General features: G+C 64.9%; 45 protein-coding genes (1 of these 45 running past the window's edge). 17 read left to right on the top strand and 28 right to left on the bottom strand.

Going from position 1 to position 57,008, the window contains the following annotated elements:
- Nucleotides 1-151: 151 nt before the first annotated feature.
- A complete protein-coding gene (locus ACTEK7_RS04505; protein WP_225146712.1) occupies nt 152-655 on the top strand; it encodes a hypothetical protein in 504 nt (167 codons plus the stop codon).
- A gap of 36 nt (nt 656-691) precedes the next feature.
- On the opposite strand, the gene ACTEK7_RS04500 is transcribed toward ACTEK7_RS04505, so the two are convergent.
- On the bottom strand, nt 692-1,705 hold the full coding sequence (locus tag ACTEK7_RS04500) for a hypothetical protein (protein WP_225146713.1): 1,014 nt from the start codon (nt 1,703-1,705) through the stop codon (nt 692-694).
- 298 nt (nt 1,706-2,003) lie between these two features.
- Between ACTEK7_RS04500 and ACTEK7_RS04495 the strand changes: the two genes are divergently transcribed.
- Complete coding sequence (locus tag ACTEK7_RS04495; protein ID WP_225113958.1) at nt 2,004-2,306, top strand: hypothetical protein; 303 nt, start codon at nt 2,004-2,006, stop codon at nt 2,304-2,306.
- Between the two features lie 190 nt (nt 2,307-2,496).
- Here the strand turns inward: ACTEK7_RS04495 and ACTEK7_RS04490 are convergent, their stop codons facing one another.
- On the bottom strand, nt 2,497-3,282 hold the full coding sequence (locus ACTEK7_RS04490; RefSeq protein WP_225146714.1) for a phasin family protein: 786 nt from the start codon (nt 3,280-3,282) through the stop codon (nt 2,497-2,499).
- Between the two features lie 44 nt (nt 3,283-3,326).
- Between ACTEK7_RS04490 and ACTEK7_RS04485 the strand changes: the two genes are divergently transcribed.
- On the top strand, nt 3,327-3,593 hold the full coding sequence (locus ACTEK7_RS04485; protein WP_225146715.1) for a DUF2312 domain-containing protein: 267 nt from the start codon (nt 3,327-3,329) through the stop codon (nt 3,591-3,593).
- Between the two features lie 190 nt (nt 3,594-3,783).
- Here the strand turns inward: ACTEK7_RS04485 and ACTEK7_RS04480 are convergent, their stop codons facing one another.
- From ACTEK7_RS04480 to ACTEK7_RS04470, 3 genes are all read right to left on the bottom strand, one after another.
- Nucleotides 3,784-4,299 carry a ParB N-terminal domain-containing protein gene (locus ACTEK7_RS04480; protein ID WP_225146716.1) on the bottom strand — a complete coding sequence of 172 codons (516 nt, stop codon included), beginning with the start codon at nt 4,297-4,299 and terminating at the stop codon, nt 3,784-3,786.
- Nucleotides 4,300-4,589: 290 nt separating this feature from the next.
- Nucleotides 4,590-5,315 carry a hypothetical protein gene (locus ACTEK7_RS04475; protein ID WP_225146717.1) on the bottom strand — a complete coding sequence of 242 codons (726 nt, stop codon included), beginning with the start codon at nt 5,313-5,315 and terminating at the stop codon, nt 4,590-4,592.
- An 87-nt stretch (nt 5,316-5,402) separates the two neighbouring features.
- A complete protein-coding gene (locus tag ACTEK7_RS04470) occupies nt 5,403-9,173 on the bottom strand; it encodes a vitamin B12-dependent ribonucleotide reductase (protein ID WP_225146718.1) in 3,771 nt (1,256 codons plus the stop codon).
- A gap of 768 nt (nt 9,174-9,941) precedes the next feature.
- Here ACTEK7_RS04470 and ACTEK7_RS04465 point away from each other — a divergent pair.
- The gene (locus ACTEK7_RS04465; RefSeq protein ID WP_057029046.1) at nt 9,942-10,841 is read left to right on the top strand and encodes a DMT family transporter; all 900 of its coding nucleotides are present in this window, start codon (nt 9,942-9,944) and stop codon (nt 10,839-10,841) included.
- Between the two features lie 19 nt (nt 10,842-10,860).
- Here the strand turns inward: ACTEK7_RS04465 and ACTEK7_RS04460 are convergent, their stop codons facing one another.
- The 3 genes from ACTEK7_RS04460 to ACTEK7_RS04450 all read right to left on the bottom strand — a co-directional run bounded on the left by ACTEK7_RS04460 (nt 10,861) and on the right by ACTEK7_RS04450 (nt 15,080).
- The gene (locus ACTEK7_RS04460; protein ID WP_225146719.1) at nt 10,861-12,660 is read right to left on the bottom strand and encodes a cache domain-containing protein; all 1,800 of its coding nucleotides are present in this window, start codon (nt 12,658-12,660) and stop codon (nt 10,861-10,863) included.
- A gap of 8 nt (nt 12,661-12,668) precedes the next feature.
- The gene (locus ACTEK7_RS04455; protein WP_225146720.1) at nt 12,669-13,640 is read right to left on the bottom strand and encodes an ABC transporter substrate-binding protein; all 972 of its coding nucleotides are present in this window, start codon (nt 13,638-13,640) and stop codon (nt 12,669-12,671) included.
- Nucleotides 13,641-14,219: 579 nt separating this feature from the next.
- Complete coding sequence (locus ACTEK7_RS04450) at nt 14,220-15,080, bottom strand: LysR substrate-binding domain-containing protein (protein ID WP_036000125.1); 861 nt, start codon at nt 15,078-15,080, stop codon at nt 14,220-14,222.
- A gap of 111 nt (nt 15,081-15,191) precedes the next feature.
- Here ACTEK7_RS04450 and mdcA point away from each other — a divergent pair, with 111 nt between their 5' ends.
- Nucleotides 15,192-16,838 carry a malonate decarboxylase subunit alpha gene (gene mdcA, locus ACTEK7_RS04445; protein WP_225146721.1) on the top strand — a complete coding sequence of 549 codons (1,647 nt, stop codon included), beginning with the start codon at nt 15,192-15,194 and terminating at the stop codon, nt 16,836-16,838.
- Between the two features lie 12 nt (nt 16,839-16,850).
- A complete protein-coding gene (locus ACTEK7_RS04440; RefSeq protein ID WP_225146722.1) occupies nt 16,851-18,131 on the top strand; it encodes a malonyl-CoA decarboxylase domain-containing protein in 1,281 nt (426 codons plus the stop codon).
- Between the two features lie 21 nt (nt 18,132-18,152).
- Here the strand turns inward: ACTEK7_RS04440 and ACTEK7_RS04435 are convergent, their stop codons facing one another.
- The 3 genes from ACTEK7_RS04435 to ACTEK7_RS04425 all read right to left on the bottom strand — a co-directional run bounded on the left by ACTEK7_RS04435 (nt 18,153) and on the right by ACTEK7_RS04425 (nt 21,776).
- The gene (locus ACTEK7_RS04435; protein WP_225146723.1) at nt 18,153-20,411 is read right to left on the bottom strand and encodes a CHASE3 domain-containing protein; all 2,259 of its coding nucleotides are present in this window, start codon (nt 20,409-20,411) and stop codon (nt 18,153-18,155) included.
- Nucleotides 20,408-20,830 (bottom strand): response regulator, encoded by a 423-nt coding sequence (locus tag ACTEK7_RS04430; RefSeq protein WP_036022871.1) that lies wholly within the window; start codon nt 20,828-20,830, stop codon nt 20,408-20,410. Before ACTEK7_RS04430 ends, ACTEK7_RS04435 begins: the two co-directional genes overlap by 4 nt.
- 238 nt (nt 20,831-21,068) lie before the next feature.
- Complete coding sequence (locus tag ACTEK7_RS04425) at nt 21,069-21,776, bottom strand: BA14K family protein (RefSeq protein WP_225146724.1); 708 nt, start codon at nt 21,774-21,776, stop codon at nt 21,069-21,071.
- A 240-nt stretch (nt 21,777-22,016) separates the two neighbouring features.
- Between ACTEK7_RS04425 and ACTEK7_RS04420 the strand changes: the two genes are divergently transcribed.
- Nucleotides 22,017-22,424, top strand: coding sequence for an NADH:ubiquinone oxidoreductase subunit NDUFA12 (locus tag ACTEK7_RS04420; RefSeq protein WP_036022873.1), 408 nt, complete (start codon nt 22,017-22,019; stop codon nt 22,422-22,424).
- A gap of 422 nt (nt 22,425-22,846) precedes the next feature.
- On the opposite strand, the gene ACTEK7_RS04415 is transcribed toward ACTEK7_RS04420, so the two are convergent.
- Nucleotides 22,847-23,533: a DJ-1/PfpI family protein gene (locus ACTEK7_RS04415; RefSeq protein WP_225146725.1), complete on the bottom strand. Its 687-nt coding sequence runs from the start codon at nt 23,531-23,533 to the stop codon at nt 22,847-22,849.
- Between the two features lie 106 nt (nt 23,534-23,639).
- Between ACTEK7_RS04415 and ACTEK7_RS04410 the strand changes: the two genes are divergently transcribed.
- Nucleotides 23,640-24,578, top strand: a complete 939-nt coding sequence (locus ACTEK7_RS04410) for a GlxA family transcriptional regulator (protein WP_074447899.1) — start codon at nt 23,640-23,642, stop codon at nt 24,576-24,578.
- Between the two features lie 76 nt (nt 24,579-24,654).
- Here the strand turns inward: ACTEK7_RS04410 and ACTEK7_RS04405 are convergent, their stop codons facing one another.
- Both ACTEK7_RS04405 and ACTEK7_RS04400 read right to left on the bottom strand, forming a co-directional pair.
- Nucleotides 24,655-24,909, bottom strand: coding sequence for a PepSY domain-containing protein (locus tag ACTEK7_RS04405; RefSeq protein ID WP_036000102.1), 255 nt, complete (start codon nt 24,907-24,909; stop codon nt 24,655-24,657).
- A 38-nt stretch (nt 24,910-24,947) separates the two neighbouring features.
- A complete protein-coding gene (locus ACTEK7_RS04400) occupies nt 24,948-25,994 on the bottom strand; it encodes a Na+-dependent transporter (RefSeq protein WP_225146726.1) in 1,047 nt (348 codons plus the stop codon).
- Nucleotides 25,995-26,198: 204 nt separating this feature from the next.
- Between ACTEK7_RS04400 and ACTEK7_RS04395 the strand changes: the two genes are divergently transcribed.
- Nucleotides 26,199-27,227, top strand: a complete 1,029-nt coding sequence (locus tag ACTEK7_RS04395; protein ID WP_192893224.1) for a DUF2155 domain-containing protein — start codon at nt 26,199-26,201, stop codon at nt 27,225-27,227.
- A gap of 12 nt (nt 27,228-27,239) precedes the next feature.
- Here the strand turns inward: ACTEK7_RS04395 and aat are convergent, their stop codons facing one another.
- The 10 genes from aat to ACTEK7_RS04345 form a co-directional block, all read right to left on the bottom strand.
- Complete coding sequence (aat, locus tag ACTEK7_RS04390) at nt 27,240-27,920, bottom strand: leucyl/phenylalanyl-tRNA--protein transferase (RefSeq protein ID WP_225125575.1); 681 nt, start codon at nt 27,918-27,920, stop codon at nt 27,240-27,242.
- A gap of 55 nt (nt 27,921-27,975) precedes the next feature.
- On the bottom strand, nt 27,976-29,091 hold the full coding sequence (locus ACTEK7_RS04385) for a sensor histidine kinase (protein ID WP_225113972.1): 1,116 nt from the start codon (nt 29,089-29,091) through the stop codon (nt 27,976-27,978).
- Entirely contained in the window at nt 29,088-29,528 is a 441-nt protein-coding gene (locus ACTEK7_RS04380) for a response regulator (RefSeq protein WP_036000093.1), read from the bottom strand. The genes ACTEK7_RS04385 and ACTEK7_RS04380 overlap by 4 nt, the downstream gene beginning before the upstream one ends.
- Entirely contained in the window at nt 29,525-31,051 is a 1,527-nt protein-coding gene (locus ACTEK7_RS04375; protein WP_225146727.1) for a sensor histidine kinase, read from the bottom strand. The genes ACTEK7_RS04380 and ACTEK7_RS04375 overlap by 4 nt, the downstream gene beginning before the upstream one ends.
- 106 nt (nt 31,052-31,157) lie before the next feature.
- The gene (accC, locus tag ACTEK7_RS04370; RefSeq protein WP_057029059.1) at nt 31,158-32,516 is read right to left on the bottom strand and encodes an acetyl-CoA carboxylase biotin carboxylase subunit; all 1,359 of its coding nucleotides are present in this window, start codon (nt 32,514-32,516) and stop codon (nt 31,158-31,160) included.
- A gap of 82 nt (nt 32,517-32,598) precedes the next feature.
- On the bottom strand, nt 32,599-33,087 hold the full coding sequence (accB, locus tag ACTEK7_RS04365) for an acetyl-CoA carboxylase biotin carboxyl carrier protein (RefSeq protein WP_036000059.1): 489 nt from the start codon (nt 33,085-33,087) through the stop codon (nt 32,599-32,601).
- A gap of 35 nt (nt 33,088-33,122) precedes the next feature.
- Entirely contained in the window at nt 33,123-33,590 is a 468-nt protein-coding gene (gene aroQ / locus ACTEK7_RS04360; RefSeq protein WP_225146728.1) for a type II 3-dehydroquinate dehydratase, read from the bottom strand.
- Nucleotides 33,591-33,816: 226 nt separating this feature from the next.
- On the bottom strand, nt 33,817-34,692 hold the full coding sequence (locus ACTEK7_RS04355) for a DUF1236 domain-containing protein (RefSeq protein WP_225146729.1): 876 nt from the start codon (nt 34,690-34,692) through the stop codon (nt 33,817-33,819).
- Nucleotides 34,693-34,901: 209 nt separating this feature from the next.
- Complete coding sequence (locus tag ACTEK7_RS04350) at nt 34,902-35,669, bottom strand: DsbA family protein (RefSeq protein ID WP_225146730.1); 768 nt, start codon at nt 35,667-35,669, stop codon at nt 34,902-34,904.
- A gap of 97 nt (nt 35,670-35,766) precedes the next feature.
- Nucleotides 35,767-37,167: a M48 family metalloprotease gene (locus ACTEK7_RS04345; RefSeq protein ID WP_225146731.1), complete on the bottom strand. Its 1,401-nt coding sequence runs from the start codon at nt 37,165-37,167 to the stop codon at nt 35,767-35,769.
- A gap of 205 nt (nt 37,168-37,372) precedes the next feature.
- Here ACTEK7_RS04345 and ACTEK7_RS04340 point away from each other — a divergent pair, with 205 nt between their 5' ends.
- On the top strand, nt 37,373-38,560 hold the full coding sequence (locus ACTEK7_RS04340; protein ID WP_036033636.1) for a pyridoxal phosphate-dependent aminotransferase: 1,188 nt from the start codon (nt 37,373-37,375) through the stop codon (nt 38,558-38,560).
- Nucleotides 38,561-38,652: 92 nt separating this feature from the next.
- A complete protein-coding gene (locus tag ACTEK7_RS04335; RefSeq protein ID WP_225146790.1) occupies nt 38,653-39,210 on the top strand; it encodes a biotin transporter BioY in 558 nt (185 codons plus the stop codon).
- Between the two features lie 10 nt (nt 39,211-39,220).
- On the opposite strand, the gene ACTEK7_RS04330 is transcribed toward ACTEK7_RS04335, so the two are convergent.
- Together ACTEK7_RS04330 and ACTEK7_RS04325 are read right to left on the bottom strand one after the other, a co-directional pair.
- Entirely contained in the window at nt 39,221-40,453 is a 1,233-nt protein-coding gene (locus tag ACTEK7_RS04330; protein WP_225146732.1) for an NAD(P)/FAD-dependent oxidoreductase, read from the bottom strand.
- 66 nt (nt 40,454-40,519) lie between these two features.
- Complete coding sequence (locus ACTEK7_RS04325) at nt 40,520-43,627, bottom strand: Rne/Rng family ribonuclease (protein ID WP_225146733.1); 3,108 nt, start codon at nt 43,625-43,627, stop codon at nt 40,520-40,522.
- Between the two features lie 705 nt (nt 43,628-44,332).
- Here ACTEK7_RS04325 and ACTEK7_RS04320 point away from each other — a divergent pair.
- The 5 genes from ACTEK7_RS04320 to ACTEK7_RS04300 all read left to right on the top strand — a co-directional run bounded on the left by ACTEK7_RS04320 (nt 44,333) and on the right by ACTEK7_RS04300 (nt 51,592).
- Complete coding sequence (locus ACTEK7_RS04320) at nt 44,333-45,628, top strand: N-acetylmuramoyl-L-alanine amidase (RefSeq protein ID WP_225125561.1); 1,296 nt, start codon at nt 44,333-44,335, stop codon at nt 45,626-45,628.
- A gap of 227 nt (nt 45,629-45,855) precedes the next feature.
- Nucleotides 45,856-48,357 carry a penicillin-binding protein 1A gene (locus tag ACTEK7_RS04315; RefSeq protein WP_225146734.1) on the top strand — a complete coding sequence of 834 codons (2,502 nt, stop codon included), beginning with the start codon at nt 45,856-45,858 and terminating at the stop codon, nt 48,355-48,357.
- A gap of 107 nt (nt 48,358-48,464) precedes the next feature.
- Nucleotides 48,465-49,596 (top strand): peptide chain release factor 2 gene (prfB, locus tag ACTEK7_RS04310; protein WP_225146735.1). Its coding sequence is split into 2 segments (ribosomal slippage): nt 48,465-48,533 and nt 48,535-49,596, totalling 1,131 coding nucleotides; the frame shifts between segments, so codons are not numbered across the junction.
- A 2-nt stretch (nt 49,597-49,598) separates the two neighbouring features.
- Nucleotides 49,599-50,480: an NAD(P)-dependent oxidoreductase gene (locus ACTEK7_RS04305; protein ID WP_225146736.1), complete on the top strand. Its 882-nt coding sequence runs from the start codon at nt 49,599-49,601 to the stop codon at nt 50,478-50,480.
- A gap of 134 nt (nt 50,481-50,614) precedes the next feature.
- Nucleotides 50,615-51,592 (top strand): DMT family transporter, encoded by a 978-nt coding sequence (locus ACTEK7_RS04300; protein ID WP_225146737.1) that lies wholly within the window; start codon nt 50,615-50,617, stop codon nt 51,590-51,592.
- Here ACTEK7_RS04300 and ACTEK7_RS04295 read toward each other — a convergent pair.
- The gene (locus tag ACTEK7_RS04295; protein ID WP_197424455.1) at nt 51,579-52,934 is read right to left on the bottom strand and encodes a M23 family metallopeptidase; all 1,356 of its coding nucleotides are present in this window, start codon (nt 52,932-52,934) and stop codon (nt 51,579-51,581) included. The genes ACTEK7_RS04300 and ACTEK7_RS04295 overlap by 14 nt on opposite strands.
- Nucleotides 52,935-53,045: 111 nt before the next feature.
- Complete coding sequence (locus ACTEK7_RS04290; RefSeq protein WP_225146791.1) at nt 53,046-53,759, bottom strand: peroxiredoxin; 714 nt, start codon at nt 53,757-53,759, stop codon at nt 53,046-53,048.
- A gap of 195 nt (nt 53,760-53,954) precedes the next feature.
- Between ACTEK7_RS04290 and ACTEK7_RS04285 the strand changes: the two genes are divergently transcribed.
- Nucleotides 53,955-57,008: the 5' portion of a DUF3971 domain-containing protein gene (locus ACTEK7_RS04285; RefSeq protein WP_225146738.1), read on the top strand. The gene runs 753 nt beyond the window's last position; 3,054 of the gene's 3,807 nt are visible here — the first part of the coding sequence; the start codon lies at nt 53,955-53,957; its stop codon lies off the right edge, out of view.

The following is a 57,008-nucleotide window of genomic DNA, read 5'->3' as shown; positions in this document are numbered from 1 at the left end:
TGATGGCTCGCCGTCTCTGCGTGCAGAGTTGGCGATTGGGTAAAAGTGGCAAAGTGGAGACTGTCAAGAATACATAGAGGTAGAACGGCATTTATCCCCGTAATAAACCCAATGCTGCTTGGGGTTTTCAGCGCGTATTGGGAGGACAGTCATGGCAAGTGTCGAACAATTGCACAGACGGGACGGAGTGAACTTGGTCCAACTCGAAGCGGACATCACTTCGATCCGGTCGGGAAACTCCATTACTTCAGTTAATCTGCCTGATTACGTGGAGCACACCGCGGGCGTGTCGCGCGTCGGTGCGCTCAGTGCAGAAGCGGTCATTCGCGACTATGAGTCCGCTGCAAAAGAGATCGAGGCCATGGGCACCGAGTTGATCGACGCCGCGCAAAAATGCGAGGCGCTGACGGCCCAGGTTCATGATGCGATCGCCTTCATGCGAGAAACGGCGGCAGGCTACCGAGAAGAGGGACGCAAGATCTTCAAGCGTATCGAAGAATGCGCGCTGTTCACCGAAGACGTTCGCAAGACCTGCGAACAGGTCAAACGCAGAATGGCTCAAGTCTCGGTCGGCCCTTCCGATGAGGAGCTTGCGCCGCAAGAGCCCGAGCTGACGGGGATCGCGGCCAAGGTGACGATGAGCGAGATACGCTGAGGCGCACGCAGGGTCGGGCGTCAAATCCTTGCGGGATCACCAATCGGGATCGCCGTAATAATAAGGGTCGGCCATATAGCGCGGCGGCATCCAGCCGCCTCGCGGCGGCGGCCTCGTCCGCCGTGGCGCGGCGTCTGGTAGGTGCGCCCGGGCACGCGCAGCCGTGTCATTGTTGACCACGCTGCGCGCGACGGGCTTCGCAGGTGCAGAGGCGGATGACGCCGATGACGCGCTCAGTTGCGTTTGCAACGCCTGGACCTGCGCGGCGAGGCGCGCATTGTCCGCCGCGTCCTTCTCCTGCGCGGCCTTGAGCTGCTCGATGGTGGCGGCCTGGTCGCGCAGGGTCTGCTCGCTGCGGCTCTTCAACTGCTCGAGCTTGCCGTTGATGTTCGCAAGCTCGCTCGTGATGGCATTGAGCGATTGCGCGAGCTCGGACGATGACGGCTCGGCCGCCGTGGCGGCAGGCTTTGGCGCGCTTTCGGTGTCCTTGGGCCCCGGCGGCGCAGGCACCGGGCTCGGCTCATCCGCGGCCGCCAGCAGCACCGTTGCCGGCTGCGCCGGACTTTCCGCCGCGGACGCTTGCGGGGGCGCGCTCGCAGGTGGAGCCCATCGCGCCATGATGGACTTGCCGATCGATGTCGCCTCGTCGCTGTATTGCGATGCGACGGCGGCGCCGAGAAGGCCGATCGCCATCACGAGAATGGCCAAAGCGCGCATCATGGCCCTGTCTCCCCTCAGGCCCTGATTGCGTGGCTTGGTGTTTAGAGACTTGGCATCAGGCGCCGCCGCCTTGCTTGTGGATGTGGCGGCTGCCGTCGCGGCGGCGCTTGCGTGGAAGGTCCGCGGGGCTTCGCTGCTCCGTTCCATTCCGGAAACCAGCCGGTCCAGCCGCGCGAGGTCTTCCTCTGCGCTCTTGATCCGGTCGTAGGCCCGCGCCAGCCCACCCTCGGCGCGCGCCTCGTCCGGCTTGGACGCATCAGGCTTGGCGGTATCAGGCTTGGCGTTATCGGTCTTGCCGGTATCAGGCTTGGGGTCGTTCGTGTCAGGCATCGATGCGCTCTCCATCCGGTCGGGCGTCAATGGGAGGCAGTCCGATCAAGGATAGGTCTCGCTGCTATCAGACACAACGCGTGTGCAAAGGAGAAATTATGACGGGCGAGGGAGCGGGCGGCGTGAGCGCGTAGGATGGGTTGTCGCCGCGACTGCGCAAAGCGCATTTCGTAGGGTAGTCGAGCGGATCGAAGCGATCCCAGGGGCGTCCAGCCCCGCGGCGCCATGAGCGTTCGCTGACGGGAACGGGCGCTAGTCCATTCCGTTTCCTTTGAGGGGTTTGTCAGAGGAGGACAACATGAAAGCAATGATCATCGCGCTTTCGGCTGCCGTTGTCATGGCTACAGCCCCAGCCGTGTTTGCTCAGGGCGTATCGAGCAAGACGCCGGGTCATGAGATGCAGCAAATGGGTTCCAAGAAGGGCGAGCCGGGCGCTTCCAGCTACGCTCCGGGACACAAGAAGAAGCAGCACGCGAAGTCCTCGAAGAGAACCAGCCCCGGCGCGTCGAGCTACGCTCCAGGACGGACTACAGGGCAAACCACAGGTCAAACCACAGGCGCGGGCACCGGGTCGACCACCGGCACGAAGTCAGGATACTGAACTTCAGGCGGTCCTCAGGCGCCTAGGGTGGGTTAGCTCCGCGACGGCGCAAAGCGCAGGTCGCGTAGCATAACCCACCTCATTCATCTCGGCGCGCGGAGAGGTGGTGGGTTACGCCGGCGGACCGCGCTTCGCGCAACCGCCAGCTAATCCACCTTGCGTCCCGCGGCGCCGCAATGTGCACCCGTCGTCAGTGACGTATCGTGCGGATTTCGAGCGTGGTCTGGGTGAGCCTGGCCACGAACCCCTCAAGATGCATGACCCTTTGTCTGGTCAATTGTTCATGCAGCTCGGTGATCTTCTGGGATTCGGCGATAAACGAGTCGCACGCCTGTTTCGCGTACGCCATCTGAAGCTCAAAGGCCTCGACGGGTGAGCGCGCCATCGCGAGCTTTCCCAGGAAGCTCCAGGCTTGCTCAAGCGAGGTCCTCATGTAGTCGCTATAGGCGTCGGCAATCGCTTGCGTGCTGGCCTGGAAGGGTTCGACCGGTGCGACGGGCGGGCTTGCAGCTAGCTCCATCCCGGAAGCCTCGTCCGGCAAGGCCGCAGCCGAAGGTATCTCCGCACTGATGTGTCGGCTCGGCTCTTGCTCGGTCTCGTGCTTGGTCTCCGCCGAGGCATCCGGCGATTGATGCCCGGCACTTGCGCGTTGCTCGCCAGCCCCGGTCCGTTGCCCCGCCTTCTTCTTGCCGCCGCGCCGGCCGGATTTTCCCCTTGGCTTGTTGTCCACCGCACTCAACATTGCAAATGGCTCCTGAATATCGATGAAGCCGCGAGCCTCCGTCGCGTTTGCGCTGAAATCGCGATTGTGGGCTGTCGCTTGCGTGGCGGCCATGTGGTGAGATTTTGCCGCTGCATCGTCGACGCAGCCGGCAAGAAGCCGCCGATCCAGATAGCTGCGGGGTGGCCGCCTGTCCCGGGTATCGCTGCGGCGCGATGGCATCGGGTGCGGCAGCTCGGTTAACACATTGGTCATTTCTTTGCGGGCATTTTCACGACCTCAGTCAGCGAGGAGGCACCATGTCCGACATTACCATTCCCGGCGGCAAGATCCGTTCCTTCGTCGAGCGGATCGAAAACCTCGACAGCGAGATGCAGGAGTTGAGCGAACAGAAGAAGGAAGTCTTTGCGGAAGCCAAGGGCGAGGGTTTCGACGTGAAGATCCTCAAGGAGATCATCAAGCTGCGCAAGGAAGACAAGAGCGAGCGCGACGAGCGCGAAAGCCTGCTCGACCTCTACATGCGCGCGATGGAGACGGCCTCGCCGGAGCAGGCGAAGGCGGCGTGATCGATGAGGGAGAGATGGCCGCGATCCCTGGGATTGCGGCCGTCATGCGGTGGCAACAGCCCTAAGTAAAGCACCGTCATTCCGGGGCGCGCGAAGCGCGAACCCGGAATCCATCGCGCCACCTGTCATGCCGCCCGATGGATTCCGGGCTCGCGCCCAAGGGCGCGCCCCGGAACGACGGCGTCGGTCATCAATAGCGACCGCCGCTGCCCTTCTGCTGCGTGATCCAGTCCGACAATGATTTCGGTTTGGATTTCGCCATCCGGCCCGGTGATGCCTTCGGATTGTCGCGCACGCCTTTCGCCGAATTGCTGCGCGGTGCGTGCGTGGCGCTGACGCTTCTCAACGCCGCCATCGATGCCTCCGCCGCTTCCTTCTCGAGGCGCAACTGCTTCAATCGCGCCATCTTGATGCGCTCTGCCTCGACTTCGGGTCGCTCGGCGAGCTGCGGCTTGTGCTGAGCAAGCTCGGCCGTAACAAGGACACCCAGAATGGTCTGCTCGCCGAGCGCCTTGCAGGCCTCTAACCGATGCAGTCCCTCAACCAGAACGAGGCGGTCTCCGTCGCGCTGAACGGAAATGGGGGCCTGTTGTCCGATCTCCAGAATACTTTCCGCAATCTCCGCGACGGTCTCGGGCTTGATCGCTTTCCTCTGCTTCGTGGGAACGAAGATCTTCTCGATCGGGAAGCTTTCCGGTTTGGGCATAAGTTGACTCCGTTTCTGTCGGGCCCGTCGGAACCCATGCCGGTGGGATTAGGAGTTTAGGAGGGAAGAGGGCGACCGCAAGGGCAATTTCGGCGGTGGGGTTATTGATGAGCATCGAAGCCGGAACCGAGATGCGATCACGGAGGGCACTCAATCCGGAGCGCACGTGAAAGTCAGCGGAGGTCAGCTGATAGCGGAGGACCCTATTGGCGAAACGATAGGGATATATTCCACTATGAGCGAAACAGCAGCTCGTAGGATAGGCTGCAGTTGACGGCCTGAGTGGGCCGTCAACCAGCGGCCTTGTTCATATTCCAGAGTCTATCCTGAACGTTTTTTTCGAGTGAGATCATTATGTCTTTTGCTTCGGCAAGTGCGTCGACAGCCTTGCGAAGACGGGGACGAATCTCTTCCCGTTCATTGAGTTCGTATTCGATAAGTGCATCGTAGGTTAGCTTATCAAGTTGGACGAACTGAGACTTGATCGGTTCAGGGACGAATATGCCGTTCCTACGAAAATAAACGTGAAACTCGCGGCAGGCCTCTCTGGCTTCGGCAACTTTGTGCCAGGTGAGGGCCTTTCGATAATAATCAGTTTTCTTTTCTGTAAGACGAATTTCTTCCTTTTGCCATTTGGCCATAAAGCTGTCCTGGAGAAATTCGTCGAGCTGAGAGTCGCTAGTTCGATCAAGATCCGGATACTGCTGGAAAGCAGACGTGATAGCTGTAACTACCCCGTGGGAAGTAATGAGCTTGCCCCACGCTTCCGGGATCACATCAAATTCTTTCTGATGGAGTTTTACGGTACGGTCCATGAGCGCGTTGATCCTGTAACGCAGCTCTTCCAGTTCCTTCTCTTGAGCGTGCTTAAATGCCGCCAATCGTTCCTCGAACTTGGCGTTCATCCATTTTTCGCCGAAGAAGCGAAGCAACCCGTAGGCAACAACGGCAACCCCACCGCCGGCTCCTAAAACTAGGCCGACGAACGACAGGAGTGATCTTGCCGTATCCTCCATTGTTGCCTCTATGTCTCGCGAGAAGCAACGAGCCGCCCACGCGAGCGGCTCGTGCGTTGATAGACGCTACATCATCTTCGATGGCGGCTAGCTGCACCCCGTCGTGCTCCCGCACGTATCGCACTTCATGCACGTCCCATTCCGCACCAGCGTGAAGTTGCCGCACTCCGAGCACATCTCGCCCTCGTAGCCCTTGGCCTTGGCTTCCGCGCGGCGCTCGGCCTTGGTCGGAGCGGCGGTCGCGGCGGTGCCGGCCTTGCTCCACTGCAGCTGCTCAAGCTTCTCCGTCGGAGACAGATCGTGCTGGGCTTCCTGCTTCAGCGCGACGGCGCCTTCGATGGCGTCGCCGACGCGGGCGCTAGCGCCGTGGGCGGCCAGCGCGGTGACCCGGCTGCCGCCTGATGGCGCGCTGTCGTTGCCTTGGCTGACCGCGGCCGAGCCGCCGCGCATCACGACGAGGTTGTCCGTGCGCGAGCGGGTGAGGCCGCGCGAGACAAGCTTGGTCGCGTGCTGGCCGCCGTCCTCGTCCGGCTCCTTGCCTTCCTCGACGCCCTTGCCGAGCGCGTCAAAGCCCGTCTCATTGGGATCGACGTGGGCGAGATCGAAGCGCGAGAGATAGCTCACCGCGAGCTCGCGGAAGACGTAGTCCAGGATCGAGGTCGCGTACTTGATGCTGTCGTTGCCCTGCACGGGGCCCGCCGGCTCGAAGCGGGTGAAGGTGAAGGCGTCGACATATTCGTCGAGCGGCACGCCGTATTGCAGGCCGAGCGACACCGCGATGGCGAAGTTGTTGATGAAGGAGCGGAGCGCTGCGCCTTCCTTGTGCATGTCGATGAAGATCTCGCCGAGACGGCCGTCATCGTATTCGCCGGTGCGGAGATAGACTTTATGTCCGCCGACGACCGCCTTCTGGGTGTAGCCCTTGCGGCGATCCGGCATCTTCTCGCGCTCGCGCATCACGACGATGCGCTCGACCAGCTTCTCGACGACCTTTTCGGCCACATGCGCGGCGCGGGCCGCCATCGGCTTTTCATGCAGCAGCTCGACCGCATCGTCCTCGTCCTCATCGTCGCTGATGAGCTGCGAGTTGAGCGGCTGGGAGAGTTTTGAGCCGTCGCGATAGAGCGCGTTGGCCTTCAATGCGAGTTTCCACGACAGCATGTAGGCGGACTTGCAGTCCTCCACCGTGGCGTCGTTCGGCATGTTGATGGTCTTGGAGATCGCGCCCGAGATGAAGGGCTGCGCCGCCGCCATCATGCGGATGTGGCTCTCGACCGACAGATAGCGCTTGCCGATCTTGCCGCAGGGATTGGCGCAGTCGAACACCGGATAGTGCTCGGCCTTGAGGTGCGGGGCACCTTCCACCGTCATCGCGCCGCAGATGTGGACGTTGGCCGCCTCGATCTCGCGCTTGGTGAAGCCGACGGCCTGGAGCAGGTCGAAGCCGGGGGCTGCGATCGCCTCGGCGCCGATGCCGAGCTGGTCGCGGATGAAATCCTCGCCAAAGGTCCACTTGTTGAAGGCGAACTTGATGTCGAAGGCGGTCGGCAGGGCCTTCTCGACCTTGGCGATGGCTTCATCGGTGAAACCCTTGGCCTTCAGCGTGGTGACGTTGATGCCGGGGGCGTTCGCCAGCGAGCCGTGGCCGACGGCGTAGGCCTCGATTTCCGCAATCTCGCTCTCGCGATAGCCGAGCGCACGCAGCGCGGCCGGCACGGCGCGGTTGATGATCTTGAAGTAGCCGCCGCCGGCGAGCTTCTTGAACTTGACGAGCGCGAAGTCCGGCTCGATGCCGGTGGTGTCGCAATCCATGACGAGGCCGATCGTGCCGGTCGGCGCGATGACAGTGGTCTGGGCGTTGCGATAGCCGTGCTTCTCGCCGAGCTCGAGCGCTGCATCCCAGGCTGCCTGGGCATGGCTGACGAGGTCTGCTTGCGGGCAGGAGACGAGGTCGAGCGGCACCGGGTTGACGCTGAGCGCTTCATAGCCGTTGGACTGGCCATGCGCGGCGCGGCGGTGGTTGCGGATCACGCGCAGCATGTGCGCGGCGTTCTTCTTGTAGCCGGGGAAGGTGCCCAGTTCAGCAGCGATCTCGGCCGAGGTTTTGTAGGTGATGCCGGTCATGACTGCAGTGAGGGCGCCGCAGAGCGCGCGGCCTTCCTTGCTGTCATAGGGCAGGCCCATGGTCATCAGCAGGCCGCCGATATTGGCGTAGCCGAGGCCGAGCGTGCGGAACTCGTAGGAGAGCTCGGCGATCGCCTTCGACGGGAACTGCGCCATCATCACGGAGATTTCCAGCACGATGGTCCAGAGCCGGCACAGATGCTCATAGCCCTCGACGTCGAAGCGCTTGGTGTCGGTGTTGTAGAACGTCAGCAGGTTCGCCGAGGCGAGGTTGCAGGCCGTGTCGTCCAGGAACATGTATTCCGAGCACGGATTCGACGCGCGGATGTCGCCGGACGCCTTGCAGGTATGCCAGTCGTTCATCGTGGTGTTGAAGTGCAGGCCGGGATCGGCCGAGGCCCAGGCGGCGTAGCCGATCTTCTCCCAGAGGTCGCGCGCCTTCAGCGTCTTCGTCACCTTCTTCGAGGTGCGGGCGTTGAGATTCCAGTCGCCGTCGGTCTCGACCGCGCGCAGGAAGTCGTCCTTCAGCGAGACCGAGTTGTTGGAGTTCTGGCCTGAAACGGTGAGATAGGCTTCGCTATCCCAGTCGGTGTCGTAGGTGTCGAACTGGATGTCCTTGTAGCCTTGCTTGGCGAACTGGATGACGCGCTTGATGTAATTGTCGGGCACGAGGCTGCGGCGCGCGAGCTTGATCTCGCGGCGGAGGGCAGGGTTCTTCTCGGGGTCGAAGCAATCGTCGCCCGAACCTTCGCAGTTGACGCAGGCCTTCAGCACCGCCTTGAGGTGCTTCTGGTTGATCTTGGATCCCGTGACGAGGGCGGCGACCTTCTGCTCCTCCTTCACCTTCCAGTCGATATAGGTCTCGATGTCGGGGTGATCGACATCGACGACGACCATCTTGGCCGCGCGGCGCGTGGTGCCGCCCGACTTGATCGCGCCGGCGGCGCGGTCGCCGATCTTGAGGAAGCTCATCAGGCCCGAGGAGCGGCCGCCGCCGGAGAGCTTTTCGCCCTCGCCGCGCAGGCGCGAGAAGTTGGAGCCGGTGCCGGAGCCGTACTTGAACAGGCGGGCTTCGCGGACCCAGAGGTCCATGATGCCGCCCTCGTTGACGAGGTCGTCGCCCACGCCCTGGATGAAGCAGGCATGCGGCTGCGGATGCTCGTACGCCGACTTGGACTTGGTCAGCTTGCCCGTGAAGGGGTCGACGTAATAATGGCCCTGGCCGGGGCCGTCGATGCCATAGGCCCAGTGCAGGCCGGTGTTGAACCATTGCGGCGAGTTCGGCGCGACCATCTGCATGGCGAGCATGTAGCGGAGCTCGTCATAGAAGGCCTGGGCGTCGTCGTCGCTGGTAAAATAGCCGCCCTTCCAGCCCCAATAGGTCCAGCAGCCGGCGAGGCGGTCGAACACCTGCTTGGCCGAGAGCTCGCTGACATAGCGCTCCTTCTCGGGCAGCGCATTGAGCGCGTCGGTGTCGGGCACGGAGCGCCACAGGAAGGAGGGGACGGATTCCTCCTCTATCCTCTTCAGGCGCGCGGCAACGCCGGCTTTGCGGAAATATTTCTGGGCCAGCACGTCGGAGGCGACCTGCGACCACTCGCTCGGCACCTCGACGTTATCAAGCTTGAACACGACCGAGCCGTCTGGATTGCGAATCTCCGACGTGGTCAGGCGGAATTCTATACCCGCATAAGGTGACTGTCCCGAAGTGGTGTGGCGCCGCTCAATCCGCATGGTCTTGCCCCGTCCTTTTCTTTGACCGGTCCCGCCCCTCGTTGAGGGCGTGCCGGGTCGTCATTGCATCTCGCGTTGCCTTCGGCCGTTCGGCCTTTGAGCACCGCAGTTCAGCCGGTGGATCCGGCCCTGTTTTTTCCCGGCGCGAGCTCGATGCGTCGCATCGATCATCCCGCCGGCATGTCCACACCCATCCGCCCCCAAGGGGATGTGCGCGACATGCGTTCAACGCCCCACAACGTCACTTCGTCATCGATGCCATCCGAGCCTGTTGTCGGCCCGTTCTGGCGCCCCGAAGAGCCTGCATTCCGAGGGCAGACAAGCCCTCATCCGCAGCCTTTGGCCGGCTGGCGGAGCTGAAATTTGCGAGACCCTTTGGGGGAGTGCCGGCGGGACGCAAACTCACTCGCGCCGAACGGACCGAAAGCTAGGACTCTCCGCTGCGCCCGTCAAGAACTAGTGCGAGTTCCTGAATCAAATACTAAATATGGTGGATTGCGGGGGATAACAGGGGTCTTCGCCGCGCCTGTCGTGGACCCAAGTATCAGTGAGTCCTCAGGGATTCCCAACTGAAAAAATTTGCATGCCGTGATGACGCGGGGCCTTCATCCCGCTGTTCACAGGGCAGGTATATTTTTGAGCAATGGGATTGCGTCAGCAGGACTCACGTAGCCCTACGGACGGTGAGGGCAGGCATGCCCGCCAAAGCGGTGGTGGGACCCGCGAATCCGGGCCAAGGTGACCGCCCGATTTGCCGGACTAGCCGACATGCTTGATTCGACGACGCCGGGCGTGCGGCCGCGCATCGCCCCGGCCGGCCTGATGTTCCTTGCGATCACCTCGATCGGCTGGGGCTTCAACTGGCCGGTGACGAAATTCCTACTTGCCGAGCTGCCGCCTCTGACACTGCGCGGGGTCACCGGTGTGCTCGGCGCACTGCTGCTGGCGCTGCTTGCGGTGATCCGGCGGCAAAGCCTATACGTGGAGGGCGCGATCTGGCCGCGCCTGCTCACCTCGGCCGCGCTCAACGTCACCTGCTGGATGGTGCTGATGGGGCTGGCACTGCTCTGGCTGCCGGCGAGCGAGGCGGCGCTGATCGCCTATACGATGCCGGTCTGGGCCTCGATCCTCGCCTGGCCGGTCCTGGGCGAGCGGCCGACGGTCTTGCGCACGCTTGGGCTGGTGCTGGCTTTCGCAGGGCTTGCCTCGATCATGGGGGGCAACGGCCTTGCCGCCAGCACGGAAAAGCTGCCGGGCATCATCATGGTGCTGGTCGGTGCGTTCGGCTTTGCCCTCGGCACCGTGCTCTCAAAGAAGTACCCGATTCACCTGCCGCCGCTCGCGGCGGCAGCCTGGCAGATCGGGATCGGCTGCCTGCCGATCTCGATCGTCGGCCTCCTGATCGAGACGACGCATTTGTCGCATGTGACGCCGCTCGGCTGGTGGCTGTTGGTCTATTCGGTCGTCGGGCAGTTCTGCATCGCCTATGTCAGCTGGTTCGCAGCACTGGCGCGCCTGCCGGCCTCGGTCGCCGCGATCGGCACCATGGCGGTGCCGGTGATCGGCGTCGTGGCCTCGGCGGTCGCGCTTGGCGAGCCGCTCGGGGCAGGGCAGATCGCGGGGCTGGTGTTTACGCTGGCCGCGGTGGTGCTGGCGACACGGGGGTAGCCGTCCGGACGCCGGGTTATCAGTGGTCCTGAGCCTCTTTCTCTCGCCTCCGTTGTGCCAAGCCCGGCAGTTTCGACGGAAGGTCAGCAGGTGCGACGGCAAAGACCTCGAGAGCCTGGTCGTAGCCTTTGATGGTCCGCTGTCCGAGCGATGCCATCGGGACGCTATCCCTTACCCTTCCAGCGATCGTGGGATCAGCCAGGATCTGCGCGTCCTTTGCGAGATTACAGAGCCGCGACGCCAAATTCACCACGGCTCCCATCGCCGTGTAATCCAGCCGACCGTTGTAACCGACCGTTCCTACCGTTGCCGGTCCCATGGCAACGCCCACACCAAAGCCGATCGCGTGGCCGGCGTCACACCATTTGCCGGCAAGGGCCTGAACCGTCATTTGCAGGTCGATCGCGAGGCGGACCGCTTGAGTTGCCGGCTGTTCGCATGCGATCGGGGCATTGACCAGCAGCATGACTCCGTCGCCATCAAAGCCGATGAGCGTTGCCTCGTGACGAGTCGTCACGGCGCCGACGGCCTCGTAGTACTCTCGCATGACGGCCATGATGACATCGGGTTCATTGCGAGTGGAGAACGCCGTGAAGCCGCGCAAGTCGCCAAAAATGACAGCCACTTCACGTCGCTGCCCTTCGAGCAGTTCGTGAGAATGTTCGACCAATTCGGCGACCTGTGATGGCAGGAACTGCTTCAGCCGTTCGATCCGCGCAGATTTCTGCTGCGAGATCGCCAGTTCAGAAGCCATCTCATTGAAGCGCAACGCCAGCTGCTGCAACTCGTCACCGCTGAAGATTTTGATACGATGCTCGAATTGTCCGGTTCTGATCCGCTCCACGCCCTCTTCCAGTTGCTTGATCGGACCGGACATTCTGTGCGCGCGCCAATAGGCGAGCGCCAGCGCGACAAGAACACCAAAGGCAATGAGAATTGACGAGCGCCACAAGGCCGCCCGAATTGATGCAAAGGCTTCCGCGGTTGGCTGCATCGCGATCACCGTCCATCCCACATCGGCGGCCTGAACGGATAGCGCCACCACCGGGTTGCCTCGCTCCCCGGTTATCACCGCCGCTCCGCTTGCCGCGCCAACGAGATGCTTGATCCGGCCAAAACTGCCGGAGCTGGCGCGGCCGCGCAGAACCCGGCTGATATCGGGATGTGCGATCAGATGACCGGAATCATCGACGACAATGGCGTAGCCGGTCTCGCCGATTCTAATGGCTGCGATGACATCCCAGATCAGCTTCAGATTGACCTCGGCGATCGCAACCCCTGCGGCCGGCAGGCTCCCGGCAACCGCGATCCTCATATAGGGCTCTGAATCTTGCTGGTACTGAACCGGTCCGTACCAGACTTTGTTGCCGCGTGCGCCCAGAACAGCGGGATCCGCAGACATATCGATGCCGCGCCCGGTCCTGTTCAGAAGCAGCCTGGAAACAAAGACCCGTTCGGTGCCGGTCTCATCCAGAAGCGAAACCGAAACGATTGCAGGCACCTGCTGGAGGAGACGCAAGGCATCGATCTTATGTTGCGCATCGTCTCCGGCAGACCAGGGAAGCTGCACCATCCAACCCAGCTGATCTCGCATGCCATCGGTGAACGCCTCGATCCTGTCGGACGCCGCGCGAGCATCGGCCTGCAGCACCGCGCTGATCTGGCGACGCTGGTCTCGGTAACCGAAAGAAGCCTCGACGGCCGCGCCGAGTATCAGAGGCACGACCGCAGCGACAAACAACGTCGCGAAGTACTTGCAGAACAGCGAGCGACGCGGAGGCATCGTACACGAAGAGGGCTGCGCAGCACCGTCCTTCATAGCTACTCTCAGGAGATCACCTTGCTGGCGCGAAACAGGATCGACGACACATCCAGCTTGATACCCAGAAGCCTGGCTGTCTTCATATTGATTGCCAGTTCAAACTTCTCGGGACGCATCACCGGAAGATCTGACGGATATTCACCGCGCAGGATGCGATCGGCATAAGTGGCAAGCCGAAAATAGGTCGTGCGCTGGTTTGCGCCGTAACTCAAGAGACCTCCAGCGTCACAATATTCAGACCAGCCAAACATCGAAGGCAGCCGGTGCGCAATTGCAAGCTCCGCAATCTTCGCACGATGCACCAGCGTCACAGCATCGGGAAACACGAGGAGAGCATCCGCGTCCACCTTGCCGGCAGCCTTCAACCCATTCTCGATTTCGCGCGCGCCGCAGAACGGAACGTAGGCTGCCTCTATCCCAAGGTTTCGGCACGACTCCAACGTCGCACGCCATTCCAGCGGCTCTCCCGGATGATCCGTGTTCGAGAGGACCGCCAGTTTTCGCAGCTTTGGATAAATGTCCTTGAGCAGCTCAACGCGCTTTCCTGCCAGCTCGAGCGACAGGAATGTGCTGCCGGTGAAATTGGTGCCGGGGTGAGCAAGGCTCTTCACCACACCCAAAGCGACGGGGTCGCCGCTCAATGCAAACAGCACTGGGATGTCGGTGATTGCAGTCATGCCGCGTGTCGCCGGACCGCTCGAGACCACAAGCTCGACATCCCCTCGCTGCAACTCGGAGACGATCTTGCGCAGTGCCTGCGGATTTCCAGGGGCATAATGCGTCTCGAAGGTTACGGTCTTGCCTTCGACATATCCCAGGGCGCGCATTCCATCGCGAAAGCCGTCCAGGAAGGGATCCGGTTCGGACTCAGTCGAGACCCAGAAGATTCGATGCAGCTTGGCTCCGCCCTGCGCCCGTGCGATCGCAGGCCAGGCCAGTCCTCCACCGATCAACAAGATGAACTCTCTTCTTTTCATGCGAGCACCTGTCGAAGCTGGGCCTTGCAGTTCCGGCCGCAGACCAAGATCCTAGCTGTGCGTCTGATGACTGTTGCGCTCCGCAAGCGGACTGTCGCGCCACCGGCTCCGACATTTGTCCTCGTGAGCATGCTCAGAGACTGGGCTGGCGAGACGATTTGTCCTTGAGATGCGCTTGATTTTTACTTGAGACCGGCCCGGTTAAGACCAAAACGGCCTTACGCGTTGCATCGCGCGGTGTCCGAACACCTCCAGCGCGGATCCGGGCTAGCTATGGCCTCAAAAGGACAGTTGGAACTCACATCCTGCGCCAGTGCCCACGACCTCACAGATTGGGTGACTGCAGCGCCCTCGGCAACTCACGGGCTAGCGCGTGTACTCATACGGGCTAGGGGTTCATAAAGGCAATGTTCGCTCCTGAGGGACGAGCGGAGATATTCTGATCTGCCAGAGCATCACTGCTTGTGACCCAGAGCCGTCATGAGACCGATGCGCTCAATACCGCCTGACGGATCCTCATCATTGCGAGATGAACCAATCTGTACCCTGGGGTTTGGACCCGCAACGGAACATATGGCGCTAAATCGTCGGGCGCGCTGGCGATTGCCCAAGTGCCAGAAGCGCTGCGGCCAGCGCCGCCGCGGCCTTTTCGGGCCGGGCTTTCTCATAGATTGCGAACTCAAGGTCAGGAAGGCGCGGCAGCCCCTCTTGCGATCCCAGAATGCGCAAACCTGCAATGACCGCGCTCGCGGGAAGCGGCGTGATGGCGAGACCAGCGAGCGCCGCCGCGCGCACACCTGTCAGGCTGGGGCTGGTATAGATGATCTCCCACGTCAGTTCGCTGTCATTTAGCGCGGCGAGCGCTGCCTCACGCGATACTGACCGCTCGCGATAGAGCGCCAGCGGCAGCACCGCGCCCGGAACCAGATCAAACGCGTCGGCGGCGGCCCAGACCATGGGTTCGCGCCAGACCAGGCGCCCACGCGACGTACCGAGCGGACGCTTAGCGAACACGACGTCGAGTCGTCCCTTGTTCAACTGCTCGATCAATTCCGCACTAACGCCGATCTGCACCTCGAGCTTCACGCTCGCGTGCAACATGGCGAAGCGTCCCAGCGCCGATGGCAGCGAGCCGCCGGCGACTTCCTCGACCACTCCAAGACGCACGGCTCCTGACAAGCGCGGCGCTGACAGGCGATGGCGGGCCGCCTCCTCGAGTTGCAACAGACGACGGGCGTCACCCAGCAGCATCTCTCCATCGTCGGTCAGCGCGACGCTGCGGGTCGTGCGCCGGAACAGCGGACGTTTGGTTTCAAGCTCCAATCGCTTGACCTGCTGGCTGATGGTCGACTGCGTCAGATTGAGCCGTTCGGCGGCGCGGTGGAAGCCGCCGCAATCCGCGACGGCAACAAAGGAACGCAAAAGCTCGAATTCCAGCATGCCGATTGATCCAAATTCATGATCAATCATATTACAAAATATCGTTTCTATAATCAATACTGGTCACCTAACTTCTGCATCGAAGACAGCGTCGAGCGAAGGAGGTTCATCATGCACGCCACATCACGACCGGGAGCGGATCGCTCCGCGAGGCTAGCTCGGGCCGCCACGATCTGCTCTGAAAAGCTCTGCCCTGCCGAGCGCGCGACCGAGTTGCTCGAAGCGATCATCGAGCCGGGCGACCGCGTTGCCATCGAGGGCGACAATCAGAAGCAGGCCGATTTTCTTGCCGCCGCCCTGACGAGCGTGGATCCGGCGCAGATTCACGATCTGCACATGGTGCAGTCGGTGCTGGCGCTGCCCGATCATCTCGCCGTGTTCGAGCGCGGTGTCGCCAATCGGCTCGATTTTGCCTTCGCAGGTCCGCAGAGCCGCAAGCTCGCCGAACTGGTCGGCAGCGGCACGGTGAAGATCGGCGCAATCCATACCTATCTCGAGCTCTATGCTCGGATGTTGGTGGACCTGACGCCGCACGTGGCGCTGATCGTCGCCGACAAGGCCGACCGCAACGGCAATCTCTACACCGGTCCCAACACCGAAGACACGCCGACCATCGCCGAATCCGCGGCCTTTCGCGGCGGCATTGTCGTGGCGCAAGTCAACGAGATCGTTGACCGGTTGCCGCGAGTAGACGTCCCCGGCGACTGGGTCGATTTCGTCATACCGAGCCCAAAGCCTTACGCGATCGAGCCTCTGTTCACGCGCGACCCCGCCAAAGTAAGGGACGAGAACGTGCTGATGGCGATGATGGCGATTGCTGCGGTCTATGAGCCATTTGAGGTCCGGCGGCTCAACCACGGCATCGGTTACGCCACCGCGGCGATCGAGCTGATCCTCCCGACATTTGCCGCCCGGCGTGGCCTGAAGGGCAAGATCGCGAGCCAATTCGTGCTCAACCCGCACCCGACCCTGATCCCGGCGATCGAAGCCGGCTTCGTCGACGGCGTCTATTGCTTCGGCTCCGAGCTCGGTATGGAGCGCTACGTCGCAAAGCACGCCGATATATTCCCGATCGGCGCCGACGGCAGCCTGCGGTCGAACCGGGCACTGGCGCAGGTCGCCGGACAATATGCCTGCGACATGTTTGTTGGGGCCACGCTGCAAATCGACGCGCGAGGCAACAGTTCGACGGCAACAAAAGACCGGATCGCAGGCTTCGGCGGTGCGCCGAACATGGGCGCGGATGCACGCGGTCGTCGCCACGACAGCCCCACCTGGCTTCGCGCCGGTCAGGAAGCAGGCGATCCCTTACGCGGGCGCAAGCTTGTGGTGCAGATGGTGCAGACCCATCAGCCAAACGGCACGCCCAGTTTTGTCGAGCGTCTGGACGCGTTCGATCTGGCCGCCTCCGCCGGCTTCGCATTGCCGCCGGTGATGATCTATGGCGACGACGTGAGCCATGTCATCACCGAGAAGGCCGTGGCGAACCTCTTGCGCTGCCAATCACCACAAGATCGCGAGGCGGCATTGCGCGCGATCGCCAGCGACACCGAATTTGGCAAGCGCCAATCGCCTGACACAACCGAGAGCCTCCGCCGTCGCGGCATCGTGATGTTTCCGGCAGACCTTGGCATCGACGTCGGCACGGCGACGCGCGATCTGCTCGCCGCCAAGACGATCGATGACCTCGTGGCCGCCTCGAGCGGACTCTACGCGCCACCGGCCAAGTTCCGCCGCGCCGTCACCGCCCAAGCTTGAGGAGGAATAGTCATGTCCGCAATCCGCCAAACTTTCAACGATCCATCCAGCACGACAATGCCGCCCCTCGATCGCGCGAAGCAGCTCGCAGCATCGCTGCTCTCCGAGCGCAGCCAGGCCTCAGGAGCGCTGGTCGCGCGGCAATTGCGCGAGATGCTTGGTGCACTCGACGACAACGATCGCCGCTGCTTTCAGCGCTATCTCGCCACGGAATTCCATCCTCACGGTCCGGCTTTGCGCGCGGCGGCGCAGCGCTACCTCGCCGAAGGCACCGCAGAAGCCGCGGCCGCACTCGCGCGTGCTGCCGAGCCGCCGCGCCAGGAACTGCTGCGGCGAATCAACATGGCACCCGGCGGGATCAGCGCGCTGATCGCGATTCGCAGCGAAATTGCTTCATACATGCGCACTGACCCCGAACTGAAGTTGCTCGACGCGGATCTCAAGCATTTGTTCGCCTCATGGTTCAACCGCGGCTTCATCGAGTTGCGGCGCATCGACTGGCAGACACCGGCCGCGGTGCTGGAAAAGCTGATCGCCTACGAAGCCGTGCACGAAATCAAGGGCTGGGACGACCTGCGCCGGCGCCTTGCACCCGATCGGCGCTGCTTTGGCTTCTTTCATCCCGCACTTCCAGGCGAGCCACTGATTTTCGTCGAGGTTGCTTTGGTGGAAGGACTGGCCACGGCCGTGCAGCCGTTGTTGTCGCAGGACGACGGTGAAGCCATCGCGCAGCAGCGCGCCGCGCGCGCCGACACCGCGATCTTCTACTCGATCTCCAATTGTCAGGACGGCCTGCGCGGCGTGGCGTTCGGCAATTTCCTGATCAAGCAGGTCGTTGAAGAGCTGCAGTCGGAGTTTCCGCAACTGAAGCGTTTTTCCACCCTATCTCCGGTACCGGGATTTCGGCAATGGCTCGCTAATCGGCTTGCAAATGCAAGTGATCCCGATGCGGCGCTGTTATCGCAACTGGAGAGCGATAGCTGGTGGAATGACCCGGCGCAGAGCGAGAAGCTGCGCGTGCCCTTGCTGCGGCTCTGCGCTAGCTATCTGACACGGAAGCCCTCGATACGCATCGACCCCGTGGCGCGTTTTCACCTCGGCAACGGCGCACGGCTCGAACGCATCAATTGGCTCGGCAATACCGCTCTGCGTGCGATTCAAGAATCCTTCGGGATCATGGTCAACTATCTTTATGACCACAACACCATTGAGACCAATCACGAAGCATTTGTACGCGACGGCACTATCGTCCGTTCGCCTGATGTCGATGCTCTACTGCACATCACCGACTGAGCCGCGATCAAGTTCGTTGCGCTAGCTCGGCGCCATCCCGCCGCCGTTCAGCGCCTTGCGGATCATCTCGGCGAGCTGGTTGCGCCGATAGGGCTTGGTCAGCAGCAGCAAGCCGTCGTCGAGCTTGCCGTGATGGACGATGGCGTTGTCGGTGTAGCCGGAGGTGTAGAGCACCTTCACGCCCGGCCGGCGCCTCGCCACCTCGTCGGCGAGCTCGCGGCCGCTCATGCCGCCGGGGATGACGACGTCGGTGAACAGCAGGTCGAAGCTCTGCCCGGCCTCGATCAGGTCCAGCGCCGCCTTGCCGTCGGACGCGGCGACCGTCTTGTAGCCAAGGCTCTGGAGCTGCGCGGTGACGAAGTTGCGGACCAGCGGATCGTCCTCGACCACGAAAATGGTCTCGGCGCCGCCTTCGGCCGTCGGCGTGACGCCGGTTGCGATGTCCGCTGCGCCTTCGCCCGGCGGCAGGTAGAGCTTGATCGTGGTGCCGTGGCCTTCCTCGCTGTAGATCTTGATGTGGCCGCCGGATTGCTTGACGAAGCCGTAGACCATGGAGAGGCCGAGGCCGGATCCCTTGCCGACCTCCTTGGTTGTGAAGAAGGGCTCGAACGCCTTCTGCTGCACGTCAGAGGGCATGCCGGTGCCGGAATCGCTGACCGCGAGCATGATGTAGGGGCCCGCTGCCACGTCGGCATTGGCCTGCGCATAGGCTTCGTCGAGCACGACGCGGTGGGTCTCCAGCAGCAGCTTGCCGCCGCCCGGCATGGCGTCGCGGGCGTTGATCGCCATGTTGAGCACGGCGTTGGTGAGCCTGGACGGATCGATATGCGTCGTCATCGGCCCCTGCTCCAGCACAGTCTCGATCTGGATCTGCTCGCCGAGGGTGGGGCGCAGAAGCTTTGCGATATCCGAGATCGCGGCGTTGATGTCGACGTTGCGCGGCTCGAGCGGCTGCCGGCGCGCGAATGCCAAGAGGTGCTGGATCAGCTCGGCGCAGCGTTCGGCGGCATCGTCGATCAGCCGGGCCGTGCGCTGCAGCTCGGGCTGGTCCTTCAGGCGCTCCACCAGCGTCTCGGTGTTGCCGGAGATGACCGTGAGCATGTTGTTGAAGTCATGCGCGACGCCGCCGGTCAGCTTGCCGATCGCATCCAGCTTCTGCGACTGGTGCAACTGCCGCTCGGTCTCGCGCGAGGTCGTCGCATCGTGATAGACCAGCACCGCGCCGGAGATGTTGCCTTGCCCGTCCCGCATCGGCCGGCCGCTGACCATGAGATGGCGCGGCGGGTTGCCGCTGTGCGGGCGGACGATCATCTCCAGCTCTTCGAACTGCTCGCCGCGCAGCACGCGCGTCGATGGCAGCTCGTCGGCCGGAAGCGGCGTGACGCCGTCGCCGTGAAACACGTCGGACAGCGCGCGCAGATTGCCGACGTTCATGCCGGTGCGATGCAGCAGCATGCGCTCGGCGGCCGGATTGGACAGCAGCACGGTGCCCTCGGCGTCGATGACCAGCACCGCCTCCGCCATGCTGCGAAACGTGCTCTGGAGCACGTTGACCGACAGGCGCAATTCGTCATGCGCGGCGACGAGGTGCTCGGTGCGTTCGGCCACCGCCGCCTCGAGCGCCGCCTTGGCGGCTTGGGTCTGCTCGAGCGAGCTCTGGAGCTCACCCGTCGTGCGGCGGCTTTCGCGCATCACCAATGCGACCAGGAGCAGGATCAGCACGGCGCCGGCGACGTCGATGCCGAGCAGCACGATGCCGGTGCGGCGCGAATCCTGGGAGCGGGCGGCGAGCAGGCGTTCTTCCTCCGCGCTCAGGCGGTCGAGATTGCGCATCACCGTGTCCATGAGGCCGCGGCCCTCGGCCTTGCTGTTGAGCGCGGCAATGCCGGCCTGGTCGTTGGCGGCCCGCAGGCGCATCGCGGTGGCGGCGATCTCGATCCGGCGCAGCGCCAGCGGCTCGGTGCCCTCAAGCAGGGCGACCTGATCGGGGGTGTCGCGCACGTCGCGCTTGAGCTCGGCGAGGGCCGGCGCGAGCTTGGCGTGCACCGCCTGGAACTCGTCGCTGAAGCCCTGGCTGCGATAGAGCTCGTAGCCGCGCGCGGCGCTCTCGGCCCGGCGCAGCAGCACGCGCAGATCGGAGATCTTCTTTTGCACCTGGACGGTGTGGTTCACCGACGCCGCGTCGGACCGCGACTTGACGTCGAGGGCGATCGAGGCCGCGGTGATGATCAGGAGGATGGCAAGTCCAACACCGAGAATGACGCGCTGCGTTGGAATCAAGGGGCTTCTTTCTGGTCCTTCGGCGGCGCGCTCTCGCCCGCGCCGGCAAGGCATTCCCGGATCGTGGTCAGCAGCGCTTCCGGCGTGAACGGCTTGCGCAGGCAGCGCGTTGCGCCGAGCTCAAGCGCCATGCGGAGAAAATCGGGAGAGGGCGAGGCGGACGACGCGAAGGCATAGCCCGACATCGCGATCAGCGGCGTGGCAGGGGCGCGCTCGTGAAAGATGCGGATGGATTCGAAGCCGCGCATATGCGGCATGAAGATGTCGACCAGCATGACGTCGAAGGCTTGCGATTCCAGCGCAGCCAGTCCTGTTTCGCCGCCGTCGGTCAGCGTGACGTCGAAGCCCTGACGTTGGAGGAGGACCTCGATGGTCGCGCCGACCATCGGATCGTCATCAACCACGAGAATACGCGGCATGACACTTCCCAGAAGATCGAAGTCCCCACTGTGGTTTGTGATATCCGCGAATCGTGGGTCCGGTCAATTTGCGATTGGATCGCGCAGGATATGCACGGTTTGGTGCATAAAGGTCCATTTGCATCGATTTGTATTTATCTGCGAGGTGATGGAGCCGAAAGGAGCGAGGAAGGCGCCGATTGCAAAAAAAGGCGCCGCATCGCTGCGGCGCCTTTCGCCTCTAGTCTTCGCGATCTGCTTACGGGCAAGGATGCCGCCGGCCGTCGTAGCCGAGATAGGTGCCCGAGGCCGGGTCGTAAGATTTGAAGCGCCGCGCGCAATAAGCGGCGTCGCCGCCGCCATCCTGCACTACGGCAACCGACGGCTCGTCATAGTAGCCGTAGTAGTAGGGATCATCGTAATAGCCGTAGCCGCTGCCGTAATAGGCGTAGGAGCCGAGGCCGCCGATCGCGGCGCCAGCCGCAAAGCCCGGCCAGAAGCCGCCGTGGCGATGATGATGGTGGTGGCGACCGTGCCAGTGACGACCGCTCCAGCTGCCGCCCTGCCAATTGCCGCTGCCGCCCTGCCAGTTGCCCGCAACTGCAGCGCTACGGGTCCCACTGAAGCTCGGCGAGATAGCGGCACGGTCTGCCGCGCCCCCGACGAAACTGCCACCGCCCGGACGGACCGCGCCACCGCCTGCGAAATTGCCACCGCCCGGGCGCATCGCCGCTCCGCCCCCGAAACCGCCGCCACCGCCCTGGAACGCGGCGCCGCCGCCGCCCATGCGGGCGCCGCCACCGAAGCCGCCGCCTCCGCCACCGACCGCGGCACCTCCGCCACCGATCGCCGCACCACCGCCCGCTCCGACCGCGGCGGCACGACTCTGCTGCGCAAAGCTCGGGCTCGCCAAGGGAAGAACCAACGCCACCGTCGCAGCGGCACTCAACAATTTCAGACTGTTCATGGTAAACTCCTTTCCCGGAAAGCAACCCTGAGAAAGCGCGGGGGTTCCTGGGATCACGCCGGTTTGCGCGCGCATGGAGCCTCAGGTCCCGCCGCTGTACCGGGCATGAATGAATCGCGTCGGCTTTGCGGCAGGGGCGTGCGCGGCAGGCGGATTTGCGGGGGCGCCGACGCGCCTGCCGAACTGGACATTTCGGCCCCCGGATGGCATCAGGACCCCACGAAGCAGGGCCCTTGCCGCATGAAACAATTCTTCCTCAAGTTCTTCACCTGGTGGAATGGCCAGACCTTTGGCACCCAGCTCTGGACCAAGCGGTATGGCGAGCTGGTCGGGGAGGACGAGCAGGGCAACCGTTACTACCGCACGCGGGGCGGGGCGATCGATCCGGCGCTCGGCTTCGAGCGGCGCTGGGTGATCTATAACGGCTACGCGGAAGCGAGCCGGATTCCGCCGTCCTGGCATGGCTGGATCCACCACGTCGTCGACAAGCCGCCGACCGAGATCGATTATCAGCCGCGCGAGTGGGAGAAGCCGCACCAGCCGAATCTCACCGGCACGGCCAAGGCCTATCGTCCCTCCGGCTCGACGCTCGCCAGCGGCAGGCGTCCCAAGGCGACCGGCGACTATCAGCCCTGGACGCCCGGCTAAGCCCCTTTCGGCCGACCCACGAATCACCATCGTCCAAAGCGGATGCACATGCATCCGCGCCGCGCCGCTGTGGACAACGGGAACAGCGGGGATGCCGCCTGCGCAGGTGTTGCCGCGAGGCGGGCGATGCGGCTCAATGATCCCATCTTACGGAGATGGGAGACCATCGCGTTCGGTTCGGGCAACAGTTCGCGACTGTCCCGAGATGCAGCGGCCGCCGAGGAAGGACTCGATCGGGAGATAGGCCCCCGGTCTGGAAGCTCCGACATCGCCCGATGTGAATGTGCAGCCACCGTGAGACAGGAAAGGCCGCTCGGGAAACCGAGCGGCCTTTTTCTGTCGTTGTTCGCCTCGCGTGTCCCGGACGCGGTGCAGCGTGCAGCGCTGCGCTGCGTCCGGGGTACAAGAGCAAGCCCGATCCTTTACGCCACCCGCTCGGCCGCGCGCTGCACCGCCTCGAGCCGCCGTGCATGGTTCTGCGCGCCGCGCTCCCTCAGCAGCGCCAGCACTTCGGCTGGCGCGGTGTCGGGCGATCCGGCATTGAACGGCGGGGCTGGATTATATTCCATCTGGAGCTGGATCGCTTCGGCGGTGGTGCGATTGACCATGATCGAGACCAGCGTCAGCGCGAAATCGATCCCGGCGGTGACGCCGCCGCCGGTGATGCGGTTGCGATCGACGCAGACGCGTGTCTTGGTCGGCGTCGCGCCGAACTGTGCGAGCATCTCCATTGCGCTCCAATGGGTGGCGGCGCGGTAGCCCTTCAGAAGGCCGGCGGCGCCGAGGGCCAGCGATCCCGTGCAGACCGAGGTGACGTACTTGGCGCCTGCCGCTTGCCTGCGCAGGAATGCGAGCACGTCCTCGTCGTTGAGAAGGTCGTTGGTGCCCTGGCCGCCCGGCACGCAGATGACATCGAGCTGGGGGCAATCCGCAAAGGTCGTAGTCGGCGTCAGCGTCAGCACGGAATCGCTCGGCACCGGCTCGATCCGCTTCCAGATCAGGTGCAGCTTTGCGTCCGGGACCATGGCGAACACCTGCAAGGGGCCGGTGAAATCGAGCTGGGTGACGCGCGGAAATACCAGGATTCCGATCTGGAGCGGTGACGACATGGGAGAGCCTCCGATAATGCGCTTGACGCCGGCAGAATGGCATGGTGCCCTTCTGTCCGAAATGGCATAATTCCCTCGCTTTCGGACATACGTTACGGCTTGGCCCATGATCGGCATCCTGATCTTCCCGGACTTCCAGCTGCTCGATGCGGCAGGTCCGATCTCGGCGTTCGAGATCGCAGCGCGCTGCCTCGGCAAGGCGCCAGCCATCCGCGTGCTGGCCGCCAAGCCGGGGCTGGTGCGCAGCTCGTCCGGCGTCGAGATGATGGCGCGCGACTTCAAGACCGCGAACGCGATCACGACGCTCGTCGTCGCCGGCGGCATGGGCGTCGCGGAAGCTGGGCGCTGTCAGATCACGCGGGCCTTCGTGCAGCGGCTTGCAAGGCGCGGCGTGCGGGTCGCGAGCGTCTGCTCGGGCGCCTTCGTCCTCGCCGAGGCGGGGCTTCTCGACGGCCGCCGCGCCACCACGCATTGGGGACGGACGCGCGATTTCATCGCGCGCTTTCCCAAGGTGAAGTTCGAGCCGGACCAGATTTTTACCCGCGACGGCAATGTGTGGACCTCCGCAGGTATCACCGCAGGGATCGACCTCGCGCTGGCTATGGTCACCGAGGACCACGGCGAGGAGATCGCGCAGGCAACTGCGCGGCAGCTCGTTCTGTACCATCGCCGCAGCGGCGGCCAGTCGCAGTTCTCGTCGCTGCTGGAATTGAAGGCGCCAAACGGACGCTTCGGCACGCTCTTGTCCTGGGCACGCGAAAATCTCGACGCGCCGCTGACGGTGGAGGATCTCGCCGATCGCGCCGGCATGAGCGCGCGGCATTTTGCCCGCGCCTTTGCCGCCGAGACCGGCACGACACCGTCCAAGGCGATCGAGCGGCTCAGGCTCGAAGTCGCGCGCGAGCGCGTGCAGTCCTCGCGCGAGGCGATCGAGCGCGTGGCGGAGGTGACCGGCTTCCGCGACCCCGAGCGCATGCGGCGCGCCTTCATCCGCGCCTATGGCCAGCCGCCGCAGGCGTTGCGGCGCGCGGCGCGGGCGGGGTAGGGCGTTTCTCTAGAACTTGGCGAGCCCTGCGGAACGGCGAAGTCGGGCGTTGCTCAGAAGCGGACTTCGGCGATGCTCACTTGTCCGGCTTCTCGCTCACGATGGCGCCGGTTTTGGGATCGGCACGGAATTCCATCTTCTGGCCGTTCTTGATGCCTTCGCCCTCCCACCGGCCATCGTCGGCTTCAAGCTTGGTGACCTCGGAATAGCCCGCCTCCAGGATCTTGGCTATCACTTGTTGCATCGGCATCCAGTCGGGGCCGGGTCGATCGGCTCTCGCGGCCGAGCCCAGCGCGAGCGAGCCGAGAACCAAAATCACGGCAAACCTCATCGCGACCTCCTTTGGGTAACAGACCTTGAACGGCCACCTTAGATTGTTGTTCCTTCACGGCGCTCCTGTGACACAAACGAGTGAACTTCGGCCTTTTTTGCCTCGCTGGACCCATTCGTGCGTGCCGTCAGGCGCCTTGCGATCGGCATCAGCATGTACGGCGCAAAGTGAATCGGAAACTGCGTCAGCGCGAAATAGAGCCAGGTCGTCGCCGGCAGCGCGCCGGCGGTGGCCGCCAGCATCAGGCCCAGATTGCGCTGTGACACCATCAGGCCGAGCGCGAACGCGCGCTCGGTGCCGGCACGTCGGAAGATCAGCGTGGTTGCGGCGAGGAGGGTGAAGTAGACCGCAAAAGCGAGCAGCGCGACGGCGATCGTGAACAGCGGATCGGCGAGAAACTCGGTTGCGACGTCGCCCATCACTGCGGAGGCGAACACCAAGAGTATGATGATGTTGAGGCCGTCGATCGGCCGCTTGTGGCGCTGGATTGCATCACTGCCCACCAGACGGCGGATGATCGTGGCGGTCACCAGTGATGCGGCGAGGATGCCGAGCAGCTTCAAGCCGAGCGTCATCGGAGAGATGCTGAGCATGCCGCCGAGAAACAGGCTCGCGTACAGCGAGGCGGTGAATGGCACGAGCGCGGTCGAGGTCACCAGCGTGACCAGCACCAGCGCGGCATCGAGGCCCATCAGCGCGGCAAGCGCTGGCGCCGCCATCATCGGCGAGGCCATGCCCTGGAGCATCAGCGCGAGAGCAAGGCCTGGAGAGCTCGTGGAGAGCCCCGTCGCGTGGGCAGCGAGGGCGACGATCAGCGGCACGCCGATCGTGGTCCAGGCGGTGGCGGCCGCGACCAGCGCCGGCCGGCGCAGATGTCCGTACAGCGCGCCGAGATCGACGCGCATGAAGGAGATGCAGAGCAGAAGGAAGATCGCCTCGGTGACGTAGGGGCGCAGCAGCGCGCCGAGCGGCGGCACCGCGACCGCGATGAAGGCAATCGCCGCCACCGCGCGCGTGCCCTGGCCACCGAGCCAGCCGAGGGCACGCAGGGGAAGGGCGAGGACGGCTCGGACGAGGGAGGGCATTTCTGTCGGTATTATCGGCTGTGTAGCGCTTTGGAGGGCATGCTCGCCTTCGGCCATGGGGGTGCCCCGGCGAGGGGCTCAGGACTATCCCATCCGGGAGCCGGCCTGGCCAGACCGGGCCGGGAAGGGCAGGGATGCCGCCCTTCCCCCGCCGTATTCGGCGTGTTAACCGGAAGGCCTGCGAGCGGCGGTATCCCCTGTAGAATGTCCAACGAGCCCGATTCGCTGTTGAAGCCGCGCGAAATGTTCAAAACCTTTTCCCTGACCGGTCTTGCGGCGCTTTTGGCCGCCACCGCACTGACGGCTGCGACGCCGGCAAGTGCGCAGATCGGCACGATCTTCTCCGATCCGCCGCCGCTGCGGCCGCCCGGCAGCATTCCGCGCGGCCAGCCCCAGCCGCAGCAGATGCCCGAGGACGACGAAGAGGTGCCGGAGCTGCCGCCGCAGGGCCGGGTGCTGCCGTCGCGCCCGATGCCGCCGCCTCCGGGCCGGCAGGGCAACGTGATGCCCGGGCCGGTCGAGACCCAGCCCCTAGCACCGCCGCCGGGCTCGACCCTCGCGCCCCCGAACCAGCCGCCCTCGGCCGCGATCACTCCGCCGGGTCCGCAAGGCGCTCCCGGAGCGCCCGGTCAGCGGCAGCCCCAGCAGAAGGGCGGCGTGCCGCAGACGCCGGCCAGCCTCCAGCCGGGCGACGAGGTCGTGACGGAGCCGCCGGCCCAGAAGATCGTGAACAAGAAGGCGACGTTCTCCGGCCTCGACAAGATCACCGGGCGCATCATCAATTTCGACGAGGAGATCGGCGAGACCGTCCAGTTCGGTGCGCTCCGCGTCAAGACCAACGCCTGCTACACGCGTCCGGCGACTGAAGCGGCCAACACCGACGCCTTCGTCGAGGTCGACGAGATCACCTTGCAGGGCGAGGTGAAGCGGATCTTCTCGGGCTGGATGTACGCGGCGAGCCCCGGCCTGCACGGCGTCGAGCATCCGATCTACGACATCTGGCTGACCGACTGCAAAGAGCCGCAGCAGACTGTGGCGACGGCGGCACCGGATCCGGCCGCGGCCAAGCCGCCGCCACCGCCGCCCGCGCAGAAGAAGGCCGCGCCCAAGCAGGTGCAGCAGCGCCCGCCGCAGCCGCTGCCGCCGATCCAGCAGCAGCAACCGGCGCCGCCACCGCCGCCACCACCGGAGCAGCGCCCAGGCCTGTTCGGCATTCCCGGATTTGGCCGCTAACCGAGCTGTTCGTTATTGCCGCGCAGCGATGATCTCGAGGGCTCGTGCGCCCGGGATCGCTTCGCCGGCGGAGAGCTTCAGGAAATCGCCGGGCTCGCCCGCCAGCGCCTTGTCGAGCAGCGCGGTATAGCGTCGCCGCGAGATCTCGACGGCGCCGAAGCTCTTCAGGTGCTCGGTGACATATTGGGTGTCGAGCAGCTCGAAGCCGCCGTGAATGAGCCGCGCGACCAGATGCACCAGCGCGACCTTCGAGGCATCGCGCACATTGTGGAACATGCTCTCGCCGAAGAAGGCCCGCCCCAGGCTGACGCCGTAGAGACCGCCGACCAGCTCGTCGCCCTGCCAGGCTTCGACGCTGTGGCAATGGCCGAGCTCGAACAGCCCGCCATAGAGGTCGCGGATGCGCTTGTTGATCCAGGTGTCCTCGCGGCCCACTTGCGGCGCCGCGCAGCCGGCGATGGTCGCCTTGAACGCGGTGTTGACGGTGACGCGAAACTGATCCGAGCGCACCGTGCGCGCGAGCCGCGAGGCCACGCGGAAGCCGTCGAGCGGGATGACGCCGCGCAGCTCCGGCTCGACCCAGAACAGGGTCGGATCGTCGGCGCTTTCCGCCATCGGAAAGATGCCGCAGGCATAAGCGCGCAGCAGCACGGCCGGCGTGATTTCAGACGGGGCGGAGTCGCGCGAAGTCATGGCTTGCCATCATAGCAGGATCGCAATGCAGTTGCGATGGGTGCGGCCGGACCGCTCAGCTGGCGGCAGCGGTGCTGGTCTTGCCGACGCTTGCGGGCATGCGGCCGAACTTCAGCACAACCCGGGTTCCGGAATGCGCGGGATCGCGCTCGACCGCGGCGTCGAGCTTGGTGGCCATGGCCGCGACGATGCGCTGGCCCATGCCGGTGGAGCGCGGATCGGCCTTGGCGTTGTCGCCGACGCCGTCGTCGGTGATCGAGAGCAGGAGGTCATCGCCTTGCGAGATCAGCTCGACATGGATCGGGCCGGCGCCGTCGGGGTAGGCGTATTTCACCGCGTTCATCACCAGCTCGTTGACGATGATGCCGACGGCGACCGCACGGTCCGGATCGATCTCGATCGGCTCGGCCTTCAGCGTCAGGCGCGACATGCGGTTGCCTTCGGCCGACCGCCTGAGATCCTCGAGCAGCGAGTCCAGATATTGATTGAGGACCACGCTCTTGAGGTCCTGCGAGGTGTACAGGCGGCGGTGCACCTGCGCCACCGCGGCGACGCGGCCCATCGCGTTGGTCAGCGCCGCCTTGACCTCGTCCTGTGCGGCGGAGCTTGCCTGCAGGTGCAGCAGCGAGGCGATGATCTGGAGCGAGTTGCCGACGCGGTGGTTGACCTCGCGCAGCAGGAGCTCGCGTTCGGCGGCGAGCGCCGCGTAGCGGTCGCGCGAGGCGTGGATCTCGGCCTCGGCTTCCTCGCGCGCCCGTTGCAGCTCGGCCTGGCGCAGCGCGCCTTCGGCCGCGACGTGGAGGAGCGGGATGAAGTCGCCCTGGACGTCCTTGACCAGATAGTCGGCCGCTCCCGCCTTGAGCGCCGTCACCGCAATGCTGGAATCCTGCGAGGCGGTCACGAACACGACGGGCGGCGCGTCCGGGATCGCCATGATCTGCTCGAGCGTCTCGAGCCCGTCGAGGCCCGGCATGTACTGATCGAGCGCGACGACGTCGATGCCGCCTTCGGTGCTGTTCTGGGCGGCGGCGCGGCGGATGTGCTCGAGCCCTTCCTCGCCGCTCGCGGCATGGACGACCCGGAAGCCGCGCCGCGTCAGGCCGCGATCGACCAGGCGCGCCAGCGCCCCGTCGTCGTCAATGTAGAGCAGTGTCGGCGTGCGCTGGTTCATGTGGCGGCGGGCGGGACCTGGATGACCGAGAAGAACAGACCGAGCTGCCGGATGGCGTTGGCGAAATTCTCGTAGTTGACCGGCTTGGTGATGTAGACGTTGCAGCCGAGCTCGTAGCAGCGCTTGATCTCCTGGGAATCGTCGGTGGTGGTCAGCACCACCACGGGCGAGGCCTTCAGGTATTTGTTCTCCTTGATCTGCTTCAGGATGTCGATCCCGGTCATGTCGGGGAGGTTGAGGTCGAGCAGGATCAGGAGCGCGTTGCCCTTCTGCACGAGGCCGGAGCCGTCGGCGCCGAACAGGTGCCGCATGGCGTCGGTCCCGGTGGTGAAGGAGACGATCTCGTTGTTGACGCCCGAGCGGCGGATGTTGCGCTCGATCAGACGGGCATGGCCCTCGTCGTCCTCGACCATGATGATGGTGACAGGCTGGGTCATCGATCTCTGTTCCGGTTGCTCACGTTCCAGGCGATCGGCAGCGTGATCGTGAAGGTGCTGCCCGTGTTGAGTTCCGATGATACCGACATGGTGCCGCCGAGGCGACGCACAAGTGCACGCACATGGGCAAGACCAATGCCCTGGCCGGGCTTGTCCTGGGTTCCCGCGCGGCGGAACAGGTCGAATATCCGCTGGTGGTCCTTGGGATCGATGCCGCGGCCGTTGTCGCTGACCTCGAAGATAGCGTAGCCGAGCTTGGTCCGCCCGCGGATTCTGATCTCGCCGGGCGCGCCGGGCTTGAGATATTTGATGGCATTGTCGATCAGGTTGGAGAAGATCTGCTCGAGGGCGAGACGGTCGCTCACGAGGTCCGGCAGGGGCTCGACGTGAATCTCGGCCTGCGCCTCGGCGGCCTGGTGCGCCAGCGTCGTCACGATGGCCTCGATCAGCTCGCGCGTGTCGATCTTCACCGGCTGGAATTCGCGCCGGCCCTCGCGGGTGAGGTTGAGGATGGCCGAGATCAGCCGGTCCATCTTGGCGATCGACGATTTGATGAAGCCGAGCGCTTCGGAGAAATCCTCCGAGAGCTGCTTGTCGGCGCCCTCGAGCGCGATCTCGCCCGGCGCGGCGGGCGCGAGCGGCGCTCCTTCCGCAGGGGCGTGCGAGAGGCTGCCGATGCGGCGGAAGATGTCGCCGCCGAGCTCATCGAGCTCGCTCGTGAAGCCCATGATGTTGACGAGCGGCGAGCGCAGATCGTGGCTGACGATATAGGCAAAGCGCTGGATCTCATCGTTGGCTTCGCGCAGGTCCGCCGTGCGCTCGTCGACGACGGCCTCGAGATTGAGGTTGGCATCGCGCAGGCGTGCTTCGGCCGCATCGCGCTCGCGTGTCGAACGCCGCACCAGCCAGATCGAGATCAGCGCGAGCACCACAACCAGGCCGGAGCCGATACCGGTCATCGAGGCGGCCAGGGTCTGGCTGCGGTCGGAGTTGGTAGTGCGGAGGCGGAACAGGCGTTCTTCCTCCTGAAGCATTCCCGTCGCGACTTCGGCGATCGCCGCCGTGGTATCGGCGGAGGCCAGTTCGCGCACCAAAGCTGCGGCCTTCTCCGGCTGACCCTGACGGATGAAATCCATCTCCTGCGCGAATTGGCCGAGCCGCGTCTCGATCGCCGAACTCAGCTTTTCGATGCTCTTGCGCTGTTGCGGATTGTCGCCGATCAGGCGTGTGAGCCTGTCGAGCGCTGGCACGATTGCAGCGATGGCCTTGTCGTGGTCTGCCTTGAAATCCGATCTTTGGGTCAGCAGGTAGCCGCGGGCGGTGCTTTCCGCACGCCGGATTTCCAGCAGGAGGGCGTTGATCTGGTTTTCAGCCTCGATGGTGTGAATCACCCATTTGCTGTCTTCGCGCGCCTTGTTGACGAGATAGACGGAGCCGGCGCTGATCGCGGTCAACACAAAAAGGCCCGCTGCGAACAGCAGGATCTGCCAGAACGCGCGCCGTCGCTGGCCTTCAGCCGTCACGACGGTTCACCTGTCTGCAGGCAATCGAGTACAAAATGCCCCCTTGGAACTGGCCCCAACCGTCCAGAACGCGATTGGAGGCAAGGGGTTCCATGAGAGGACGTGATTATCGCGGGGCTGGTTCCACCTTGCCGGCCAGGTACTGCTCCAGCCAGTGGATGTGGTAATCGCCGTTGATGATGTCGGCTTCGCGCACCAGCGCGCGGAACAGCGGCAGCGTGGTCTCGATGCCCTCGACCACCATCTCGTCCAGCGCGCGGCGCAGCCGCATCAGGCATTCGGCGCGGGTCTTGCCGTGCACGATCAGCTTGCCAACGAGGGAGTCGTAGTAGGGCGGGATCGTGTAGCCCTGGTAGACGGCGGAATCGATCCGCACCCCGAGGCCGCCGGGCGGATGATATTGCAGGATCCGGCCGGGCGAGGGGCGGAAGGTCTGCGGATTCTCGGCGTTGATGCGGCACTCGATCGCATGGCCGATGACCTGGACCTCGTCCTGCCTGGCCGGCAGGTCGCCGCCGGCGGCGATGCGGATCTGTTCCAGCACGAGGTCGATGTCGGTGATGCTCTCGGTGACGGGATGCTCCACCTGGATGCGGGTATTCATCTCGATGAAGTAGAACTCGCCGTCCTCGAACAGGAATTCGATGGTGCCGACGCCGAGATATTTCATCTCGCGCATCGCTTTCGCGCAGGTCTCGCCGATCTTGGCGCGCGCGGCGGCGGCGAGCACGGGCGAGGGGCCTTCCTCCCAGACCTTCTGGTGGCGCCGCTGCAGCGAGCAGTCGCGCTCGCCGAGATGGATCGCGCCGCCGCGGCCATCGCCGAGGATCTGGATCTCGATGTGGCGCGGCTTCTGCAGGTATTTTTCCAGATAGACCGAGGCGTCGCCAAAGGCGGATTTGGCCTCGTTGGCCGCCGTCGACAGCGCCAGTTGCAGGTCGGCCTCGCTGTGCGCGACCTTCATGCCGCGGCCGCCGCCGCCCGCCGCCGCCTTCACCAGCACGGGGAAGCCGATCTTCCTGGCGATCGCCATCGCATCGTCGTCGGGACCGACGGCGCCGTCCGAGCCGGGCACCACGGGGATGCCGAGGCGCTTGGCGGTCTTCTTGGCCTCGATCTTGTCGCCCATCAGGCGGATGTGCTCGGCCTTGGGGCCGATGAAGTGCAGATTGTGCTCGGCGAGGATTTCGGCAAAGCGCGCGTTCTCGGAGAGGAAGCCGTAACCGGGATGCACGGCATCGGCGCCGGTGATCTCGCACGCCGCGAGCAGGGCGGGCACGTTGAGATAGCTGTCCTTGGACGCCGGCGGCCCGATGCAGACGCTCTCGTCCGACAGCCGCACATGCATGGCATCGGCGTCGGCGGTGGAGTGCACGGCGACGGTGGCGATCCCGAGCTCCTTGCAGGCCCTGAGGATGCGAAGGGCGATCTCGCCGCGGTTGGCTATGAGGATCTTGTCGAACATGTTGTCCTGCAGCGAATGGCGAGTGGCGAATGGCGAGTAGGGAAGGCTGACGCCATTCGCTATTCGCTATTCCCCATTCGCGTCACTCAATGATCACCAGCGGCTCGCCGTACTCGACCGGCTGGCCGTCCTCGACCAGGATCTGCGTCACCGTGCCGGCGCGCGGCGAGGGGATCTGGTTCATCGTCTTCATGGCTTCGATGATCAGCAGGGTCTGGCCGACCGAGACCTTGGTGCCGACGTCGATGAACGGCTTTGCGCCCGGCTCCGGCGCCCAATAGGCCGTGCCGACCATCGGCGAGGTCACGGCGCCGGGATGCTTCGACAGATCGGCCGCGGCAGGGGCCGCGGGGCTTGCTGCCAGCGGCAGGGCGGCCGGAGGAGCCGTCACCTGCATCGGCATGGTCGCGGCAACGCTGATGTTGCGGGCAACGCGCAGGCGCAGACCCGCTCGCTCGATCTCGATCTCGGTGAGGCTGGTCTCATCGAGCAGAAGTGCCAGCTCGCGGACGAGCGCGGAATCCTCGCTGGAAAACTTTGCGGCTGCTTTGTCGTCTGGCTGGCGCGCCATGTTGTTTGATCCGAATGTTCTGTTGGAAGGGAGCGTCAGGCGTTGGGCTTGATGCCGAGCTTGGCGGCAAGGCCCTGGATGGCGAGGCGGTAGCCCTCGATGCCGAAACCGCAGAGCGAGGCGAAAGCCGCGCGCGCGGTGTAGGAATGGTGACGAAAGCTCTCGCGGGCGTGGATGTTGGTCACGTGCACCTCGACCGTCGGAAGCTGCACCGCGAGCAGCGCATCGTGCAGTGCGATCGAGGTGTGGGAATAGCCGCCGGCATTGATGATGATGCCCTTCATCTTGCGCCGATGCGCCTCGTGGATGAAATCGATCAGCTCGCCTTCGCGGTTGGACTGCCGGCAGTCCGCCTTCAGGCCGAACGTCGCGGCCGTGTCCCGGCACAGCGCCTCGACGTCGGCCAGCGTCGCATGGCCATACTTGTCGGGCTCGCGGGTCCCCAGCATGTTGAGGTTCGGCCCGTTCAGGACGAGGATCGTGTCGGTTGCAGGTTCGGCCATTCCAATCCCGGAAGAGGTGCTTCGGCGTGGCGGGGGTTATAGGTAACAAAGCGCGTGAGGGGAAGCCTTGAAGGGCCTTGAGGTTGGGTTCAAGCACCTCATCCAGTGCGCAAAAACCTGTGCGGAAACCACGGAAATTGCTTGTTAACCAGTCCGAAGCATGGCTGCCGGGCGCATGCAAAGGGGCGGGCATCGCTGCCCGCCCCTGAGATTGCCCGTGTCCGCCTTAGACGTTCAGCACAGCCACGATCTCGTAGGTGTCCGGATCGATGATGACGATCTCTTCCCGGACCAGGACATACTTGTAGCTCCGCCATTCCGGATAGATCGACACGACCCGAGACGGCAGGGCGTGAAGGGTGATGCCCTCCCGCGGAATGCGGGTGCCGACCGAGATCGAGAAGTTCACGTTGGTCACCGGGGCGACGCGCTGCTCGCGGATCACGGACGTGATCTGCGTGCGCTGCTCAGTCGAAAGCTTGGCAGCGGCGCCGGCCTGGCCGACCGTGGTCGAGCTCTGGCCCTGCGCGTTTTGGGTCGAGCTAGTGCCAGTCTGACCCTGCACGTTCTGGTTGGTGCTGGTGCCGGTCTGGCCCTGAGCATTCTGGTTGGTGCTCGTGCCGGTGCCCTGTCGGGTCTCGGTGGTCGAGGTGCCGCTCTTGCTGCCCTCAGCCTTCATGTCCTTCTGGTCCTTAGCACCGGACTTGCTGGTGTCCTGGCTCATGCTCTTGGACTTGTCCTGCTGGGACTTGTCCATCTGGCCCTGCGCGCGATCATCGGTGCGCTGGCCCTTGGTGGTACCAGACTTGTCCTCGGCCGCGTTCTTGTTCATCGCGCCGCCCGAGGGGCGCTCGTCCTTCATCGCGCCGGACTTGTCTTCGGACTTCATCGTCCCGGAGCCGCCGGCCTGGCCAACGGTCCCCTTGTCCTGGCTCATCGAGCCACCGCGCTCAGCCGCGCCGCCGGAAGGCTGCGAATGCTGCATCTGCGCGCCACCGGCGCCGCCGCCGCTGTCGCGGCCCATATTGCCCTGCGCGTTCGCGAGGCCAGTGCCCGCGACGAGCGCGACTGCGGCAACCGAAATCATAAAGCGGTTCAACATCGAAATTCTCCTCACGTGTTCATTCGCGTCATTGCCCGCGCCGACAACGAAAGGGGATTTGAGTTGTTCCGGAACTTCGACTGTTCCGCGGCTTTTGTTTGTTGAACGCCAGATGAATGACTTTGCACGAAGGCGCCAACGTTCAGCGCAAGAAAAAAGGCCGGCATGTCTGCCGGCCTTTTTGTGTTCTCGCTATCGTAAAACTGTGATCAGCAGGTCGCCTTGCCGCAACGGGCAATGCCGATCTTCTCCTTCAGGCTTTCAACACCGACGGCACCGATCACGATCTGCTTGCCGATCACGTAGCTCGGCGTACCGTTCATGCCCATCGCTTCGGCAAGCTTGAAATTCTCCTCGAGGGTGGCGCGCACCTCGGGGCTGGCGATGTCCTTCTCGATGCGAGCCGTGTCGAGACCGGCTTCCTTGGCGGCTTGCATCGCGCGGGCCTTGTCGGCGGCGCCGCGGCCGCTGAGCAGCTTCTGATGGAAGTCGAGATATTTCTTGCCGGAGGGATCTTGCATGCGCACGGCGACCCCGACCTGCGCCGCTTCCACCGAGCCCTGGCTCAGCACCGGAAATTCCTTCAGCACCACCTTCAGCTTCGGATCGCTCTTCATGATGGTCAGCATGTCGTCCATCGCGCGCTTGCAATAGCCGCAATTGTAGTCGAAGAACTCGACGAAGGTGACGTCGCCGTCCCTGTTGCCGAGCACGACCTGGCGTGGCGAGTTGAAGATCGCCTCGGCGTTCTGCGCGATGCTGGCTTGGTGCTTCTGCGTTTCGGCCGCGGCCTGGCGCTTGCTGAGCTCGGCCATGGCCTCCTCGAGCACCTCGGGATGGCTGACGAGATAGTTCTTGATGATCTTCTCGATCTCGGTGCGCTGGCTGTCGGAGAAACTGTCGGCCGAGGCGGGCACGGCTGCGCCGAACATGGCGAGCGCGAACAGGGCAGGAGCGAGCAGGCGCAGCGAAGGCATAGTCAAATCCTCTTATCCAAAGCAGGTTTCGAGAAACGTCCCGGCGGATTCAAGCACGGTGTCGTGACGTCGTGGTCGGGCGTCGTTCGAGTTTGCGTCAGTTGCGCGGCGGCTTCGCCGCAACGATGTCGTCGGCCTTGACCCATCCGGGGGTGCCGACGGCGAAACGTGTTTTCGCGCGCGTGGCAAGCTCGCGGGCGGTTTTGTTGTCGCCGCGCAAATATGCGGCCTGGGCCGAGGCGAGATCTGCCTCCGCATAATCTCCCTTCCGGCCATAGGCCATCGCGAGCTGGGTATAACCGAGCGCCGCCTCCGGCTCCCGGGCCACCGCGGCGCGGAGAATCCGAACGGCATCGTCGGTGTAGGCCTTATTATCGGTTCCGACCAGAGCCTGCCCAAGTAACATCTCGATGAGGGGGGCGTTGTTCGAGAGGGCGACGGCCTTGCGCAAGGGAGCGATCGCTTCGGCCGCCTTGCCGCTTTCCAGGAGCGCCTGGCCGCGCACCTCGTAGAAATACGGGTTGTTCGGCTGCACCTGGATCAGCGCGTCGATCTGGGCGAGCGCGCTGCGCAGATCACCGTGCAGATAGGTGCTGATGGCGCGGGCATAGCGCGCCGGCAGGCTGTCGTTGGTCTGGGGATAGCGGCGGTAAACCGTCTCCGGCCGCTCCATGAAGGCGGAAATCTTGGCGCGGACCATGTCATGCCGAAGCTGGAGCGCGGGATCGTCCTTCTTGTTCCAGTAGGGGCTGGAGCTTGCGAACTCCTGTAGTGCGGCGACGCGCTCGGCCGGCATCGGATGCGACTGCAGATAGGGATCGGCGCCGCGCGCGGCGAACAGGCTCTCGCTGGTGAAGCGCTTGAACGTCTCGTACATGCCCTTGGGCGATTGCTGGGTCGCAGCCAGGAATTTCACGCCGGCGCGGTCGGCATTCTCCTCCTGCTGGCGCTGGTAGGACAGCAGCGTGCGGCGGATCACCTCCTGCGGAGCGGCGATGGCGGCCGCGCCAGCATTGGCGAGCCCGTTATTGCCTGCGCTGCTGCGCTGGGTGCTGCCGGCCGCAATCGCGCCGGCGCCGAGCAGCATCGCGATGATCATCTGGGTCTGGGCGGCGGAGAGCTGCTCGCGCAGCTTGGACAGATGGCCGCCGGCCAGATGTCCGGTCTCGTGCGCGAGCACGCCGATGATCTGGTTCGGCGTCTCCGATTGCAGGATCGCGCCCCAATTGACGAAGATGCGGCGACCATCCGCGACGAAGGCGTTGAACGAGCCGTCGTTGATGATCACCATCTGGATGTTGTGCTTCTCCAGACCCGCAACGCGCAGGATCGGACGCGTGTATTCGCGGAGCAGCTGCTCGGTCTCGGTGTCGCGCAGGACCGGCGGCCCCTTGGCCTGCGCGCGCGCGGCCGTGAACGGCGTCAGCGCGATCGCCGTGGCCGTGACGAGGGCGGTGAGGGCGGAGGCCTTCTTGCGCAATGCGATCTGGAGCGACATCAAGCGGTCTTGGTCAAAAGGGGCTTGGTCAAGTGGTCTTGGTCAAGCAGTTCAGTGATTGGTTTTGGCGATTGGCGGCGGACCGGATACGCGATATGCCCTTGTGAGCGGTGCCCTTATGAGCCGTACAATGCGGCCAGTCTGGGGCACAAGCGCCCCGTTTACGGACCGGACGGACCGGTTCGCCAGCCAATAGCAGAAATCGATGCACGACGCGACATTGAGGAACCGGTTGGGGCAGTGGCTCGAGCCCTCCCGCCGCAGCGATGTTCCCCCGTTCATGGTGATGGACGTCATGGCCGCGGCGGCCCGAATCGAGGCCGCCGGCGGTCATGTGATCCACATGGAGGTCGGCCAGCCCGCGGCCGGCGCGCCCAGGACCGCGATCGCGGCCGCCCATGCGGCGCTCGAGGCCGGACGAATCGACTATACGTCCGCGCTCGGCATCCCTTCCTTGCGCGCGCGCATCGCGCGCCATTATCGCGACGCCTATGGCTGCGATGTCAGCCCCGAGCGGATCGTGGTGACGACGGGCTCGTCGGGCGGCTTCATCTTGGCCTTTCTGTCGATGTTCGAACCTGGCGATCGTGTCGCCGTGACGGTGCCGGGCTATCCGCCGTATCGACACATCCTGACCGCGCTCGGCTGCGAGCCGGTGCTGATCGAGACCACGAACGAAACGCGTCACGCGCTCACCGGCGAGGCCCTGCTCGCAGCGCATCGCAAGGCGCCGCTGAAGGGTGTTCTGGTCGGCAGCCCCGCCAATCCGACGGGCACGATGATGTCCCGTGAAGCGCTCGCCGGCCTGATCGCGGCCGCGGAAGATGCCGGCATCCGCTTCATCTCCGATGAGATCTATCACGGGCTCGATTACGCGTTTCCGGCCGTGACTGCGGCCGCGCTGTCCGAGCACGCGCTCGTGATCAATTCGTTCTCGAAGTATTTTTGTATGACCGGTTGGCGCGTCGGCTGGATGGTGGTGCCCGAGATCCTTGTGCGGCCGATCGAGCGGCTGCAGCAGAACCTCTCGATCTCGGTGCCGGCGCTGTCGCAGATCGCGGCGGAGGCCGCCTTCGACGGCGCGGCCGAGATGGAGGAGATCAAGCACGGCTACCAGGAAAACCGGCGCGTCCTGATCGATGGTTTGCCCAAGGCGGGACTGACGAAATTCCTGCCGGCCGACGGCGCCTTCTATCTCTATGCAGACGTCTCGGACTTCACCGCCGACAGTTTCGAATTCGCAAAGCAGATGCTGGAGCAGGCGCGCGTGGCGGCAACGCCCGGCCTTGATTTCGATCCCATCCATGGCCGCTCGTTCATTCGTTTCTCCTATGCGCGCTCGCCAGGGGAGATGCGTGAGGCAGTTGACCGGATTGCTGAGTGGCTTAAATAACTGCGCCCGTTTTCTTCAGCCTTCCGGAGTTCAGCTTGTCAGACCGTTCCGTCCCGTCCGCCGCTACGCCACATTCTTCTCTCGCCGCATTGATGTGGCCGACGCGACCGGGCGAAGCCGTCGGCGCGCTGCGTGCCGTCGTGCTGGTCGCGCTCGGCACGGCGTTGATGGCGCTGTCGGCCAAGGTGAATCTGCCGCTGCCTTACGTGCCCATGACGTTGCAGACGTTGGTGGTGCTGATGATCGGCGCCGCCTATGGCTGGCGCCTCGGCAGCGCGACCATGATCGCTTACCTCGCCGAGGGCGCGATCGGGCTTCCGGTGTTCGCCGGTCCCGTGGGTGGGATCGCGCCGCTGGTCGGCCCGACCGCGGGCTATCTGTTCGGTTTCGTTGTGGCCGCGTTCGCGACCGGTTGGCTCGCCGAGCGCGGCTGGGATCGCAGCGTCATGCTGCTGTTTGCGGCGATGGCTGTTGGGCACATCGTCATTCTCGCGACCGGATTCGGCTGGCTGGCATTCGGCCTTGGTCTCGGCGCCACCAAGGCCTGGCAGGTCGGCATCGTGCCGTTCATCGCGGCCTCGCTGGTCAAGAATGCGCTCGGCGCGACCCTGATGCCGGCGGCGCGCCGGATTGTCGAGCGTCGGGGATAGGACGCGCTCGCTAAAATCGCTCGGGCCGGTACGGCGTGGGATCGACCGCGGGCGTTTCGCCGCTCATCATTTCCGCGAGCAGGCGCCCGGTCGCAGGTCCCAGCGTAAAACCCTGGTGGCCATGGCCGAAATTCATCCAGAGGCCGGGGTGGCGCGGGGCGGGGCCGAGCACCGGCAGCATGTCGGGCGTGCAGGGCCGCGTGCCGAACCACGGATCCGGCTCGACCCGTTTGCCGAGGTCGATCAGCTCGCGCGCCGAGGCTTCGGCGCTGGCGAGCTGCACTGGTGTTGCGAGTGCGTCCGCGCCGGTCAATTCGGCGCCGGTGGTGATGCGGATTCCCCTGGCCATCGGCCCCATGGCGTAGCCACGGGCCTTGTCGACCAGCGGCAGGTCGAGCGAAGCGCCGCCGCTGTAATGCATGTGGTAGCCGCGCTTGCGCACCAGCGGGATGCGATAGCCGAATTTGTACAATAAATCAGGCGACCACGGCCCGAGCGTCACGACGGCGTGGGCAGCGTCGATGCGGCCCTGATCGGTGTCCACCGACCAGCCAGTCGCGGTCTGTCGCAGCGACTGCGCATCACCGAGCACGATCCTGCCGCCGAGGCGCGCGAACAACTCGGCATAGGCCGTGACCAGCGCGCCGGGATCGGACACGGTCCAGGTGTCGAGCCAGTGGATCGCTCCCGGGAGATCATCGCGCAGGATCGGCTCGGCCCTGGCAAGCTCGCTGCCCGACAGCACGCGGTAGTTCACGCCGAATTCGCGCTGATCTTCCTCGGCAGCCTTGACCGAGAGATCCAACGAAGCGGCATCGCGAAACAGCGCTCGGTAGCCGGCGCGGCGGATGAGATTGTCGGCATGCGCCTCGCGGATCAGGGTGTCGTGCTCGGCCGTTGCGTAGGCGATCAGCCGTGCCCACGCCTCGATCGCCTCGCGATGTCGCTTCGGCGCCGAATGCCACCAATAGCGGAGCAGGGGCTCGATGTGGAGATGCAGCGAGGAGAGGCTGTAGCGCACGTCGTTGGTGCGGCCGGTCGCGATCTTCAAAAGCGAAGCGAGGTCGCGCGGCATCGGATAGGGGCGTACCGCTTCGGCCTGGATCATCCCGGCATTGCCGTAGCTGGTCTCGCGGCCCGGCTCCCTGCGATCGATCAGCGTCACCCACCAGCCGCGCCGCTGCAGATGCAGCGCGGCGCCGACGCCCACCATGCCGCCGCCGAGAATGATCGCGCTTTGCATCGTAACTGACCTCATCAAATCAAAACCGCCCGGTTGGGCCGGGCGGTTTCAATTCCATTTGTGCCTTTACTCGCCGCCGCCGAAACGGCGTGACCACCAGCCGGCACGACGTGGGGCGGCCGGGGTTTCGCTTGCCGCCTCCGCTGCGGGCTCAGGTGCCGGCGAGGGTGCGGCAACCGGCTCGATCGCCTCCGCCGCCGGCGTTGCGGGCTCCGCCTGGCTGTTCGCCAGGAAGCTCACCTTTTCGCGCACGGTGGAGCGGCGCCGCGCGGACCTGTCGCCGGCTGGCTCTTCGTCCGGCGTTGCGGTCGTCGCGGTGGGAGCGGGCTCCGGCTGGGCCGGCGCCTCGGTCCGGATCTCGGCGTGCGGCTCAGGCTCCGCTACTTGCGGCTCGCCGGTCGGCTCGGCCTGCGCGATCGAGGGCGAAGCCTGGCTGCCGAGGCCGTCGAAATCGGCCACTGCATCGGCAGCTTCCGGCGGCGGGTTGGTGCCGAGCTCGTCGCTGATGGAGCCGGCAAGACCTTCCTCGCCGCCACCGCGACGGCGGCGACCGCCGCGGCGACCACGCCGGCGCCGGCGATCACCGCTGCCCTGCTGTTCGCCACGGGCCGCCTGTTCCTCGCCTTCCTCACCGTCCTGCTCGGCCTCGGTCTCCTCCTCGCTTTCGCCGGCGATCATCGCGGGCTCAGGCACGGTCGGCGCCGTATCCTCGCGCAACTCTCCTTCGCGCTGGCCGCCGCGGCCGCGCCGGCGTCGACGGCGCTTGCGGCGCTGGCCGTCCTGCTCCGAGGCTGCCTCGCCGCCAGCCTGCTCGTCGGCAAGGCCTTCGGTCTCGTCGGTTTCGACCTCGGATTCCGTCTCCAGGTCGAAGACGTCCTCGTCGTCATAGGCCTCTTCGGCTGGTGGCGGCGGGCTCGCAGCGGCTTGCGCAACGAGCAGCGCCTTGGCGGCTTCGAGCGTATGCACCTGCTCGCCGCGGTCGATCACATAGGCCTGCGGGCCGCTGACGCTCGCGTCGGCGATCACCGACAGCGTGACCTTGAAGCCGTTCTCGAGATCGCGCAGATGGCCGCGCTTGTGGTTCAGCACATAAAGCGCGACGTCGGTGCGGGTGCGGACGACGAGATTGTGGGTCGCGCCCTTCATCAGGATCTCTTCGAGGCCGCGCAGGAGCTGTAGCGCCACCGAGGACACCGAGCGGACGTGGCCGGTGCCGCCGCAATGCGGGCAAGGATCGGTCGAGGATTCCAGCACGCTGGCGCGGATGCGCTGGCGCGACATCTCGAGCAGGCCGAAATGCGAGATGCGGCCGACCTGGATGCGCGCGCGATCCTGCCTGAGGCAATCGGACAGCTTGCGCTCGACCGCGCGGTTGTTGCGCTTCTCGTCCATGTCGATGAAATCGATGACGATCAGGCCGGCGAGGTCGCGTAACCGGAGCTGGCGGGCGACCTCTTCAGCCGCTTCCATGTTGGTCTTGAGCGCGGTGTCCTCGATATGGTGCTCGCGCGTCGATCGTCCCGAGTTGACGTCGATCGAGACCAGCGCCTCGGTCTGGTTGATGACGATGTAGCCGCCGGAGCGCAGCTGCACGGTCGGCGAGAACATCGCATCGAGCTGGCTCTCGACGCCCATGCGCGAGAACAGCGGCTGGCCGTCGCGATATTGCTTCACCGCGCCGACATTGGCGGGCATCAGCATCTTCATGAAGTCGCGGGCCTCGCGGTGGCCGGCTTCGCCGGCGACCAGGATCTCGTCGATCTCCTTGTTGTAGAGGTCGCGCAGCGAGCGCTTGATCAGCGAGCCTTCCTCGTAGACGAGGGTTGGGGCCTGCGATTTCAGCGTGAGGTCGCGCACCGTCTCCCACATCCGGATCAGATATTCGAAGTCGCGCTTGATCTCGGGCTTGGTCCGGGCGGCGCCCGCGGTGCGCAGGATGATGCCCATGCCCTCGGGCACGTCGAGGTCCTGCACCACTTCCTTCAGGCGCGAGCGGTCCTGCGCGCTGGTGATCTTGCGGCTGATGCCGCCGCCGCGTGCGGTGTTCGGCATCAGGACGGCGTAGCGGCCGGCGAGCGAGAGGTAGGTCGTCAGCGCCGCGCCCTTGTTGCCGCGCTCTTCCTTGACGACCTGAACCAGCATCACCTGGCGGCGCTTGATGACTTCCTGGATCTTGTACTGGCGGCGCGGGCGGAAGGTGCGCTCCGGCACTTCCTCCAGCACGTCGTCGCCGCCGACGGATTCGACGACTTCCTCTTCGGCATCCTCGCCGTCCTCGTCCTCGTCATCCTCTTCGGCTGCTTCCCCGGCGTCCGCATGCGGGGCTTCAGTGCCTTCGCCGGCGGCGTAGATGGCCTCGGCCGGCTCGGCGGCCGATGTCACGGCTTCGGCCAGAGGCTCCGCCTGCGCTTCCGCGGCATGAGCTTCTGGAGCGGGAACGTCGAAGGTTGACGCCGGCTGCGGCTCGGCAGCGGTCTCGACCGCGGGCTCGGCGCCGACCGCCGCGACAGGCGCGGGCGTCTCGTCGGCGTGATCATGATCGTGATGATCGCGCTCGTCCTCGCGGCCGTGGGCATCATCGTGAGCGTGATCGTGCTCGTCATCGCGGGCATGACGATGTTCGTCATGATCATGGTCACCATGATCGGGATCGTGGCCTTCGTGCTCGCCATGATGCTCCGTATCGGCGTGCAGATGCTCGCCCTCGGCATGCTCGGGCAGCGCGGCGCCTTCGACCGGCTGGGCGGCGGGATCGGCGCCGGCTTCGAGACCTTCGACGATGTCGCTGCGCACGCGCTCGCCATGACCGCGGCGGCGGGCGTTGCGATGCCGCGAGCGGCGACGGCCGTGCGAGCGGTTCTCGCTTTCTTCCTCGGCCTCGCGATGGGCCTGTTCCTCGGCCTCGATCAGCGCCTGCCGGTCGGCGACCGGGATCTGGTAATAGTCGGGATGGATTTCGCTGAAGGCGAGAAAGCCGTGGCGATTGCCGCCATATTCGACGAAAGCAGCCTGGAGCGAGGGTTCGACCCTTGTGACCTTGGCGAGGTAGATATTCCCGCGCAGTTGCTTGCGTTGCGCGGTCTCGAAATCAAACTCTTCGACGCGATTGCCGCGGACCACGACGACCCGGGTCTCCTCCGGGTGGGTGGCATCGATCAACATCTTGTTGGGCATGTCTTAACTCTTGGCGGCGGCGGACGCGATAAGCCGTGGGCGCGTATCGCGCCGGCGGGTGACGCGACGGTCCACCTGATTCGGGGGTGAGGGGAAGGCCGAAACGCCGTCTCTCGCGCCTTGCCGAACCGGAAGCTTCAGGACCATTGCGACGCACGGGATTGTCACTCCGCAGCGTCGCGAATGCTCCTTCAGATTTCGTCGGCACAGTCTGGCGCATCAAGCGTCGGCCCGTATGAAACACTGGGCGGCGAGGCCGCCCTTCAATCAGTTGCTGCTGGCCAGGCACGGCGCGAGCGCGCTCGCCTTGGGGATCACGAACCGCCCCCTTGGGGTCAAGGGACCGGGTAATGGGTTACGCCGCTGTCAGAACCGTCCCGGCAACATGAGTGGTAGCCCGAGACCGTCCGCCGCCGGGGCTTGACCCGCTCCACCTCGCTGCCGCGCACCGCGCTGGTCATAGAGGGAAGTGGAAAACGCTGGAATTCTCAAACCTTGAGAGTTCCGGCGCTGCACCGGGAGGCTGAATGCGACACAACCGGAAATATCGGCCGTCAGCATTCCGTACATACGAGGAATGAGCCATCCGTGCAAGGGAGCGTCGCACGGCGGTCACAGTCGGCGAGTTTCGCGTTTCCGTCATTAAGGATCGATTAACCCTGTGGTTCTATTGCGTTAAGAGAGCTGCTCGGAGGCACGGAATCGGTGGCGAGCCGCACAAATCGACGGATTTTGCTGGGAGGCGTGTTGCTGTGCACTGCGGCATTGCCCTGTGCCGATTCCGCGCGCCTGATCGCCGCCGAGAGCCGGCTGCAACCTGCTGCCGTTGCGGCGAATTTTCCGGTCGCCTCGGCCGCCCGCCTGGCCGGCGACGGCAAGCAGACCCGCTTCATCCTCGACCTCGACCAGACCGTCACCTTCCGCGCCGTCACGCTGGCCGACCCTTACCGCGTGGTGGTGGACGTGCCGCAGGTCAATTTTCAGCTGCCCGCCGGGACCGGAAGTGGGGGGCGGGGGCTGGTCAAGGCCTTCCGCTACGGGCTCGTCATGCCCGGCGGCTCTCGAATCGTGTTCGACCTGACCGGACCGGCGAAGATCGCCAAATCATACGTGCTGGAGGCGGCCAACGGCCAACCGGCCCGGCTGGTGCTCGAGCTGGAGGAGGTCGACCGCACCGCCTTCGTGTCGTCACGTGCCCCCGAAAACCGTCCCGAGCTGCGGCCCGCGATCGCTGAAGCGCCGCCCGCCACGGTTCCCAGTGCCGCGGCCCCGGATGGCGCGCAGCAGAAGGCCGATACTCGACCGGTGGTGGTGATCGATCCCGGCCACGGCGGCATCGACAACGGGACGCAGTCGAGCGGCGAGAGCGAGAAAAACCTGGTGCTGGCCTTTGGCCTGGCGCTCCGCGACAAGCTGGAAAAAGCCGGCAAGTACCGCGTGGTCATGACGCGGGACGACGACACCTTCGTTCCGCTCAATGACCGCACCAAGATCGCCCGCAATCTCAAGGCGGCCTTGTTCGTCTCGATCCACGCCGATGCGCTGCCGCGGGCGGAAGGGGATGCGCAGGGCGCGACCATCTATACGCTCTCCGACAAGGCGTCCGACGCCGAGGCCCAGCGGCTGGCGGATGCGGAGAACCGCGCCGATGCGATCGCCGGCTTCAACCTCGCGGAGGAGCCGACCGACGTCGCCGACATCCTGATCGACCTCACGCAGCGGGAAACCCGCACCTTTTCAAACCGTTTCGCCCGCCATTTGATGAGCGAAATGAAGCAGACGGTGCGGATGCACAAGCATCCCCTGAAATCCGCCGGCTTCCGGGTTCTGAAGGCGCCCGACGTGCCATCGGTGCTGGTCGAGATCGGCTACGTCTCCAACAAGGGCGATCTCGAGCAGCTGGTCTCCGAGGGCTGGCGCTCCCGCGCCGTGGGCTCGATGGCCCAGGCGATCGATGGATTTTTGACCAAGCGGATGGCCACGGCGGGGACGTCGAACTGAGCCGGTTTGTTCCTCCCGGCCCAAAGGCCCTAGTTTGGCCACAGCGGACGCTTTATAGAAACCGGTAGAGGGTTCCGGAATCGGCGAGAACCTGTTCGGCAAGCGTCTTAAGTCCGGCCTCGATGTGATTGCGTAAGCCGGTGAATTCGCGGCGTGAGGTTGGTGCCGTTTTGTGTGCCAAAGGGCTGATACTGGGCTGATCCAGAGTTTGAACGGATAAACAGATAATGCGCTTGCTGGTGCGGTTCATGGGCTTCCTGTTCGCCGCGGGAACAGTGGTGTTCCTTGTTGGCGTCGGGGCCGTGGCAGGCCTGATCTGGCATTTCTCCAAGGACTTGCCGGACTACTCTCAGCTTCAGGATTACGAGCCGCCGGTGATGACGCGTGTGCACGCGGTCGACGGTTCGCTGGTCGGCGAATACGCCAAGGAGCGGCGGCTGTATCTGCCGATCCAGGCGGTGCCGAAGCTCGTGATCAACGCGTTCCTCGCGGCCGAGGACAAGAATTTCTACGAGCATGGCGGCATCGACTACACCGGCATGGCGCGCGCAGGCCTGCTCTATCTGCAGAACTACGGCTCCAACCGCCGTCCGCAGGGTGCGTCCACGATCACGCAGCAGGTCGCCAAGAACTTCCTGCTCACCAACGAGGTCTCCTTCTCCCGCAAGATCAAGGAAGCCTTGCTGGCGATGCGCATCGAGAAGACCTATTCGAAGGACAAGATCCTCGAACTGTATCTCAACGAGATCTATCTCGGCCTCGGCGCCTACGGCATCGCGGCGGCCTCGCTGGTCTATTTCGACAAGTCGGTGAACGAGCTGACAGTGGCGGAAGCGTCCTATCTGGCGGCGCTGCCGAAGATGCCGGCGACGCTGCATCCGGTCCGCAACCGCGACCGCGCCATCGAGCGCCGCAATTACGTGATCGACCGTCTCGTGGAAAACGGCTGGATCAAGCAGGCCGACGCCGACAAGTCGCGCAAGGAGCCGCTCGCCGTCACCAGCCGTTCCAACGGCGCCCACACCTTTGCCGGCGAATATTTCGCCGAGGAAGTCCGCCGCGACATTTTCGAGCGCTACGGCGAGAAGAAGCTCTACGAGGGTGGCCTGTCGGTTCGCACCACGCTCGATCCGAAGATTCAGGTCATGGCGCGCAAGGCCATGGTCGCCGGCCTCGTGAACTATGACGAGCAGCAGGGCTATCGCGGCGCCATCAGCAAGCTCGACATTTCGGGCGACTGGGGCGTGAAGCTCGCCGAGATCAAGTCGCTGTCCGACATCTCGCCTTGGCGCATGGCGGTGGTGTTGGAGACCAGCGATCAGTCGGCACGGATCGGCTTTCAGCCTGGCCGCGAGCTCGGCGGCGCGGTGAGCAAGCAGCGCGAGACCGGCATCGTCACGGTCGACGGCGTGCGCTGGGCGCGGGCGCTGCAGGGCGGCACGAGAGGCAAGACGCCGACAGCGGTGTCGCAGGTGCTCCAGCCCGGCGACGTCATCTATGCCGATCCCCTCTATAAGGACGGCCACCCCGTCGAGGGCCAGTACCGGCTTCGCCAGATTCCGGAAGTCTCCGGCGCGATGGTGGCGATGGATCCCTGGACCGGCCGCGTGCTCGCGATGGTCGGCGGTTTCTCGTTCGACCAGAGCCAGTTCAATCGCGCCACGCAGGCCTACCGGCAGCCCGGTTCGTCGTTCAAGCCGATCGTCTATTCGGCCGCGCTCGACAACGGCTACACGCCCTCGACCGTCGTGCTCGACGCGCCCATCGAGATCGACCAGGGGCAGGGCGCCGGCGTGTGGCGACCTGAAAACTTCTCCTCGGGCAAATTCCAGGGACCGGTGACGCTGCGCAATGCGCTGCGGCAATCGCTCAACACCGTGACGGTGCGCCTCGCGCAGGACATCGGCATGCCCCTGATCGGCGAATATTCCCGCCGCTTCGGCGTCTATGACGAACTGCCGAACTATCTCTCCTACGCGCTCGGCGCCGGCGAGACGACGGCGATGCGCATGGTCACGGCGTACTCGATGCTCGCCAATGGCGGCCGCCGCGTGAAGCCGACGCTGATCGACCGCATCCAGGATCGTTACGGCCGAACCATCTTCAAGCACGACCAGCGCGAATGCCGCGGCTGCGACGCGCCGGGCGGCTGGAAGAATCAGCCTGAGCCGCAACTGATCGACCGCCGCGAGCAGGTGCTGGATTCCATGACCGCCTATCAGATCACCGAGCTGATGGAGGGCGTGGTGCAGTCCGGTACGGCCACGGTGATCAAGGAGGTCGGCAAGCCCGTCGCCGGCAAGACCGGTACCACCAACGAGGCCAAGGACGCCTGGTTCGTCGGCTTCTCGCCGGACATCGCCGTCGCAGTTTACATGGGCTACGACAAGCCGCGTCCGCTCGGCAAGGGCAATGCCGCGACCGGCGGTCATCTCGCCGCTCCGATCGTGCGCGACTTCCTCAAGCTCGCGCTCGCCGACAAGCCCGCTGTTCCGTTCAAGGTGCCGGCCGGCATCAAGCTCGTGCGCGTCGTCGCCAAGACCGGCATGCGTGCCGGCCCGGGCGAGACCGGCGGAACCATCCTCGAAGCCTTCAAGCCGGGCACGGCGCCGCCGGACAATTATTCGGTCATCGGCGTTGCCGAGGCCGACGGGCGCGGCATGCCGGTGCAGCAGCAGCAGCCGGATTCCGGCTTCCTCTTCCGGCCGGGCACTGGCGGGTTGTGGTAGGCCGCGGATAAGGCCGGCGATCACGGTTTGGGCGGTTGCGCTTTGCAGCCGCCGCCGCTACATCCCCTCTCGAACTGCACGCGGGATTCCGCAAGACAGAGAACAACATGCGCGCCGAAATCGAACGGTTGGTAGAAGAGATCAAGCAGTCAGTCGGGCTGCTGAGGAGGCATCTTTGACGTCGAGAAATCGGCGGCGCGCCTCGCTGAGCTGAACAAGCTCGCAGAAGATCCCAATCTCTGGAACGACCCTCAGAAAGCCCAGAAGCTGATGCAGGAGCGCACCTCGCTTGAGGATGCGCTCTCAGGCATCGGCAAGGTCGAGCAGGAGCTCGAAGACGACATCGGCATGATCGAGCTCGGCGAGGCCGAGGGCGATGACGGCGTCGTCGCCGAAGCCGAAGCTGCGCTGAAGAACCTCAAGAAGGAAGTGGCGCGGCGCGAGCTCGAGGCACTGCTCTCGGGCGAAGCCGACCGCTTCGATTCCTATCTCGAAGTCCATGCCGGCGCCGGCGGCACCGAGAGCCAGGACTGGGCGCAGATGCTCCTGCGCATGTACACGCGCTGGGCCGAAACCCACGGCTTCAAGGTCGAGTATCTCGAAGAGTCCGAGGGCGAAGAGGCCGGCATCAAGTCGGCGACCATCCAGGTCTCCGGTCACAACGCCTACGGCTGGCTGAAGACTGAAGCCGGCGTGCATCGGCTGGTGCGCATCTCGCCATTCGATTCCAACGCGCGGCGGCACACCTCGTTCTCGAGCGTGCAGGTGTTCCCCGTCATCGACGACAGCATCAAGATCGACATCAAGGAATCCGACGTCCGCGTCGACACGATGCGATCGGGCGGTGCCGGCGGCCAGCACGTCAACAAGACCGAATCCGCGGTGCGCCTGACGCATATCCCGACCGGCGTCGCCGTGGTCTGCCAGGCCGGCCGCTCCCAGCACAAGAACCGGGCGCAGGCCTGGGACATGCTGCGCGCGCGTCTGTACGAGATCGAGCTGAAGAAGCGCGAGGAGAAAGCCGCCGCCGACCAGGCCGCCAAGACCGATATCGGCTGGGGCCACCAGATCCGCTCCTACGTGCTGCAGCCCTATCAGATGGTGAAGGATTTGCGCACGGGCGTGCAGACTTCCGACACATCGGGCGTGCTCAATGGCGAGCTCGACGAGTTCATGGCCGCGACCTTGGCGCAGCGCGCCTTCGGCACCACCGCCGGCGACGTCGAGGACGTGGACTAGCCATGTCCCGAATCGCCTTCATCGGGCTTGGGCGGATGGGCCATGGCATGGCCGGCCGCTATCTCGATGCCGGCTTCACGGTAACGATCTGGAATCGCAGCAAGGCAAAGGCCGAGGACCTGATCGCGCGCGGCGCGATTTGGGCGACCTCGCCGGAGGATGCCGCGATCGATGCCGACGCGGTCGTGACCATGGTCGCCGACGACGAGGCCTCGCGCGCGGTCTGGCTCGGGCCTGACGGCGCCGCCAAGACGGCGAAGGCCGGCACCATCGCGATCGAATGCTCCACCGTCTCCTATGACCATTCCCGTGAGATGGGCCGCGAGCTCAACGCGCGCGGGCTGATCTATATCGACTGCCCGGTGACGGGATTGCCGGACGCGGCGGCGGCCGGGAAGTTGACGCTCTTGGTTGGCGCCGACGCGGCCGATCTCGAGCGCGCGCGGCCCTATCTGACGCCGATCGGCTCGACCATCCGCCATTTCGGCGCGGTCGGCTCCGGCACGGTCTACAAGCTGATCAACAATCTCATGGGCGCGATCCAGATCGCCGGCCTCGCCGAGGGCCTTGCGATTGCCGAGCAGGCCGGGCTCGACATGAACCTGGTGCTGGAATCGATCCAGGCAGGCGTCGCGGCAAGCCCGCAGGTAGCGCGTCACTCCAAGCGCATGGTCGCCCGCGATTTCAGCGGCGCGACCTTCACCGCAGCGCTGCGGCACAAGGATGCCGCCTACGCCGTGAAGCTCGCCGAGAGCCTGCTCGCGGGCAAGCCGCTGGTCGCGCGCGCCGCGGTCGAGGCGTACGCGCAGGCGAAAGCGGTGATGCCGGACGATGATGAAGGCAGGATGATCGAGCTGGTGTCGCGGCCGATGAAGCCATCCTAGTCAAACCGCGCTAACCGGTGCCCCTCAGTCACTCCATTCGCGCCGAGCATCGGTTTGTAAACCGGGACCTCGTCAGAAATCGGGTGGCGACATTGATCGCACCGTTCTAGGCCATGGGGCTGAGGTAAGACCCCATGCCCGACAATGACCACCGGATCGATGCACGCGACTGGTCGTTGCTCGCTCTGCTCTCGATCCTCTGGGGCGGCTCGTTCTTCTTCAACGGCGCAGCCTTGCGGGAATTGCCGCCGCTCACACTGGTGTTTTTGCGCGTCGCGCTCGGCGCTGCAATGCTGCTGCCGCTGCTGCGCGCACATGGCATCGGCTTTCCCAGGAGCTGGACGGGCTGGGCGCCGTTCATTGCGATCGGGCTGCTCAACAACGTCGTCCCGTTTTCGCTGATCGCGATCGGCCAAACTTTCATTCCGAGTGGGCTGGCCTCGATCCTGAACGCGACCACGCCGATGTTCACGGTGGCCGTGATGATTGCAGCGGGCCAGGAGGCCTTGCAGATGCGCCGCCTGGCCGGGGTGGCGTTGGGCTTTGTCGGCGTGATCCTGCTGCGCGGATGGGGCTTCGAGACCAGGCCGGGACAGGGGCTCGGCATTCTGCTCTGCCTCGGCGGGGCACTGAGCTACGGCTTTGCGGCGCTGGCGGCGCGGCGATTGCTGCAGGACGCAGCACCGCTGGGGACGGCGACGTTTCAATTGATGGCATCCACGGTGATGATAGCGGTTGTCGCCGGCGTCGTGGAGCAGCCTTGGCAGTTACCGATGCCGAGCCTCACGACCTGGCTCGCCGTGCTCGGCCTCGCCGCGCTGTCGACGGCGCTCGCCTACATCGTCTTCTTTCAGATCGTGCGGCGCTCGGGCGCGAGCAACGTCATGCTGGTGACGCTGCTCATTCCGGTCACCGCCATCCTGCTGGGCTGGCTGGTGCTGGGTGAGCCGATCTCCGGCCGCGAGATCGCCGGCTCGATCGTCATCGCCAGCGCGCTGCTGGTGATCGACGGGCGTGCATTCAGCTTACTGCGCAAGCTCTCGGCCGCCATCTCTGGCTCTCGGGAAGCTCTGCGCTGCGAAACTGAAAAGCGCGGGCCTAACCCGCGCTGAGCCGCACGCCGGCGCGCAGGAATTTCTGTGGATCGACCGCTTCACCTTCGATGCGGGTCTCATAATGCAGGTGCGGACCGGTGGAGCGGCCGGTCGAGCCGACGAGGCCGATGACCTGGCCGATCTTCACGATCTCGCCGACCCTGACGTTGATCTCGGAGAGATGGCCGTAGCGGGTCGAAAGCCCGTTGCCGTGGTCGACCTCGACCATGCGGCCGTAGCCGCCGGACCATCCGGCGGAAACCACCTTGCCGTAGGCGGTGACGCGGACGGGATCACCGCTGGCGGCGCGGAAATCAAGGCCGGTGTGCATCGCGGGCCGACCCAGGAAAGGATCGCTGCGCACGCCAAAGCCCGAGGTGAACTCGACCTCGCCAATGACTGGCTTGCGATACGGCACCAACGCCAGCGTGCGGTTGAGACGGTCCATCTCGGCGCGCGTGGTGTGGATGCGGTGGAGCTGCTTCTCGAACGGTCCGGCATTCGCCGTCAACTTGACGGGGACGAACGGTCCGCCCATCGCACTGCGCGGCACGGCGGCTTCGAGATGGGCAAGGTTCAGGCCGAGGTCGCTGACCACGCTGCGCATCCGGCGCATGCGCGAATCCATGCTTTCCTCGACCGCGTTGAGCGTCGCCATCTGGCGCCGCTCGACCTGATCAAGCGAGGTCGTGAGCCGGACCAGCACGTTGTCGAAACCGCGGTTCTTGGCGAACTGGCTGGTCGGCGTTGCCGCAACGCTCGGCGCGCGCGATTCGAGGCGCGCTTCGCGATCCGGTGGCGCCACGAAGATCACGGTGTCGCTGATGGGCGACGGTTTTGGCGTGGTCGGGCTTGCATCGCTGCGCTGCGGAGCGGCGCGGGGAATCGAGCCGGTCACGTCGGGCATGGCGCCGAGCGCCGTGGCCCGGGACTCGAGCGCCGTCTGGCGCTTCATGATCTGATCGAGCTTTTGGTCGAACTGCTCCTGGTCGAGCAATTGACGGCTGGTGGTGCGATCGATCTTGGCGCGCAGCTCGGCGATGCGGTCCTCATAGGCGTATTGCATCTCGGCCTGGCGGGCGATCAGCCGGGTCAGGACGTCGTCACGGAACGCGAAATAGGTGGCGGTGGCGGCCGACCACAGCCCGAGCAGCACCACGGTGCCGACCACGATCCAGAACACCACGGGTCCGAAGCGGACCTGCTTGCCGGCATGCACGATGGTGTAGGCATCGTCGGTGGCGGGCAGGGGAATCGCGGTTACCGCCGCCGGGGCACCCAGAGGGCGCCGGAAGGCGCGTCCGTGATCGTGAGGATGATGTTGGGGGTACTGCGAGTATTGGGCAGAACTTTTCGACATCGGCACTCCCGCGCCGGTCGGATGGGTTCCTTGCGGCTCAATTGCCGCCGCAATCTGGGCCGCTCATGGTTAATTTTCCGCAAATGGGAACGCGCGAATTTAAAGGATTGGTTAAAGGCTCCTTGCCGCCTCCAGCACTTCGTCGGCATGGCCATCGACCCGGACATTGCGCCAGATCCGCGCCACTTTACCGTCAGTCCCGACCAGCACCGTGGTGCGAAGGATCCCAAGGAAGCTCTTGCCATACATGGACTTTTCGCCCCAGGCCCCATAAGCCTCCAGCATCTCATGCGTCTCGTCCGAGATGAGGGGGACGCCGAGCTTGTGCTTGTCGCGAAACTTCTCCTGGGTCCTTAACGGATCGGCGGAGATGCCGAGCACCGCGGTGCCGGCGGCCGCGAAGGCGCCCGCCAGGCGCGTGAAGTCGATCGCCTCCCGCGTGCAGCCGGGGGTGTCGGCGCGGGGGTAGAAGAACAGGACGAGCTTTCGGCCGGCATAGTCGGCCAGCGTGACCACGTCGCCGCCATCGCGCGGCAGGCGGAAGGCCGGGGCCTTTTGGCCCTCGGCCAAGCCGGACTTCAAGCCCGACTTCAAGCCCGACTTGGCCGCAGCCGGAGAGGAGGCGGATTTGGAGGATTTTAACTGTTTCGATGCGGCCTTATGCGATCCTGCTTTTGCTATGGTCGCAGCTGATTTGCGTGCCGGTGTCCGCTGCGTTTTCGCGGATCTTGTTTGAGTCGATGCCCGCGTTTTTGCGGACTTCTTTGCAGCGGTCGGACTGCCGGAGGGCGTTTTGGACGATTTCTTTCGGGATTTCTTGGACATACGCCTTCCTTTCGACGCTTTCGGCAGGTCAACCGAAGCGGTATTGCAGCTCTTGTCCGGCGAGCCGGAATCGTGCCCTCGGCTGGGCAAGTCTGGCGACGCCGGAGTATGGTTACAAGGAATTCCACGCACCACCCCACTGCTCGTTGAACGCGCTCCCGGGGCGAAATGACGAACAGCAGGAATATTCGAGGTATGGCGGCAGTGCCGGCGCAGGGAGCGTCACTTCCCGCGAACGGCTGCGGTCCCGGCGGCGCTCAATCCTATGACGGGCGCCTGTATCGAGAGACAATGGCAAGGAATACGTCGCCCCAGGACTACAACCGGGATTTTGATCGGCGCGGCGGCCAACTCGAGCCGCAGGAATGGGACGACGCCGACTGGGATCCGGATCAGGAAGCGGCTGCGCGCAATCGCGCACGCCGGTTGCTGGCGCGTTCCGGTTCGGGCTTTCTTCGCTTCGGTGGTGGATTTAGCGCGCTGCGCCGCTGGACGGGTGGGGGACGCTGGCTGAAGCGCCTGGCGGTGGCCGTCGCCACCGTCATCGTCATTTTCATCGGCTGTTTCGGTGCGCTGTGGTGGCGGCTCGGTGCCGGTCCCATCAGTCTGGACATCGCAACGCCGTGGCTCGCAGCCGCGATCGAGGACAATATCGGCCACGGCAACACCGTTGAGGTCGGCGGCACCCAGATCGAGCGGGCCGGCCGGGTCCGCGTCGCCGTCCGCATCCGAGACATCATCGTTCGCGACCGCGATCACGCCGTCGTCGCCAGCGCGCCGAAGGCCGAGGTGAGGCTGTCGGGTGCGGCCCTCCTGATGGGGCACCTGCGAGCCGAGAGTCTCAACCTGGTCGATGCCGAGCTCGCCATCCGCATTGCGCCCGACGGCACCGTCACCGTGTCCGCCGGCGACACCGCAAAGCCGCTGGCGACCGGTGTCGCGTCCAAGAAGGACGCGGGCCTGCCGCCGACATTCCCGCGCAGCGGTGTCCCCCCGCCGCCATTCGCGACCGCGCCTGCGAGCCCGGACGCATCGCAGGCCGCACCGCAGGCGACCGCGCAGAGCGGCATCCTTCAGGGCCTCGACTGGCTCGACAGCCTGAGCATGACGGGCCTCGACGGTCAGAACCTCAACGAGATCGGTCTGAAAAACGGCGTCCTGATCGTCGACGATCAGCAGCGCGGCAGCAAATGGTCGTTCGAGAACATCACGCTCAGCCTGAGGCGGCCGAGCCGCGGCGGCGTCGCGCTCAGCCTCGGCGAGCAGGGCGCGCGTCCGTGGCTGCTGCGCGCCACGATCGGACCGGCTGAGAACGGCGTGCGCTCGGTCGACATCAAGGCCGACAAGGTCTCGACCTCCAACATCCTGCTGGCGCTGCGGGTGAAGGACCTCACCTACACCGCCGACCTGCCGCTGACGGGCGAGCTCAAGGGCGAGCTCGGCCGCGACGGCGTGCCGACCTTCTTCCGCGGCAAGATCGCGGCCGGCGCCGGCAACATCATCGATACCGACACGCCCGACTACCCGATGGCAATCGACTCGGCCGAGATCAACGTCGAGTGGGATGCGAACCGGCGGGTGCTGGTCGCGCCGTTCAAGGTTCTCTCCGGCGCGAACCGCCTGACGCTGCTGGCCCATCTCGAGCCACCCAACGGCAACATCAACGACTGGCAGCTCGGCTTCAGCGGCGGTTCGATCCTGCTCGGCGGCATCGACAACGAGCCGCCGCTCGTCTTCAACCGCATCGCGATCGGCTTCCGCTTCGACGCCGACCACAAGCGCATCCTGCTGACACAGGCCGACGTCTCCAACGGCGAGATCGGCGTCGCCGGCACCGGCGCCCTCGACTATTCGGGCGAGCCGCGGCTCACCCTCGGTTTTGCGGGCACGCCGATGTCGGCCTCCGCCTTGAAGCGGATGTGGCCGACGCTGATCGTCCCCGAATTGCGTGAATGGGTGATCGAACGGATCGAGCGCGGCACGCTCCAGCGCATCGAGATCGGCGTCAACTCGCCGACCAGGAACCTGCCGCGCAAGGGTCCGCCCATTCCGGACGACGGCCTGTCGGTCAACATCGTGGCGAGCGGTGTTGCGGTCCGGCCCGTGGACGGCATGCCGGTGGTGCGCGATGCCGATCTGAAGGCGCGCGTGACCGGTCGCACCGCGACCGTCAACATCGGGCAGGGCATTGCCGATACCCCCGCGGGCCGCAAGGTCACGATCTCCGATTTCGTGTTCGAGGTGCCCGACATGGCGCCCAAGCCGTCGCCGTCGCGGAGCAGGTTCCGTGTGGAAGGGCCGGTGCCCGCGGCCGCTGAAATGCTCGCCAATGATCGGCTGAGCGACCTGTCGGCGACCGTCGTCGATCCCAACACCAGCAAGGGAACGTTCTCGGCGAACATCCAGCTCGGCATGCCGGTCAAGGGCGAGCTGACCAAGGCCGACACCACCTACGCCGTCACCGCCGATCTCAACGGTTTTGCCGCCGACAAGCTGGTGATGAACCAGAAGCTGGAAGCCAACAACCTCAAGATATCAGCCAACAACCAGGGCTATCAGGTCAGGGGCGACGTCAAGATCAACGGCCAGGCGGCTTCGCTCGATTATCGCAAGCCGGCCGAGGGCGACGCGGATGTCAGGCTGCAGGCGACGCTGGACGATGCCAGCCGCGCGCGGCTCGGCTTCGATCTCAGCCCCGCCGTCATCGGATCGTTGCCGATCAAGCTGTCGGGCAAGATCGCGAGCGGCGCGGATCAGACGACGAAGCTCGGCGTCGAGGCCGACCTGACCGCGGTCAGGCTCGACAACATCCTGCCCGGCTGGGTCAAGCTGCCGGGCAAGTCCGGCAAGGCCAGCTTCAAGGTGGTGCCGACGGCGCAATCGACGCGTTTCGAGGACATCGTCATCGAAGGCGGCGGCGCCTCGATCAAGGGCTCGCTCGAGCTCGATGCGAACAGCGATCTCGTGAACGCGAACTTCCCGACCTACGCGCCGTCCGACGGCGACAAGGCCTCGCTCAGGGTGGAGCGCAGCCAGGACGGTGTGCTGCGCGGCACCATGCGTGGCGACGTGTTCGACGGCCGCGGCTTCCTGAAGTCGGCGATCTCAGGCAATTCCAAGGACGACAAGAACAAGCTGAAGAACGTCGATTTCGACATCGACGTGAAGCTCGGTGCCGTCGCCGGCTTCAACGGCGAGGCCATGCGCAGCCTCGATGCCAAGATGTCGAAGCGCAATGGGGCCATCAAG

The organism is Bradyrhizobium sp. JHI2711, assembly GCF_056156565.1.
This window is presented reverse-complemented; position numbering and strand designations above follow the sequence as displayed.

What these genes read in the sequence shown, in the direction of transcription:
- ACTEK7_RS04505 (WP_225146712.1), top strand. Translation starts at nt 152, where the DNA reads ATGGCAAGTGTCGAACAATTGCACAGACGGGACGGAGTGAACTTGGTC.
- ACTEK7_RS04500 (WP_225146713.1), bottom strand. Translation starts at nt 1,705, where the DNA reads ATGCCTGACACGAACGACCCCAAGCCTGATACCGGCAAGACCGATAAC.
- ACTEK7_RS04495 (WP_225113958.1), top strand. Translation starts at nt 2,004, where the DNA reads ATGAAAGCAATGATCATCGCGCTTTCGGCTGCCGTTGTCATGGCTACA.
- ACTEK7_RS04490 (WP_225146714.1), bottom strand. Translation starts at nt 3,282, where the DNA reads ATGACCAATGTGTTAACCGAGCTGCCGCACCCGATGCCATCGCGCCGC.
- ACTEK7_RS04485 (WP_225146715.1), top strand. Translation starts at nt 3,327, where the DNA reads ATGTCCGACATTACCATTCCCGGCGGCAAGATCCGTTCCTTCGTCGAG.
- ACTEK7_RS04480 (WP_225146716.1), bottom strand. Translation starts at nt 4,299, where the DNA reads ATGCCCAAACCGGAAAGCTTCCCGATCGAGAAGATCTTCGTTCCCACG.
- ACTEK7_RS04475 (WP_225146717.1), bottom strand. Translation starts at nt 5,315, where the DNA reads ATGGAGGATACGGCAAGATCACTCCTGTCGTTCGTCGGCCTAGTTTTA.
- ACTEK7_RS04470 (WP_225146718.1), bottom strand. Translation starts at nt 9,173, where the DNA reads ATGCGGATTGAGCGGCGCCACACCACTTCGGGACAGTCACCTTATGCG.
- ACTEK7_RS04465 (WP_057029046.1), top strand. Translation starts at nt 9,942, where the DNA reads ATGCTTGATTCGACGACGCCGGGCGTGCGGCCGCGCATCGCCCCGGCC.
- ACTEK7_RS04460 (WP_225146719.1), bottom strand. Translation starts at nt 12,660, where the DNA reads ATGAAGGACGGTGCTGCGCAGCCCTCTTCGTGTACGATGCCTCCGCGT.
- ACTEK7_RS04455 (WP_225146720.1), bottom strand. Translation starts at nt 13,640, where the DNA reads ATGAAAAGAAGAGAGTTCATCTTGTTGATCGGTGGAGGACTGGCCTGG.
- ACTEK7_RS04450 (WP_036000125.1), bottom strand. Translation starts at nt 15,080, where the DNA reads ATGCTGGAATTCGAGCTTTTGCGTTCCTTTGTTGCCGTCGCGGATTGC.
- mdcA (WP_225146721.1), top strand. Translation starts at nt 15,192, where the DNA reads ATGCACGCCACATCACGACCGGGAGCGGATCGCTCCGCGAGGCTAGCT.
- ACTEK7_RS04440 (WP_225146722.1), top strand. Translation starts at nt 16,851, where the DNA reads ATGTCCGCAATCCGCCAAACTTTCAACGATCCATCCAGCACGACAATG.
- ACTEK7_RS04430 (WP_036022871.1), bottom strand. Translation starts at nt 20,830, where the DNA reads ATGCCGCGTATTCTCGTGGTTGATGACGATCCGATGGTCGGCGCGACC.
- ACTEK7_RS04425 (WP_225146724.1), bottom strand. Translation starts at nt 21,776, where the DNA reads ATGAACAGTCTGAAATTGTTGAGTGCCGCTGCGACGGTGGCGTTGGTT.
- ACTEK7_RS04420 (WP_036022873.1), top strand. Translation starts at nt 22,017, where the DNA reads ATGAAACAATTCTTCCTCAAGTTCTTCACCTGGTGGAATGGCCAGACC.
- ACTEK7_RS04415 (WP_225146725.1), bottom strand. Translation starts at nt 23,533, where the DNA reads ATGTCGTCACCGCTCCAGATCGGAATCCTGGTATTTCCGCGCGTCACC.
- ACTEK7_RS04410 (WP_074447899.1), top strand. Translation starts at nt 23,640, where the DNA reads ATGATCGGCATCCTGATCTTCCCGGACTTCCAGCTGCTCGATGCGGCA.
- ACTEK7_RS04405 (WP_036000102.1), bottom strand. Translation starts at nt 24,909, where the DNA reads ATGAGGTTTGCCGTGATTTTGGTTCTCGGCTCGCTCGCGCTGGGCTCG.
- ACTEK7_RS04400 (WP_225146726.1), bottom strand. Translation starts at nt 25,994, where the DNA reads ATGCCCTCCCTCGTCCGAGCCGTCCTCGCCCTTCCCCTGCGTGCCCTC.
- ACTEK7_RS04395 (WP_192893224.1), top strand. Translation starts at nt 26,199, where the DNA reads ATGTCCAACGAGCCCGATTCGCTGTTGAAGCCGCGCGAAATGTTCAAA.
- aat (WP_225125575.1), bottom strand. Translation starts at nt 27,920, where the DNA reads ATGACTTCGCGCGACTCCGCCCCGTCTGAAATCACGCCGGCCGTGCTG.
- ACTEK7_RS04385 (WP_225113972.1), bottom strand. Translation starts at nt 29,091, where the DNA reads ATGAACCAGCGCACGCCGACACTGCTCTACATTGACGACGACGGGGCG.
- ACTEK7_RS04380 (WP_036000093.1), bottom strand. Translation starts at nt 29,528, where the DNA reads ATGACCCAGCCTGTCACCATCATCATGGTCGAGGACGACGAGGGCCAT.
- accC (WP_057029059.1), bottom strand. Translation starts at nt 32,516, where the DNA reads ATGTTCGACAAGATCCTCATAGCCAACCGCGGCGAGATCGCCCTTCGC.
- accB (WP_036000059.1), bottom strand. Translation starts at nt 33,087, where the DNA reads ATGGCGCGCCAGCCAGACGACAAAGCAGCCGCAAAGTTTTCCAGCGAG.
- aroQ (WP_225146728.1), bottom strand. Translation starts at nt 33,590, where the DNA reads ATGGCCGAACCTGCAACCGACACGATCCTCGTCCTGAACGGGCCGAAC.
- ACTEK7_RS04355 (WP_225146729.1), bottom strand. Translation starts at nt 34,692, where the DNA reads ATGTTGAACCGCTTTATGATTTCGGTTGCCGCAGTCGCGCTCGTCGCG.
- ACTEK7_RS04350 (WP_225146730.1), bottom strand. Translation starts at nt 35,669, where the DNA reads ATGCCTTCGCTGCGCCTGCTCGCTCCTGCCCTGTTCGCGCTCGCCATG.
- ACTEK7_RS04345 (WP_225146731.1), bottom strand. Translation starts at nt 37,167, where the DNA reads ATGTCGCTCCAGATCGCATTGCGCAAGAAGGCCTCCGCCCTCACCGCC.
- ACTEK7_RS04340 (WP_036033636.1), top strand. Translation starts at nt 37,373, where the DNA reads ATGCACGACGCGACATTGAGGAACCGGTTGGGGCAGTGGCTCGAGCCC.
- ACTEK7_RS04335 (WP_225146790.1), top strand. Translation starts at nt 38,653, where the DNA reads ATGTGGCCGACGCGACCGGGCGAAGCCGTCGGCGCGCTGCGTGCCGTC.
- ACTEK7_RS04330 (WP_225146732.1), bottom strand. Translation starts at nt 40,453, where the DNA reads ATGCAAAGCGCGATCATTCTCGGCGGCGGCATGGTGGGCGTCGGCGCC.
- ACTEK7_RS04325 (WP_225146733.1), bottom strand. Translation starts at nt 43,627, where the DNA reads ATGCCCAACAAGATGTTGATCGATGCCACCCACCCGGAGGAGACCCGG.
- ACTEK7_RS04315 (WP_225146734.1), top strand. Translation starts at nt 45,856, where the DNA reads ATGCGCTTGCTGGTGCGGTTCATGGGCTTCCTGTTCGCCGCGGGAACA.
- ACTEK7_RS04305 (WP_225146736.1), top strand. Translation starts at nt 49,599, where the DNA reads ATGTCCCGAATCGCCTTCATCGGGCTTGGGCGGATGGGCCATGGCATG.
- ACTEK7_RS04300 (WP_225146737.1), top strand. Translation starts at nt 50,615, where the DNA reads ATGCCCGACAATGACCACCGGATCGATGCACGCGACTGGTCGTTGCTC.
- ACTEK7_RS04295 (WP_197424455.1), bottom strand. Translation starts at nt 52,934, where the DNA reads ATGTCGAAAAGTTCTGCCCAATACTCGCAGTACCCCCAACATCATCCT.
- ACTEK7_RS04290 (WP_225146791.1), bottom strand. Translation starts at nt 53,759, where the DNA reads ATGTCCAAGAAATCCCGAAAGAAATCGTCCAAAACGCCCTCCGGCAGT.